Source organism: Pseudarthrobacter sp. AL07 (assembly GCF_029960665.1).
In the GTDB taxonomy this organism is placed as follows: domain Bacteria; phylum Actinomycetota; class Actinomycetes; order Actinomycetales; family Micrococcaceae; genus Arthrobacter.
Genome location: NZ_JASBRB010000002.1, coordinates 230,687 through 288,357, shown reverse-complemented (window position 1 = coordinate 288,357; position 57,671 = coordinate 230,687). Strand labels below are relative to the sequence as shown.

Below are 57,671 nucleotides of genomic sequence, written 5' to 3'. Positions count from 1 at the left end.
TTATCCAGTTCTCGCCCGCCAACACCTCCCCGGATTTCACCACTTGGGATGACAAGGGCCTCTACTGGCGTACAGCACCCTCAGATGTGCTGCAGGGCAAGGTCTTGGGCAACTATATGGCCACGTGTGGTGCACAGACGGTAGGCATGATCGTACTTAACGACGCCTACGGAACCGGTCTGGCCAGCAACGTCAAATCCGCCTTCGAAGCGGCCGGCGGCAAGGTGGTCGCCGAAGAGCTGTTCAATGAGGGCGACTCCCAGTTCAGCAGCCAAGTGGACAAGGTCATCGCGGCCAAGCCCGACGCAATTGCCCTTATCACCTTCGACCAGGCCAAGAGCATCGTGCCGCTGATGACGGGCAAGGGCGTCAAGCCCACCCAAATGTTCCTTGTAGACGGCAACACCTCCGACTACAGCAAGGACTTCCAGGCTGGGACCCTGAAGGGCGCCCAGGGAACCATCCCGGGAACATTCGCGAAGGACGCGTTCAAGCAGAAACTGCTTGCCATTGATCCGGCCCTGAAGGACTACAGCTATGCAGGTGAATCCTACGATGCTGTAAACCTGATCGCACTTGCCGCTGAGGCAGCCAAGAGCACCAACGGTGTTGAAATTGCCAAGCAGCTCAAAGCGGTCTCGGAGACGGGTGAGAAGTGCAACAGCTTCGCTTCCTGCGTCACGCTGCTTCGCAACGGCAAAGACATCGACTACGACGGCCAGTCAGGTCCGGTGACCTTCTCCGATGCCGGCGACCCGACGGAAGCCTACATCGGCATCTACGAGTACCAGGACGACAATAAGTACGCACCGTCCAAGGAAGAATTCGGCAAGCTCTAAGCCGTTTCCTGCACAAAGAACCCCCGCCCGGAGTGCACCGGGCGGGGGTTCTTTTTGTGTCCTTTAGGGGGTAAGTCAAGCGCCGAGCAAGTGGCTGCCGGAGGCGCCCGGACGGCGCCGGGGAATGCCAAGCACGCAGAAAGGGCCGCCACCGGACGGTGACGGCCCTTCTGCAGTTCCGGCTGCGGCTTAGACCTCGTCGGCCAGCGTACCTAGGTAGAGCTGGATCACCTTCGGGTCCTTCATCAGTTCCCGGCCGGTTCCGGTGTAAGCGTCCCGGCCTTGGTCCAGCACATACGCGCGGTCGCAGATCTGGAGGCAACGGCGGGCATTCTGTTCCACCATGATGACGGAGACGCCCGCCCGGTTGATCTCGTGCACCCGCAAGAAGGTTTCGTCCTGCTTGACGGGGGATAGGCCTGCGGAGGGCTCATCAAGGAGCAGGACGGCGGGCTCCATCATCAGCGCGCGTCCCATGGCCACCATCTGACGTTCGCCGCCGGAGAGCGACCCGGCCCGCTGGGCCCGGCGCTTGCCGAGCTCAGGAAACAGGCTGGTCACAAAATCAAATCGCTCGGCGAAGTCCTTGGGGCGCTGGAACATGCCCATCTGCATGTTCTCTTCGATAGTCAGCGTGGCGAACACATTGTTGTTCTGCGGGACGAATCCCACGCCTTTGGTCACCAATTTGTTGGCCTTCAGCCCTGTGATGTCCTGGCCGCGCACCACGACGGTGCCCGAATGGACTTTCACCAGGCCGAACATGGCCTTGAGAAGCGTCGATTTGCCGGCCCCGTTAGGGCCAATGATGCCGATCAGTTCACCCTTGCGGGCTTCGATGTTGCAACCGTTCAGGATGTTCACGCCCGGGAGGTACCCAGCAACGAGGTCCGTCACCTTGACTACCGAGTCCTGGGAGCCGGCGGTGCTTGCGGCCGGAGCCGCGCTTGTGGCACTCATTCGCTGTCCTTCCTCTTATGGCGGGCTTCGTCTGATTCGGCCGCGACTACATCAATGGCGATGATTCCCGCGTTCTCAGTACCGACAATCGATTCCTCGTCGGCCACCAGCTCGGCTGCAAGTTCCTTGATGCCCTCGGCGTCGCCGAGATCGACGTCGTGATGGGCTCCCAGGTAGGCATCGATGACTGCCGGATTCTTCATGACTTCGCCAGGAGGGCCCTCGGCAACGATCTTTCCTTCCGCCATTACCACCACCCAATCGGCAATATGGCGCACCATGTTCATGTCGTGCTCTACGAAGAGCACGGTCATGCCTTCCGCCTTGAGGTTCTTGATGTGGTCCAGGAGGGACTGGGTCAGCGCCGGGTTGACGCCTGCCATGGGCTCGTCCAGCATGACCAGCTTGGGCCTGACCATCAGCGAGCGTGCCATTTCCAGGAGTTTCCGCTGGCCTCCGGAAAGCGAGGCAGCGTAGTCGTCCTTCTTGGCGTCCAGCTTAAACTTCTCCAGCAGGACGTTCGCCTGGGCAGTGATCTCCTTTTCCCGGCCGCCCCAGAGGCCCTTGAACAGGGCCTTGGAGAGGCGTTCACCGGGCTGTTCCGAACCGCCGAGCCGCATGTTCTCCATAACGGTGAGCTTTCCCATGACCTTAGTCAGCTGGAAGGTCCTCACCATCCCCATCCGTGCCACTTTGTAGGATGAAACGCCGGCAAGGCTGTTGCCTTCGAACTGCCATTTGCCCGAGTTCGGCATATCGAATCCGGTCAGCAGATTGAAGAGGGTGGTCTTGCCTGCACCGTTCGGGCCGATCAGCGCGGTGATCTTGTGCCGCGGGATCTCCAGGTATTCGACGTCGACGGCGTTGATGCCGCCGAAGCTGCGGGTGACGTTTTCCGCCACCACGATCGGATCGCGCTTCTTGCAGCCGGGGACGTTGTCCCCGGCTGAGATCGGACGCGTGTCCGTCATGTAGTCAATTTCCACCGGCGGACGGGGTTCTTCGCTATGCGTGCTCATGCGAACGCCAACTCCTTCTTGTTGCCGAAGACGCCCTGGGGCCTGAAGATCATCAGCAGCATCAGTGCGACACCCACAAGGATGTAACGCAGCTGGCCGGCCTGGACTGTGTTCAGCCAGGTGACGGCGCCGGATTCGATCAGGCCATACAGGATGCCCTGTGTGAGGGACAGTACCACCCAGAAGATCATCGCGCCGATTACAGGTCCCAGCACCGTGCCGAGGCCGCCGAGCAGCAGGCAGGTGTACAGGAAGAACGTCAGTTCGGTGCCGTAGTTGGCCGGCTGGACTGCGCCGCGGGGGAGCGTAAAAATCATGCCCGCCAGGGCGCCGAGCACGCCGCCGATGATGAGGGCCTGCATTTTGTAGGCGTATACGTTCTTGCCGAGGGACCGGACCGCGTTTTCGTCCTCGCGGATGCCTTTGAGTACGCGGCCCCAGGGGCTCCTCATCAGCAGCCACACCAGGGTGCAGCAGACGATGACAAGGCCCCAGCCGACTATGCGGATGAAGAAGTCCCGGTTGTTCATACCCATGTACGAGCCCGCGGGGAACGGGTTCATGGCGTAGAACCCGCCTTCGAAGGCGGCCAGGCCGTTGGCCGAACCGGTCACGGCGGTCAGCTGGTTGGTTGTGACAATGTAGCGGACGATTTCCGCGGCCGCGATCGTGACGATTGCCAGGTAGTCCGCGCGCAGCCGCAGGGTGGGGATGCCCAGGAGCATCGCGAAGATGACCGAGCAGATCACGGCGATGACCAGTCCCACAAAGAAGGGCACGCCAAAGGTGAGCGTGGAGATGGCGAAGCCGTAGGCGCCCACCGCCATAAAGCCGGCCTGGCCAAAGTTCAGCAGGCCGGAGTAGCCGAAGTGGACTGCCAGTCCGAGGGCAGCAAGTGCATAGGCCGCGGTGGTCGGGCTGAAGAGTTCGCTGGCAGCGCTGGAGAAAATGAATCCGAAATCCATGGCTGTCTCCTAACCCACGCGCTCGCGACGACCCAGGATGCCCTGGGGCCGGAACAAGAGGACAACAATCATGATGAACAGTGCTCCCACGTACTTGAGGTCGGCCGCGAGGCCGAAAACGGTAGTCAGCTCCACGAAGATGCCGACGATGATGGACCCGATGAGGGCGCCAAAGACGGTGCCGAGACCGCCCAGGGTCACACCGGCGAAGATGAGCAGCAGGATCTGCGAACCCATGTCGAAGGTTACGCCCGGCCGGTAGTAGGCCCAAAGGATTCCACCGAGGGAGGCCAGCATGCCACCGGTAACCCAGACAATCCGGATGACCGAGTCGACGTCGATGCCCGAGGCAGCCGCCAAGGCGGGATTGTCAGCCACCGCGCGGGTGGCCTTGCCCAGCCGGGTTTTCAAGAGGACGATTCCGATCAGGGCAATCACGATAGCGCTGATGACGAGGGACCAGAGGTTATTGGGAGAGATCGACACCGGACCCAGTTGAATCTCGGCACTCTGGGCAAACGGCAGTTGCTGAGTGGCGCCGCCAAAGAAGAACTGGATGACGTACCGGACGGAGAGGGCGAGTCCGATGCTGACGATCATCATGGGCACCAGGCCTGTTCCGCGGCGGCGAAGCGGCTTCCAGAGTCCGGCGTCCTGGACGTAACCGAAGAGGCCGCCGCCGAGGAGCGAGAGGATCAACGCAAGCCAGAAGGGAAGGCCGATTGCGTTAAAGGCGAAGACCAGGACCGCGCCGAGGGTGACCATTTCCCCGTGGGCGAAGTTAGTCAGCCCCGTGGTTCCGAAGATCAGGGAAAGTCCCACCGAAGCCAGCGCCAACAGGAGACCAAAGCTCAACCCCGCTACGAGCCGGTTCAGGAGGTTCTGGCCGAAGTCCTGCTGCTGGACCACGATCCCCTCACCGAAGGCGAAAATCACGGAGAGGTTCGAGGTCTGGCTGAACGTGACACTGCGGGGGTTTTCCTGGCCGTCCGCAAGCTTGATGCCCTCTGGCAGGGTCGATTCGTCCAGCTCGATCTCGTAGGTGCCCTGGACAGGGACGCCGATGCTCCAGGACCCGTTGGCCGCGGATTTGGCGGTCCCTTCGAAGTCCCCGCTCCTGGCGGTTATGGTCACATCCGCGATGGGGGCGCGCGCGTCATCCCGAAGGAAGCCGCTGATGTTGTTCTGGAAGGTCGTAATCGACGGGGATGGTGTCGGAGACGGCGAAGTGGCTTGTGATGCCGGGGCGACGGCGAGCAGTATCGCCACGACAGAGGCAAAGACGGCCCCTATCACTTTCAGCAATCCGCCCGGCCGTCTGTGCGGCGAGCCTTTGGGTGTACTTCTCAAAATTAAAATCCTCCACTTGGGTGGGGTGGCCAGGGATGCGCCATTGCAACCACTGCAAACATCACAGGACGGATAGGGGTGCTTTCCGCAGACTGGGGGCCTGATTGTGATATCCGTCACCGTGTGTGGTTTATGTTACAGCTCGTCAGGGGCAAATTTTAAGCTGGGGGGAGGCCGTCGGGTAGCGATCGCATAACAACTGCGTTACAGCCATGGTGCATTGGCAAAGTGTTCGCAAAGAAACTTCTGTTGATCAGCAGTATTCCTCATGGGGTGGCCTGGCCTACGCGCTGCCCGGCGGCGCGTGCGACCGTCCACCCGGATGCATCACGGTTGCGTTTCGGCGCCATGGACGGGGAACTTATTGGGGCGTGAGCGCGTAGATATTGGTAGCGTGGTTCTTAAGTCACGACTCAACCCTTTACTTGGAGGACACCAGCAATGGCACTTGGCGGAAACCCGATCTTCAACGGAAAGAATTTCCGTGGAGCAACGCAGGCACCGCGTGTCCCGCAGGCACCCTACGGACAGGCACAGTACGGCCAGCAGCCTTATGGCCAGCGGGCTCCCGGCCAGGTCATGGATCCCCAGAACGGTTGGGGCCAGCAGCAGAACATGACCGACGAGCAGTTGCGCCAGATGTACAACCAGCCGGCCGCAGGTCCCGCAGACACCGGCCGGATGACGTACGACGATGTCATCGTCAAGACAGCGGCCTGCCTCGGAGTCCTGTTGGCAGGTGCCGCGGTGACCCTGTTCGTCAGCATGGGGCTGGCCAGCATGCTGATGATCGTCGGTGCACTGGGCGGCTTTGTCCTGGCATTGGTCAACACATTCAAGAAGCAGCCATCACCAGCCCTGATCCTGGCCTATGCCGGACTCGAAGGCCTGTTCCTCGGCGGGCTTACCCGCGTACTCGACCTGATGTACCCGGGCGTCGGGCTGCAGGCCGTCATCGGCACGCTGTCCGTGTTCACCGTGACGCTGCTCCTGTTCAAGAGCGGCAAGGTGCGCGCCTCGCCCAAGGCCATGAAGTTCTTCATGATCGCCATGGTGGGTTACGGACTGTTCTCCGTGGTCAACCTCGTGATGATGATGACGGGTATGACGACGGAACCCTTCGGCCTGCGCAGCGGCATTATTGGTGTTGTCATCGGCATCCTGGCCATCGGTCTGGCTGCGTTCTCCCTGGTGATGGACTTCACGAGCATCGAAGCCGGCGTGCAGAGCGGCGCCCCGCAGCGCTTCTCCTGGACTGCTGCCTTTGGCCTGACGGTAACCCTGGTCTGGCTCTACGTGGAGATCATCCGCGTCCTGGCGATCCTCCGCGGCGAGGACTGACAACAAACCCGGCGTTCGCCGTCGTAATTCTGTCCAATAAGAAGAGGGCCCCACCGATGCATTTCGCATCAGGCGGGCCCTCTTTTTTGCGCGTATCCGCGCTAGGAAATGCGCATGGCTCCTGCTGCAGGGGTCACCGTGAAGATGTCAGGGGCCGTGTAGCCGGCGTCCGCGAAGGCACGTACGACGGCGGCACGCACCTGGTGCTCAGATGTCAGCGGGGTGAGCGCGATCGCGGCCCCGCCGAAGCCACCGCCGGTCATCCTGGCGCCGATCGCACCGCTGGCACGGGAAGTGGACACCGCCAGATCCAGCTCCGGGCAGGAGATCTCAAAGTCGTCCCGCATGGACGCATGGCTGGCGTCCAGCAGGGCACCGATGGAACCCGGGCCCGCACTGGCCAGCAGCTTCACGGTCTGCAGCACGCGGTCGTTTTCGGTCACGATATGGCGCACCCGCCGGTAAGTGACCTCGTCCAGGAGGCCGGCGGCTTCGTCCAGGTCCTGCAGCCGGACGTCACGCAGTGCCTTGACGCCCATGACCTCGGCGCCCAGTTCGCAGGACGCGCGGCGCGAGGCGTAGCCGCTGTCGGAGTGTGAGTGGGAGACCTTGGTGTCGATGACCAGCATCACCAGCCCCGCTGGTTCTGCTTCGAAGGGAACCAGCTGAACGCTCTGGTCACGGCAATCCAGGAACACGGCATGCCCCTTGGAGCCGCGCAGCGACGCTGACTGGTCCATGATGCCGGTGGGGGCGCCAACGAAATCGTTCTCAGCGCGCTGCGTGATCAGGACCATCTCCTCCGCCGCCAGTCCCGCTCCCGTCAGGTCGTTGAGCGCCGAGATGACTGCGCATTCGATGGCGTGCGATGAGGACAGGCCGGCGCCCAGGGGAACGTTGGAATCAAGCAGCAGATCCACCCCGGGAATGGTGATGCCCCGTTGTTGCAACGCCCACATCACACCCAGTGGATACTTCGTCCAGCCCTTGGCTGAAGGCGCGGCCAAAGAGCCGAGGTCGGCGCTGATCATGCCGTGGTCACCATAAGTGGACAGGAGCCGGACCGTGGAGTCCGCACGGACTCCGACGGCCACCCGGGCGGTCTTGTCGATCGCGAACGGGAGCACAAACCCCTCGTTGTAGTCGGTGTGCTCGCCGATGAGGTTCACGCGTCCCGGTGCCTGCCAGACGCCGTCGGGCAGCCTGCCGAACTCCTGCTCGAAGCGGGCGGCCAGATCCGCCATGCCGGGCTGTGCTGTGTTCAGATTCGCCGTCCCGGGTTCCGGCGGGCTGGCCAGCTGGGCAATCAATGGGTCAGGGGAGGCGCTCACGCGTGTGCTCCTTCAGGCAGTGCCCCCAGAGGGGCGGCGGCGATCGTGTCAGGGAACGGGCTGGATTCGGGGACCACCACGGCACGGAGCCGCTCGGCGACGCTTTCCGGGGTGGTGTCGTTGATGAAGGCGCCCATAGCGGCCTCGGAGCCGGCCAGGAACTTGAGCTTGTCCGCTGCCCGGCGGGGCGACGTCAGCTGGAGGTGCAGGTAGCTTGCGGGTCGCAGGAGGTCGTCGAGGGGAGCCTGGTGCCAGGCTGATATGTAGGGTGTCGGCGTCGGATACAGCGCATCCAGCCGTTTAAGCAAGTGAAGGTAGACATGCGCCAGTTCATCCCTTTCCTCCCCGCTCAGGGTGGCCAGGTCGGGCACCTGCCGGTGCGGCACCAGGTGGATCTCCAACGGCCAGCGGGCAGCGAACGGTACGTAGGCGCTGAAGTTCTCGCCCTCCATCACCATTCGGCTCCCGTCCTCCCGTTCTGCCTGCAGCAGCGAGCCCGTGAGCGTCTGCCGCCCGTCGGACCCATCATAGAACTTGCGTGCTGCCGCTCCGATGACCCCTGCGCGGGGCGTGACGTAAGGGTACGCATAGATCTGCCCGTGCGGGTGGTGAAGCGTGACGCCGATGTCGGCCCCGCGGTTTTCGAACGGGAACACCTGCTTGATCCCCGGCAGTTTGCTGAGGGCTTCGGTGCGGTGCGCCAATGCCTCTACAACAGTCCGGGCGCGCGCCTCACTCAGGGCGCTGAAGGATCCCGTGTGCTCGGGTGTGAACGCCACTACTTCGCAGCGTCCGTAGGCGGGCCCCGTGCTGCCCCAGGCCGGGGCGGACGGCACAGGTCCCACCGCCGGACCCAGCGACGGGAAGCGGTTTTCAAACACCACAACGTCGTAGTCGGGGGCGGGGATCTCGGAGGGGTTGTTCGGCGTGGTGGGACAGATGGGGCACTGGTCGGCCGGCGGGAGATGCGTGCGGGACTGCCGATGGGCTGCGACGGCCACCCACTCGTCGCTGAGGGCATCGAACCGGACCTCGCCGGGCTGACCGCGCTCCGGCAGCGGCCGGTGATCGGTGGTGGTGGACGCTGTGCGGGGCTGGGCGGTAGCGCCGTCGTCGAAGTAGATCAGCTCCCGGCCATCGGCGAGCGTTGTGGCGGTGATACCTGTCATGGCGGGGGTCCTTTGCGTGCTGGTGCCGGCAGATGGCGGGCGTCCGTTGCCTCGATCATCCCACATTTCGCTCAAAAAAGAATAGTTTCACACAAAAGATAACATTTGCGACAATGGCAGGCTGGCCGTGCCCCTGTTACGGTGGTGCTCATGACTTCGAGTGCAACCCCGGACACGGGCATTCCCGCCGGATTCCAGACCTACGCCACCGGCCGGCAGTACGAACTCCGCCGGGGTGACGCGCTGGCCGTAGTGACCGAGCTTGCCGCCGGCCTGCGGCTGTACAGCCGCGCAGGTGTCCTGCTCACCGAGACGTATGGGGACGATGAGATTTCCCCGGGCGCGGCCGGAATCACTCTCGCCCCTTGGGCAAACAGGGTGGAGGACGGGGTCTGGTACCTCGACGGAAAGAAGCAGCAGCTGGACATCACGGAGGTTTCACGGAACAACGCAAGCCATGGACTGCTCCGCAACTCCGCCTACAGCCTGGTTGATGAATCGCAATATTCCGTGACTCTTGAGGCGACGGTCTTCCCGCAGCATGGCTACCCGTTCCTGGTCCGGCACCGGGTCCAGTACTTCCTGACTGAGGATCTTGGTCTGGAAGTCCGCCAGACGCTGGTCAACGATTCCAACGCCCCGGCGCCGTTCGTCCTGGGCGCCCACCCATACCTGCGGCTGGGCGATGCGGACGTGGACCACTTGACCCTGACCGTTGCCGCCGATACCCGCCTGGTGGCGGACGAACGCCTGATCCCGCGCAGCTCCGAACCCGTTAGCGGGGACAGTGACTTCCGCAACGGTCAACGGCTGGGGGGCCTCGAGGTCGACGTCGCCTTGACGGACATTACGTTCGACGGCGGGGCGGCCCGCCATGTGCTCAGTGCACCTGACGGCCGCAGCGTGACCTTGTGGCAGGACGAATCCTGCGGCTACGTCCACATCTTCGTGACAACCGAACTGCCTGGCAGGCTCAAGGCGGTAGCCATCGAACCCATGACGGGTCCGGCCAATGCCTTCAACTCCGGTGACGGGCTGCGCTGGCTTCCGGCCGGGGAAGCGTTCACGATGGCCTGGGGGATAGAGGCTGTACTGGGCGGGGCCGGGTAGCCGTTTCGCATAAGGGCCGGTGCTGAGGAAGTATTAGGCTATGACGCCAGACAAGGACGCCGCCCCATCCGATTCATTGCCCACAGGCACGCTGCCTGCTACGGACCGGCCGGTGGAAACTGCCGCCCCGGGCAGCCTGCGGGCGGACCGGGATCTGGAGCAGGACATTCCGTACGGCATCCGGATCGCAGCGTCGTGGGCATGGCGGCTCGGCCTCATCCTGCTGATGGCTGGCGCCCTGGTCTGGCTGTTCAGCCGGATCAGCTTCCTGATCATTCCCGTGATGGTGGCTGCACTGCTGGCCGGGCTGCTGAGCCCCGTGGTGCGCTGGCTTAGCAGGAGGCGGCTGCCAAACGGTGCCGCGGTGGCCATCACGGTGGTGGGTTTCATCGGAGTGATCGTTGGTGCCCTTGCCCTGGTAGGCCGCCAGCTGACTTCAGGTTTTGGCGAACTGTGGTCCCAGTCGTTGACGGGTGTGAAGCAGATCCAGGACTGGCTGGCCGATGGACCCCTGCACCTCACCGCCGACCAGATCGACCAGTACCTCAAAGAAGCCTCCACCGCACTCCAGGACAACAGCAGCAGCATACTCAGCGGTGCGTTGTCCTTTGGCAGCACTGCGGGCCACTTCGCCGCGGGAATGGTGCTGGCGCTGTTCATCCTGATCTTCTTCCTGCTCGAAGGCGACAGGATTTGGGCCTTCCTGGTGCGCCTCCTCCCGAAGAAGGCACGTGCGGCAACCTTCGGTGCCGGTCGCAAGGGCTGGGCCTCCATGGTCAGCTACGCACGGATCCAGATGTTTGTTGCCTTTGTTGACGCGGTAGGCATCGGCGCCGGCGCGGCCATCATCGGGGTGCCGCTTGCCCTGCCGTTGAGCGTGCTCGTGTTCATCGGCTCCTTTATCCCGGTGGTCGGTGCTCTGGTGACCGGGGCCATCGCCGTCCTCCTGGCCCTGGTGGCCAACGGTCCGGTCAATGCCCTGATCATGCTGGCTATCGTGCTGTTGGTCCAGCAGCTGGAGAGCCACATCCTCCAACCACTCGTGATGGGCAAGGCCGTGTCCCTGCATCCGGTGGCGGTGATCCTCTCCGTGGCCGCGGGTTCGTACCTTGCGGGTATCCCCGGCGCGCTGTTCTCGGTGCCCATCCTCGCCGTAGCAAACTCCGCGATTCGCTACATCGCGGCCAGAACGTGGGAACATGAACAGGTGCTGGCAATCCCCGGTGGGACAGTGACGCCAGGCCTGGACCATGATGACTTCATCAGGGATGTCCGGTTGCCGGGCGGCAGGCCCAAGCGTGGCAAGGGCGCCGCAGCCAGCACAGAAGCAGCCAATCCGGACGCCGAGGCCTGAGATGACCCAAGGCGCCGGAGTCGTAGACACCCAAGGAGCATAAGTCCGTGAACACCCTTGAAACCCTTCCCGTCACGCTGGACGATGTCCTGGAGGCGCAGAAGCTGCTCGAGGGGATTATTATGCGGACCCCGGTGGAATCGTCACGGGCTCTGGGCGGGATGGTGGGCGGCGACGTCTTCTTCAAGTGCGAAAACCTGCAGCGGGCGGGATCATTCAAGGTCCGCGGTGCGTATGTCCGCATGGCCAAGCTCTCGGCCGAGGAGAAAAAGCGGGGGGTGGTGGCGGCATCAGCCGGCAACCACGCCCAGGGTGTGGCCGTAGCAGCCAAAAGCCTGGGCATCAAAGCCCGCATCTACATGCCGCTTGGCGTAGCCCTTCCGAAACTGGCGGCCACCCGCAGCCACGGCGCAGAAGTCATCCTCCACGGCCACAACGTGGATGAGGCCCTCTCCGAGGCGCAGCGCTATGCCGACGAATCCGGCATGGTGTTTGTGCACCCCTTTGACAACGTGGATGTGGTGTCCGGTCAGGGAACCATAGGCCTGGAGATTCTCGAGCAGATCCCCAACGTGGACACCATCCTGATGGGCGTGGGCGGCGGCGGGCTGCTGGCCGGAGTCGCTGTAGCCGTCAAGGCCCGGGCCAGGGAACTTGGCCGGGAAATCCGCATCATCGGTGTCCAGGCCGAAAACGCTGCGGCTTATCCGCCGTCACTCGCCGCCGACGCACTGGTTCCGCTGAAGAAAGTGTCCACCATGGCTGACGGTATCGCCGTGGGTCGGCCGGGACAGCTGCCCTTCAGCATCATCCGTGAGCTCGTGGATGATGTAGTCACGGTCAGCGAGGATTCGCTGGCGCGGGCCCTGATCTTCCTGCTGGAACGGGCCAAGATGGTGGTGGAACCCGCCGGGGCGGTGGGGGTTGCCGCCTTGATGGATGGCAAAATCGAAAACCCCGGGACTACGGCCGTGATCCTGTCCGGCGGCAACATCGATCCGATGCTGATGCTTAAAGTCATCCAGCGGGGCCTGTCCGCCGCCGGGCGCTACATGACAGTTCGGATGATGCTGGATGACCGGCCGGGCTCGCTGGCCACCATCGCCCGCATCATCGCCGAAAACGATGCGAACGTCACGGGCCTGGACCATACCCGTGTTGGCGGCTCCATCAGCATGGGCGACGTTTCCATCACCGTGAACCTCGAAACCAAGGGCCACGAACATTGTGAGCAGGTCCTCGGCGCCCTCCGTGCCGAGGGCTTCCAGCCCATTGTGGTGCATTAGGAGCAGCCATGTTTGACGCGATGGGGGACGGAAAGCCGCGGAACCGGGAAACCACAGCCTCACGGGCGAAGGGTGGACTGTTGGTGGCCGGCGGCTTTGTGGCCCTGCTTTTTGTCATCGAACTGTTCAACATGCTGACCCTGCACGCCCTGAACCGGACCTTCGGGCTCCGGCCGCGGTCCGCTGACGGGTTGCTGGACATCCTGACGTTCCCGCTGCTGCACGCCAATCTGAACCATCTGCTGTCCAATGCCCTGCCTCTGATCGTCTTCGGCTTCCTGGTGTTCCTGTCCGGCGTGCGGGTGTTCCTGACGGCCCTCGGATTCAGCTGGCTGGGCTCCGGGCTGACGGTGTGGCTGATTGGCGACGGCGGCATCACAGTTGGCGCCTCCGGCCTGGTTTTCGGGTTGTTCGCCTTTCTCCTGGTGCGGGGTTTCTTCAACCACAGCTGGCGGCAGATCCTGCTCGCCGTGGTGCTGTTCATGGTTTACGGCGGCATCCTGCTGGGTGTGTTGCCGATCATGGGCAGCTACATCTCCTGGCAGGCGCATCTCGGCGGGGCGGCAGGCGGAGTTGTAGCTGCCCTGTTGCTGCGCCCCAAGCACGCAAAAACGCCGGTCTCCTGACGGAGACCGGCGTTTGGCCAGGCGTGCAAGGCCTGAGGCGCGTTCAGCGTGACGCGTTAGCCTGTATACGGCTTGGCGGAGATGATTTCCACCGCGATGTCCTTGCCGTTCGGCGCAGTGTAGCTGAGCTTCGCACCCTCTTTGTGGCCGACGATTGCGGCGCCGAGGGGTGACTTCTCGCTGAACACGTCCAGATCGGAATCGCCGGCGATTTCGCGGGACCCAAGCAGGAATGTCTCTTCGTCGCCGGCGATCAGGGCAACGACGAGCATGCCGGGCTCGACGATGCCGTCGTCAGCCGGGGACTCGCCTACGTGGGCATCTCGCAGGAGTGCGGTCAGCTGGCGGATCCGGGCTTCGATCTTGCCCTGCTCTTCCTTGGCCGCATGGTAGCCGCCGTTTTCCTTCAGGTCGCCCTCTTGCCGGGCAGCTTCAATCTTCTGGACAATCTCCGCACGGCCAGGGCCGGAAAGGTGGTCCAGCTCTGCCTTCAGGCGGTCAAAAGCTTCCTGGGTGAGCCAGGCTGCAGGCGCGCTGTTGGTGGTAGACACGGACTTCTCCTAATGGTCATACATGCAAAAGACCCCGCAACGGTGGCCACTTGTGGAACTCAGCAACCAGCTCAGCGGGGTAAAGGTATTGACCCATTGTAGTCAATACTCTGGACATACCCAACCGGGATATTGCGCAGATCACATGGTGCTACGTCCCGGCGCGCGGAATCCAGCAGTCGTCCACGACGCCGGAAACGGACAAGGACTCCGTCCGAAGGGCCACGCGCTGCGAAACTGTCCTTCCGCCGTCGGCCGTTCCATTAGCTGCTCCCGGCGGGATGTCCACGACTTTCCAACCCACCACGGCGAACTTGGAGTCGAGGGCCTTCACAGCGCACTTGACGGCCGTTCCCGGGTCCCTGGTCACCTGGAAATCAACCTCTGCCGCAGTGGCGTCAATGGTGCTGAAACCGACGTCTTTGAACGTCACGTCCGCGACAGCGTTCGACGTGGAGACCCAGGCCATAAACCCAACTCCGGCCGCCAGCGCCGCTACGGCGATGCCACGTTTGACCGCTGGCCGGAGGGACGGCTTTTTACTGCCATAACGATTGGCTAGGCTAGTGTCTGCAGGCGGGGACACAGCGGGCTGATCCTGGGTAGTCACCAGTCCAGTTTAGTTCGGTTCCGGCCCATGGCTGTCCGTGGCGGATCCGCACCCCTCTACCGCGCAGCTATTCCGCCTGTCCCGTTATGCAATCCCGTCAGTCCAGTGGCCGTCACAGCAGCCGCAGAAGAATAAGGAGCCGTCCTTCGATGACAGCGTCCACGCATACCCCGGCACCGCTTAGGCTGCTAGCCGTTCATGCGCACCCGGACGACGAGTCCAGCAAGGGCGCGGCCACCATGGCCATGTACGCCGCCGCCGGGGTGGAAGTCATGGTGGCCACCTGCACCGACGGATCCCGCGGCGATATCCAAAACCCTGCCGTGGAGGGTGAGCCGCATCCCAAGCGGGACATGGCAGGGGCGCGCCGGCTGGAGATGGACCAGGCGGCCAGGGTACTTGGCATCGAACAGCGTTGGCTCGGATTCACGGATTCCGGGCTGCCGGAGGGCGACCCCCTGCCGCCGCTGCCCGCAGGATCCTTTGCCGTCCAGCCGCTGGCGCGCGCTGCGGCGCCGCTGGTGCGCCTGGTCCGGGACTTCAAGCCGCAGGTGATCGTCAGCTATGACGAAAACGGAGGATACCCGCACCCGGACCACATCATGGCGCACCGGGTGGCAGTGGAGGCGTTTGCGGCTGCCGGTGACCCGAACAGGTATCCGGACGCCGGTGCCGCCTGGGAACCAAGCAAGCTCTACTACGACAGGGCCTTCAGCCCGGACCGGTTCCGCGCATTGCATTTTGCCCTGGAGGAAGCGGGCCTGCAGTCCCCGTACGCCCAGCGGCTTGCCGCCTGGCTGGAAACGGACGCGGAGGGCCACACGCCGCCGCAGGGTGCCCATGCCACCACCACGCAGATCGACTGCGGCGACTTTTTTGAGGCCCGCGACGACGCCCTCCGCGCCCACCGCACGCAGGTGGATCCGCTGGGGTTCTTCTTTGCCGTCTCGGCCGAGATGCAGCGCCGCGTGTGGCCGTGGGAAGACTACTCCCTGATCGAGTCCAGGGTCCCCGCAGTATTGCCCGAAAAGGACCTTTTCGCCGGGCTAAGATAGAAACGGCAGTCAATTCTATGTCGTGTAGAAAAGCAGAGGGCTGGTCCGGGTCCCGCGGACCCGTCTCCGGAATCACCGGCTGGCTGCCCATCAGTTTCCACAGAAGGTTTGAACCGTGCATCACTTGCTCCTCGCCCTGACCACCACGCCCTCACCGCTGCCGACGCCCGGCCTGCGTGAAGGCATCTCCGAGGATCAGATCACCCCGGGCCTGTGGGGCTTCATCATGACGGCCTTCTTTGTGCTGGCTACCACGCTGCTGATTGTGGACATGGTCCGCCGCATCCGCCGCGTCCGCTACCGCGCGCAGGTGGAAGAAGAGCGTCAGGCAGCGGCAGTGGCCGCGGACATTGAGGCTGCGGACGGCCACGACGGCCTCGGTGTTGCCGACGACACGGATGCGTCCGGCGACAAGGCAGGCCTCGAAGACAACGGTCACGGCCAGGCCGCCGACCGGCCCCAGCCCCGCGACTGAAGCGGGCCGGACCCCCGCGTTCCTACCGGCCCTTTACAGTTCAGCTGAGGACTGCGATGGCGATCGCCGTAAAATGTGCCGCGAATGCCAGGACTGTCAGTGCGTGGAAGAGTTCGTGGAAGCCGAAGTGCTCGTAGCTGAAGTTGGGCTTCTTGAGCGCATAGAACACTGCGCCGGTGATGTATAGGATTCCGCCCACACAGATCAGAATGGCCGCCGGGACGCTGGCCGCGAAGAATTCGGGCAGGTAGAACAGCGACCCGCAGCCAAGCGCAATGTAGATCGGCACGTACAGCCAGCGCGGGGCGTCCGTCCACAGCAGCCTGAACAGCACACCGAGGATGGCCCCGGCCCAGATGACCCAGAGCAGCAGGACTGCCTTGGGTTGCTCCAGGAGCGACCAGGCCAAGGGCGTGTAGCTGCCGGCGATGACCAGCATGATGTTGGTGTGGTCCAAGCGCTTGAGCACAATCTTCACCCCGGGGGACCAGTTGCCGCGGTGGTAGATGGCACTGATGCCAAATAGCAGGACGCCTGTGAAGGCATAGATTGCCGAGGTGATCTTGCGGTCCGTAGTCGGGGCAAGGACCACCAGGACGATCCCCGCGGCCAGGGCCAGTGGCGCCGTGACGCTGTGGATCCAACCTCGCCACTTGGGCTTGATCATCAGGAGTTCGGCCAGCCGGACGGCGGCGTCGTCCAGTGCGCTGTTGCCGTGGTCCGCGGAGGGCGAGCGGGAGCCGTCAGGAGTCTGGCTGTTCATGGGTTCAGAATATCCTCTCTGTCCGTAAGTTACTCATGGGTAACGATCGTGACGGGTCATCCGGGCACGTCCCGGCGCACCCGGCCCGGTCCCGGACGGTAGCCTAGGACGTGCAATGCCGTCGAACAGCAACGGAAGTCAGGTGAGTCTCCTCGTGGAATTTCGCGGGTTCCTTTATGGCTTCTACGAAAGGCGGCTGCTCAGCGAGCTTGCCGGCGGCCGCATTCCCAATCACATCGGCGTCATGGTGGACGGCAACCGCCGATGGGCCAAGCAGTTCAATGCGCCCACCAGCCAGGGCCACCAGGCCGGCGCGGACAAGATCCATGAATTCCTGGGCTGGTGCCAGGAACTCGGGGTCAAGGTGGTCACGCTGTACATGCTGTCCACGGACAACATGAGCCGGTCCAGCGAGGAGCTGGATCTTCTGATGGGCATCATCGCCAACACTCTGGACCGTCTGGACGAGGACGCCAACATCTCGGTCCACGCCATGGGCGCCCCCGAGCTCCTGCCCGACTACCTGGCTGAACGGCTCAACAAGCTCACAGCGCGCACGCCGGTTCGCGAAAAGATCCATGTCAACGTTGCGGTGGGCTACGGCGGACGCCGCGAGATCGTCGATGCCGTGCGGGAGCTGCTTCACGATGCCGTCGCCAAAGGCACAGACATTTCGGTGCTCGCTGACTCGCTGTCCGTCGACGATATTTCCCGCTTCCTCTATACGCGCGGCCAGCCGGATCCGGACCTGGTCATCAGGACGTCGGGGGAGCAGCGGCTGTCAGGGTTCCTGATGTGGCAAAGCGCCTACAGCGAGTTCTACTTCTGCGAGGCGTTGTGGCCCGCTTTCCGAAAAGTGGATTTCCTACGCGCCCTCCGGGACTATGCAGGCCGGCAGCGGCGCTTCGGTACCTGATCTGTCAGCGACGTTCACGCGGAATTCACACAGCCGCAACAGGAATCGCCGACGGATGGCACCGGAAATTACTGGGCGGGGATTTACGTTGTATCCATCAGCAGGCAAAAACGCCGGCTGATCGGGGAGGCCAGTACATGGAGCGAAATTTCGCACCGGTTGTATGGGAGGCCGGACCCGGCCTCCAGGCCGAGCCGCCTCACCAATAACAATTCCGGGCGCGTGTCCGGGGCTGGAGTCGATGTGGCTATTTCTGAACAACTGCCCGAGGCCGTTTTTGACCAGGGACAGAAAGCTACCTCTCGCACCACGCGAGCCACCTCACAAGCCGGTGCAGCAGACGAAAATTCTGCGGCCGGTTTTGCTGTCTCCGGAAGGGACGCCACCATTAGCACCTTCGTCATTGACACCTCCGTCCTACTCTCGGATCCACGGGCGCTGCTCCGCTTCGCCGAGCACGAAGTCATTGTTCCGATCGTTGTCATCACGGAACTTGAGGGGAAACGGCACGACCCCGAGCTGGGCTACTTTGCCCGCACAGCGCTCCGGCTGCTCGATGACCTCCGGGTGAAACACGGTGGCCTGAGCCGGCCAATCCCCATCGGCGACCAGGGCGGCACCCTGCTGGTGGAGCTGAACCACATTTCCGCCGACGTGCTTCCGTTGGGTTTCCGCAGTGGCGACAACGACAGCCGGATCCTCGCCGTGGCCAAGAACCTGGCCAATGAAGGCCGGAACGTCACGGTGGTTTCGAAGGATCTCCCCATGCGGGTCAAGGCCTCCGCTATGGGACTCACAGCCGACGAATACCGCAACGAGCTCGTGAAGGATTCGGGCTGGACCGGCGTTGCCGAGGTGGAAGCCAGCGAGGAAGAAATTTCCGCCCTGTACGGCCACGAGCCTGTCTTCATCCCCGCAGCCGCGGAAATGCCGGTCAACACCGGGCTGGTGATCCTCTCCAACCGGGGCTCAGCCCTGGGCCGGGTGGGCGCCGACAAACAGGTGCGGCTGGTCAAGGGGGACCGGGACGTCTTCGGGCTCCACGGACGCTCCGCGGAGCAGCGCTTGGCCATCGACATGCTGATGGACCCCGCCGTCGGAATCGTTTCGGTCGGCGGGCGGGCCGGCACCGGCAAATCCGCGCTGGCCCTGTGTGCCGGCCTGGAAGCGGTGCTGGAACGCCGCGAGCACCGCAAGGTGATCGTGTTCCGCCCCCTTTACGCCGTAGGTGGCCAGGAACTCGGCTACCTGCCCGGCTCTGAGTCCGAAAAGATGAACCCCTGGGCACAGGCGGTCTTTGACACACTCGGTGCCCTGGTCAGCCAGGAAGTCGTGGAAGAAGTCATGGACCGCGGCATGCTGGAGGTTATGCCGCTGACGCACATCCGCGGACGCTCCCTGCACGACGCGTTCGTGATCGTCGACGAGGCCCAGTCACTTGAGAAGAACGTCCTCCTCACCGTGATGAGCCGAATCGGCCAGAACTCCAAGATCGTCCTCACCCACGACGTCGCCCAGCGTGACAACCTGCGCGTCGGCCGGCACGACGGTATTGCCGCAGTCGTCGAAACACTGAAAGGACACCCTCTCTTCGGCCACATCACCCTGACGCGCTCCGAACGCTCCCCGATCGCAGCCCTGGTAACAGAACTGCTGGAGGGCGCCGAAATCTAGCCTTACGATCCGGTAGCAAGGGCCGTGGTTCCGCTCGTCGGGCCACGGCCCCTGTCCGTCGGAAGTGCCCTCAGCGAGCCCCGAGGAACTTGGCTGCTGCTTCGTGGCCCTTCACTTGCAGGGTCCAGTCGGGGCGTTTGAAGGTTGCGGGGGTGAGGCGCATCTTTTGGACTTCTACGGCCTTGCCGCCCCAGGACTGCCTGTTGGTGCCGTTGAGTTCGTAGCCGAGGGAGCGGGACACACCCAGGGAGGCGGCGTTCCAGGCTGCGGCTTCGGATTCGGCGACTTCGGCGCCGAGCCAGTCGAACGCGTAGAGCGCGACGGCGGCCCGCATCTCAGTTCCGAGTCCCTGGCCGTGGAGGGACTGCTTGAGCCATGAGCCGGTGCTGACGGTCTTGAGGGTGGCGAAGTCCTTGGCGCCGATGTCCTGGCAGCCGATGAATTCGTTCCGGTACCAGATGCCCAGGAGCACGGTCCAGTCCTCGGGCGTGGCCTGGCCGCGGCAGCGCCAGTACCACTGCGCCATGTTGTGCCCCAGAGTTTCCGCCGGCAGTTCTGTCCACGGCGTGCTGAAGGGGTTCCGGCCGGGTTCGTGGACCCCGCTCGCGGCCGCTGCAACCGCGGCAGGAATGTCGGCGTCGGCAATGGGTCGCAGCACTAGGCGGGGTGTGGTCAGCTCGAGGCCGAAGAGGGGGCAGATGGCAGTCAGTGCGGTCATGAGGGAAGCCTAGCCCAGGGCGGGCCACGGGCTTGTCAACCGCCGGTGATGGCCTGAGAGGGAGCTACGATCAGGTGCGGATGTCCCAGCTGATGTGGCGGCGGACGTCCGTGAGGTTCATGGACTCGGCCACAAACAGGTCGTCCAGCATGTATTCATCCACGGCGAGGATCCGGATCCAGTGCCCATAATTCGGGGTTGCCGCGTCCAGTGACTGACTGGCCACGCAGACTCCTGTCTCCAGATCGATCCGCACGCGGTTGCTGCCGGGCAGGCAGAGCGAAGCGGCAGGATCCATTGGATGGTAGGACGCGGTGGGTGTCACGGTTGCCTCCAGCGCCGGCCGGCCATCGTGATCCACGCGGCGAACGGCGTCGACCTCTATGGCGTTGGTGCCCGGGAACTCGATCGGGACCGGGGCACTGCCGGCCAATTCCACGGGATCAAGGGCAGCCGAGAAACGGCCGTTCCCGAAGCCCGGTTCGCCGTATGCTGCCTCCGGCCGGCGCCTGACCAGGCCGCCGTCGTCGTAAACGGGCGCCACGAGGTGGGGCGGCAGCAGCCAGGACTTCCGGGTGGCGCTGACGTACAACCCGTCCTTGGAATCGTTGATTCCGGTGGTGCTGTGGAGGACAACCCGATCAGCGGTTTCCAGACGAAGCGCACCGGGTCGGCGGAGCCAGGCGCGGACCAGCGGTGCGGACGGGTCTGGGACGCCGGAAAACGGTTCATCCCAGTATTCAAAGCGCAGTGACTGCCACTTCCAGGGGGAAGACCGGCAAAGGTTCCGGAACATGGTGCTCAGGTCCGCAGCGTCCGCGCTGCCCTCCGGATCCGGCCGGCGCCTGGTGTCCCATGTCGACATATCCACAGTTTACGCGTGGGTTCTGCGGTGCGGCGCACCAATCCAGTAGCATCCGAGGGGTGATCCGACGACTCGATGGACTGTGGGACGCCACCCCGCTGGCGTTCTGGCTGGTGCTGGCCGCTTGTGCCTACTTTTGTGTCATGGCAGTCCGCCTGACGGTTATTGACGTGCGCCACCACCTGCTGCCCAACCGGATTGTCTTCCCCTCGTACGGCGTGGCCGGGGTCCTGTTGCTCGCGGCTGCCTTGGTGCACGGGATTGCGGGCCCGGCCGCGATGCTGGGGTCACCTGACGGTGCTGCCGAGCTCCTGGGTATCCCGGCGCTGCGCATCCTGGCCGGCGGGGTGGTTTTGTGGGCGTTCTATTTTGTCCTGCGGATGGTTTACCCGCCCGGCATGGGCTTTGGCGACGTGAAACTGGCCGGCGTCCTGGGAATGTATCTTGGCTATCTTGGCTGGGGGCACGTCTTTGCTGGGACGTTCGCAGCTTTCCTGCTGGGGGGCCTCTGGTCTATGGCCCTGCTGGCGGCCCGCCGCGGCACCTTGAAATCTTCGATCCCGTTTGGCCCGTTCATGCTCGCCGGTGCCGCCGCGGCCATGCTGCTGCCGGCCTGACGCGGTCCGGGATGCCCATTTCGAGCCGTGACGGGAACAGCTCTTCGGTGACATACAACAGGGGCGCCGCGACCCCCAAGATCGCGGCGCCCCTGCCGGCTATCACTGTGGCTGCCGCCGCTGCGGCGTACAGCCGCACGACGCCGGTCAGCGGCGTCGGGAGGCCAGCTCGCCGTCGTCGTCCGTCAGGCTGTCCGAGGCGCCCCCGACGGCGGTCTCCTTCTCCGTCCTGCCCTTCAGCAGGGCCAGGTGCTCTGGTTCCAGGCGTTCTGCTTCCTCGCCGCCGACGGCCGCGCCGCGGGCCACCAGGCCGGCGGTGTCCGAGCGTGGGATCTGCTTCAGGGTGATGGCCAGGAGCAGCCTGTTCCGCTGATGCTCCGGCGCCGGTGAACGCGTTCGTCAGCGACTCCGTGAGCCGGTTGGTGAAAATCGCGCCGAACACGGCGACGCCCAAGGATGCGCCGACTTCGCGGAAGTAGTTGTTCGTGCTGGTCCCGGAGGACATCTGCAGGAACGTTGGGACGTAGGCAATGGCAGCGAACATGCCCAGGCCCAGCGTAAAGCCGATGGCCGTGGCGGCCGGCACCTTCCGTGGGAAGGTGCCGGCCGCGGTGGTTCGGTGGTGCTGAGTGCCTAGAAGCCGGGGGTCATGCCTTGTGCGGCGGGCGCGTCATGGACATAACGTCCAGCGCGGTGTCCAGCTGCTCTACGGTGACCTCGCCGCGCTCCAGGAAGCCCATGGCGACGACGGTCTCACGGATAGTGAGGCCCTCGGCCACGGCCTTCTTGGCGATCTTCGCCGCGTTCTCGTAGCCGATGTACTTGTTTAGCGGCGTCACGATCGAGGGGGACGCCTCGGCCAGGAAGCGGGCGCGCTCCACATTCGCGGTGATGCCATCGATCATCTTGTCCGCCATGACCCGGCTGGTGTTGGCCAGCAGCCGGATGGACTCGAGCAGGTTGGCGGCCATAACGGGGATGCCGACGTTGAGCTCGAAGGCGCCGTTGGTGCCGGACCATGCGATGGCGGTGTCGTTGCCGATGACTTGGGCGCAGACCATGATGGACGCCTCGCAGATGACCGGGTTAACCTTGCCCGGCATGATCGAGGAGCCCGGCTGCAGGTCCGGGATGGCGATTTCGCCAAGGCCCGTGTTGGGGCCGGAGCCCATCCAGCGGAGGTCATTGTTGATCTTCATGAAGGAGATCGCGATGTTGCGCAGCTGGCTGGAGCCTTCGATGAGGCCGTCGCGGTTGGCCTGCGCCTCGAAGTGGTCCCGGGCTTCGGTCAGAGGCAGTCCGGTGTCCGTGGCGAGAAGTTCGATGACTCGTTCCGGGAAGCCGGCCGGGGTGTTGATGCCCGTGCCCACAGCGGTGCCGCCGAGCGGGACTTCGGCGACGCGGGGGAGGGCGGCGTTGATGCGTTCGATGCCGTAGCGGACCTGGGCTGCGTAGCCGCCGAACTCCTGGCCGAGCGTCACCGGGGTGGCGTCCATGAGGTGGGTGCGGCCGGACTTGACGACGTCCTTGAACTCCACGGCCTTGCGCTCCAAGGACTCGGCCAGGTAGCCGAGCGCCGGGATGAGGTCGTTGATCAGGGCCGAGGTGGCGGCAACGTGGACAGACGTGGGGAAGACGTCGTTGGAGGACTGCGAGGCGTTGACGTGGTCATTCGGGTGGACAACTTTGTCGCTGCCGGCGGCCTTGAGGGCGCGGGTGGCCAGCTCGGCGATGACCTCGTTGGTGTTCATGTTCGAGGACGTGCCGGAGCCGGTCTGGAAAACGTCGATGGGGAAGTCGCCGTCGTACTTACCGGCAGCTACCTCATCGGCAGCCGCTGCGATCGCCTTGGCCAGCTCGCCGTCGAGCACCCCAAGTTCTGCGTTGGCCTGCGCGGCCGCCTTCTTGACCCGGGCGAGCGCCTCGATGTGCGCGCGTTCCAGGGTCTTACCGGAGATGGGGAAGTTTTCAACTGCACGCTGCGTCTGTGCACGGTACAGGGCGTTCACGGGGACGCGGACTTCGCCCATCGTGTCGTGTTCAATGCGGAATTCTTCAGTGGAGGTCATGGGGCTAGCTTAGGGCGATCCGTGGCCCGGACTAAAACCGTGAACCGCATGCTACGGGCAAGGATTCAGGCTCGGCTTAGACGTCGCCGATCCCGGAAACCACGTTCGCGCGGCCCTCGGCGAGACTGTAGGAGAGGCCGATCACCGCGGCGCGGCCGTTCTCGATTGCGGCGGAAATCACACGGGAACTGTCCACCAGGCGCTGGGACGTCTGCTTGACGTGCTCGACCACCATGTCGTTGATCTCGTGCTCGCCGTTCCGCATGGACGTCAGTACCGAAGGCGTGATGCGCTCCACCAGGTCCCGTATAAAGCCCACCGGCATGTTGCCTGTGTCCACTGCGGACTTGGTTGCAGTGACAGCGCCGCAGCTGTCATGCCCCAGCACCACGATCAGCGGCACCCCCAGCACGCTGATGCTGTACTCGAGGGAGCCCAATACGGCGTCGTCAATCACCTGGCCGGCGGTGCGCACCACAAAGGCATCCCCCAGCCCCAGGTCGAAGATGATCTCGGCGGCGAGCCGGGAGTCCGAGCAGCCGAAGATCACGGCAAACGGGTTCTGATTTTCCACCAGCGACGACCGGCGGGACGCGTCCTGGTTAGGGTGCGACGATTCGCCGGCAACAAAGCGTTCGTTGCCTTCGCGCATACGGCGCCAGGAAAGGGCAGGGGTCAGATAGGTAGTCACGGGCCTACTTTACGGGGCGGTACTGGCTGACGGTGAAACTGTGACAGCCGGATTGGCTTCCATGGACTGCACGACGGCGGCGGCGAGTTCCCCGAATTCGTCCAGCTGGGCGCTTCCCGTCAGCACAACGGTGGTTCCGCGGTAATTCAGCACCATGCTCTTTTCGCCTTTGCCGGTGTCATGCAGTTTCCAGTCCTGCCCGCCCGCCGCCCGCGTTCCTGTCACGGGAGCGCTCCTGGTCTGCTGGACGAGCCAGGTGGGGTTGGACTGGCGGGTCTGGACCAGGCCGATGAAGGACTCGTTCGGGGTCAGGTAGCCAACCTCCCAGGTGGGAACGCCGGTACCGCTGCCGGACTCCCATCGTGCGTAGTTGGATGTGAACGACTTGCCGGTGTCCGGTGTTACGGGTGTGAATCCGGCCACATCCGTGGCGTTCCGGGCAACGGCGCTGACATCGATGTCCGGGTGGAATCCGTCGCTCTTGGGGAGGGGGTTCATCAGGATAACGGGCAGGAAGGCGGCGATGCTGACCACCAGGGCAACGACCATGCCGATCACGGAGGCATTGGCGCGCTTTGCCGCTGCGGCCGGGATCACTGGGCGGACGGGGGCTGTTTCGGCAGTGCCTGCGCCATCGCCGTTTGCTCCGGGACTGGTCTTTTCCTGCATTTCGCTCACCTCTCTATAGTCGCCCATGTTCAGGCACAACTCACAGTCGGGGGAGTGCGGGAGGCTTACGGCCCATATTGCACCTCTGCGTCATGCCACGCCCTGAAGGCTCCGCCCAGACTATGATCAGTACCAGAGGAATCACCGCACCGGCTGAATCCGGCCGAGCGGGTCCAATGATCGCCACTCGAAGAAGAGGTTCACGTGTCACCAGCGCCTATGACCCAGCAGTACTCCACGATTTCCCCCTCCCTGGCCGTGGGCATCGACGAGCCAGACCGCAACCTTGCCCTCGAGCTTGTCCGCGTCACCGAGGCCGCGGCCATCGCCGGTGGCCACTGGGTTGGTTTCGGCGACAAAAACAAGGCTGACGGCGCGGCAGTTGACGCTATGCGCTCCTTCCTTCACACGGTCCATTTCAACGGTGTTGTGGTCATCGGCGAAGGCGAAAAAGATGAAGCCCCCATGTTGTTCAACGGCGAACATGTTGGCGACGGCACCGGTCCTGAGTGCGACGTTGCCGTGGACCCGATCGATGGAACGCGCCTGACGGCGCTCGGCATCAATAACGCCCTGGCGGTCCTTGCCGTAGCTGAACGCGGCTCCATGTTCGATCCTTCCGCCGTGTTCTACATGGAAAAACTGGTCACCGGCCCGGAAGCCGCCGACATGGTGGACCTCCGCCTGCCGGTAAAGCAGAACCTCCACCTGATCGCCAAGGCGAAGGGTGTGAAGGTCAACCAGCTCAACGTCATGATCCTTGACCGCGATCGCCACCGCCCCCTGGTCGAAGAGATCCGTGAAGCCGGTGCGCGCACCAAGTTCATCATGGACGGCGATGTTGCCGGCGCTATTGCCGCGGCCCGCTCCGGCACCGGCGTCGACGCCCTCATGGGCATCGGCGGCACCCCGGAAGGCATCGTTGCAGCCTGCGCCATCAAGTCGCTCGGCGGCGTTATCCAAGGCCGGCTGTGGCCCACCAGCGACGACGAGAAGCAGAAGGCGATCGACGCCGGCCACGACCTCGACCGAGTGCTGTCCACCAATGACCTCGTGTCCAGCGACAACTGCTACTTCGCGGCCACCGGCATCACCGACGGCGACCTCCTCAAGGGCGTTCGCTACTCCAAGGACAAGGTTCTCACCCAGTCCATCGTGATGCGCTCCAAGTCCGGCACCATCCGCTTTGTTGACGGCGAGCACCAGGCCAGCAAGTGGGAAGGTTACGCCCGCAAGAACTAGCAGGTTCTTCACCCCGCGTACTCCTGCGCGAACGGACACTTGAGGCCCCGAAACCGTGGGCCTCAAGTGTCCGTTCGCGCACGTCCCCTGCCACGGGAGCCACGTTGGACGTCCCCGGCCCGGTGGCGGGATTGCAAGGCGGCCTTCACCAGTTCGATGACGAAGGGTTTGTCTCCCTCAAGGTCCTCCTTGAAAACCCTGACTTCCGTCCATCCGAGCCGTTCAGTGACGGTCCGGCGTTTGTTGTCGAGCCGCACCTGGCGGGACTCCGAGTGATGGGCGCCGTCGTACTGCAGTGCCAAGCGATGCTGAACGTACGCCGCATCCGGCCACACCGCGGGCTGCCCCCAGCCATTGCGGATCACGTGGTTCAAAGCCGGTTCACCGAGGCCTGTGCGTGCCAGTGCCAGCCGCATCTTTGTTTCCTGTGGGGAATCGGCGCCAACCCTGATCTCGTCGATTGCCAGCCGTGCCGTTTTCATGCCCCTCATCCCCGGATGTGCAGCGATCATGCGGTGGAGATCATTGATCGTGGCCATTGGCTCCTTGGGCCGGGGAAAGTCTGTGCCGTGGCAGTTAACCACGGAATCGCCGACGGCGATTAACTCATCAACGGTGAGCAGATTTGCCAAATCCAGCCAGGTCCGGGCAGGCGAGGTGACGCGGACGCCGTCGTGCATCACCACTTCGCCTGGCTTGAACGTCATCCGATGGCCAACGACGTTCTGACGCCGGGGCCTGCTGCCGTCACGTTCCCGGGCCACGTGGATCCGCCAGTCGTCCTGTAGCCACGGCGGCAGCCCTAACTCCCATATTCTGCCGCCCGAGTTATGCGTGAGCACCGACGTTTCGTCCAGTGCCGTGTAGGCCTGGAGGTTGCCCGGGATGCCCGCGCCGCTTTCCAGAGGGATGCGGACGCCCCGGGATGGAATAACGACGTCAGGCTGCCGCTGCCGTTTGCGCGACACCCCCAAAGCCGCCGCGGTGGCCGACGTAAACGATCCGGTGAGTAGCTGCTCGGGGAGCGGTGAGAGAGCCATGCTTCAGTGTGCACACGTCTGGCGGTGGCAAAGCCGTTATCCACAGGCTTTGGACCCGTCGGATGCGCGAGAGGACACTTGTGGCCCTAAATCGGCGCCTTTTGGGGCCCCAAGTGTACGTTCGCGCCAGGAGGAGGGGCTTAAATGTTCGTTCGGGCGGACGAGGACGAGGCCAGGGCGCGCAGGTTGTCGCGCAGCTTGCGGGCCAGTTGGTACGCGTTATACCGGAGCTTTTGCACCGGGAGGTCCCAGGTGCCGGGGTACGCCACCTCGCGGCCGCCGAAGGACTTCTTGAACGCGGTGAATCCCGCCCATTTATGGTTGGGCTGATCTGCGGGCGCAACGCCCCACAAGTCCACGTGTTTCAGGCCCCGGTCCTTGGCGTCTGCCATCAGGGTCACCAGGAGCGGTATGCCCGCGCTGAGCTTGCGGTGGGTATCATCCAAGGCGGCGTGGGCATACGTCCTGGTGTCCGCGGAATCGTACGCGAAGGCTGCAGCGATCGGCTCGCCGTTGAGCTCGGCGATGAACAGCGTGGCTGCGCCGGCGGGCATCAGGGAGGCTGCCACCTGGGTCAGGTACTCGTCGCTCTGCGGCTTGAAGCCGTTCCGCCGGGCCGTCATGTGCAGGAACTCCAGCAGGATACTGATGTCGTCCGGGTCCTTCGACGTCCGGAAGGTCACGCCCTTCTTGTGGATGTTCCGGTAGAGGTTCCGGTTCACGGGTTTCATCGCGGCCAGGACGTCCTTGAAGTCACCTTCGAGGTCCACGATCCAGCTGAGCTCAGGCTGCTGGTTCACCGGCGCCGGCTGCAGGCCGCGCCGGCGGAGCTCCGCGGCGGCCGGTAACTCAAGACCCGAGGACACCGGCTCAATCCGGACAAACACCGCCCCGCACGACCGTGCGGTGGCAACCAGGGCGGCCAGGGCGGCGTCGAACGCCTCCACCGAGGATGCCACGGGTCCATAGGGGGCGTAGAGGACCTTGCCGGCCGGGTTTTTCTCCCCCACGGCCAGGAAGCTCCAGCCCGGACCTGACTGCTGATGGACGGTGCGGCCCAGGGACGCCTGGACTTCCGCCCAAGCGGGTGTCTGCAGGAAGAATTCCACGGTTCAGGCCTTCAGGGATGTGGTCACGGCGAAGGCAATGGCCGGTGACTCTGCTCCGGCCACGGGGTGGACATTGACCGGTGCTTCCGCAGCCGGCAGGAAGGCGCTGCCGCCGCGGGTCAGCTGCAGATCGCCCTTTGGCGAATCGAGATACACCGATCCGGCCACAACAATAACGACGACGGCGCCCGCCTGTGCCAGCGGGACCGGCTCCGCGCGGGGTGCCAGCTCGATCCGCTGAAGCTGGAACTCCCGGAAGGGCGGCTGATAGAGCTCCTGGCCAAGGCCGGAGAATTCCGGCGTCAGCCTGGGGATGGCCACCGACTGGAATTCGACGGTCCGGAGCAGCTCGGGTACGTCGACGTGCTTCGGCGTCAGCCCGCCCCGAAGCACGTTGTCCGAGGACGCCATGACCTCGACACCCATGCCGTGCAGGTAAGCATGCACTTTGCCCCCGGGGAGGTAGACGGCCTCGCCCGGGGCCAGTGAAATCCTGTTCAGCAGCAGCGAAATCAGTACGCCAGGATCGCCTGGGTACTTCTCGTTGAGGCTGATGACCGTGGAAAGTTCCGCCTGGTAGGGTGCCAGCGGAGCGCCGGAGATCAGGGCGGCCGCCACCAACGCTGTGGTGTGCGAGACGTCGTCGCCGCCTTTGATCAGCCGCTCGAAGGCACTCTTGAGACCGGCGTCCTCATCGGGGTTTTCCAGGATCTCCAGCACTTCCACCAGCAGGGGCGGGATCCCGGATTCCACCAAGTCGAAGCAGGCGGCAAGGTGGAGCAGGATCTCCCGGGTTGCAGCCGGCGCCCGGAACCCGCACAACGCTTCGAACGGGGTCAGTGCAAAGAGCATTTCCGGCTTGTGGTTGTCATCGCGGTAGTTGCGGTGATCGGCATCGGGCGCAATGCCTTCAGCATTCTCCAGGGCGAATCCTGCTCTGGCCTGTTCAATGCTGGGGTGGACCTGGAGCGACAGAGGTTGGGCGGCGGCAAGGATCTTGGTCAGGAAGGGGAGCCGTGGGCCAAACTCTGCCACAGATTCGCTGCCCAGGAAATGTTCCGGATCTTCGGCAATCAAGGCGTCCAGCGCTGCCACGGAACCGTCCGCCCGGCGGGCCATGGAAGGGGCGCCGGGATGGGCTCCGATCCAGAGCTCGGCTTCCGGCCGTCCGGACTCGGGGCGTCCCAGCAGCGCTGCGATGGCTGTGGTGGATCCCCAGGCGTAGTCGCGGAGGACGTTCTCAATTTCGTACACAGCCGGTGTCCATTCTTGGTCTACAGGTCTACTGGTCTACAGGTCTTCGTGTTCGTGCAGTCAGGGTGTTGCGGCCGGGATTCCGGCGAAGGCGCTGGGCCTAGAGCGGCGCGCACTTGCCGTTGGTGGCCACCAGTTCGCGCAGGGCCTGTTCGTTGCCTTCGCTCTTGAGCTGGTTCAGCATCGCCTCGGTGATCGGTTCGCCGGCGGGCGTTGTGGTTACCGGGGTGAAGTCCGACGGCGGGGCAGTCTGCGCGGGGGTTCCACCGGCTGCCGGGAACGCAGCCATGGGCACCCGCGCCGACGCCTGCAGCCGACCGCCCGGCGTAGCGGGCTCAACGGGGCCGTCGACGGGCGAGGCAGCCCGGGGTCCCGACGCGGAGGCCAGCAGCTCGTCCACCTTGTCGTGAATGATGTCAAAGTCGGGCACCGTGGAGAAGGACGCGTCAAAATCCGGCGGTCCGATGGTCAGCCGTTTGACCTCCTGGCCCTTGGCCTTCATGGCGAGATCCACGAAACTGCCCAGCTGGGAGGAGGAGATGTTTGACTCAACAACTTTGGTGCCCGCACTGGCGATGTCCTCAAACTTCGAGAGGAGGGTTGCCGGGTCCAGTTGTTTGAGCATGGCCTGCTGGACGCACTGTTGCCGCTGGATCCGGGCGTAGTCGTCAACAAACTCGCGGGAGCGTCCGTACCAGAGCGCGTGAAAGCCATCGAGCTTCTGATCACCGGCGGGAATCCAGCCGTCCGGCATGCCGTGTATGCCGTTGGCCTCATCGATCATGGGGCCGCTGATCGGCACCCAGCCGCCAGCCTTGATCCGGATTCCACCCATGGCGTCGATCAGTTTGGCGAAGCCGTCCATGTCCACCAGCACGTAGGCCTGGACGGTGATGCCGAGGGTTCCCGACACCGCCTCAAGCGTGGCCTGCGCACCGGGGTCTGCAACGCCTGGGTACAGGTCCGCGTGTTCGTTTGTCACTTCGGTGTTGATGGCGTTGATGAGGCACTCGTTGCCGCAGTCGTAGCCGTCCGGGTAGAGCTTGCGCATGGGCGAACCTTCGCTGAACTGGGCGTCCTGCAGGTTGCGCGGCACTGAGATGATGGCAGTCTGGCCGGTCTTGGCGTCCACGCTGAGCACGGAGAGGCTGTCCGGGCGCCGGCCTGTGCGGTCGTCGCCGGCGTCACCGCCCATCATCAGGAAGTTGTAGCGGCCGTCCGCGGGATCGATCGTTGGGCCCCCAGCGAAGATGCTGCCGATGGCGTTGCGGCCCACGTTCAGGAGGTACGCGGCATACCCAAGGGTGCCGCTGCCCAGGACCAGGGCAAGGACCAGGGCGATGCCGACGGCGGGACGCGCCGCCGGTGCCAGCAGGACGGGGCGGATCAGCCGGAGTGTGTTGATGAACAGGAATGCCCATCCGAGCGCCAGTGCGACCAGGACCAGGATGATCGCCAGCGAGGCAAATTGATTGGTGAGGATGTTGATCAGGAGCGACCGGTTAACTGCCAGCAGCAGCAGGATGACCGCCAGCAAAGCCCACGCGCTGAGGGTGACGCGCAGCGCAACGCGGCCAAGCTTGCGGTCGCCGGCCACAATCTGGGCGCTGCCGGGCACCAGAAGGGTCATCAGGACCAGGGCCAGGCCCCGTTTAGTCCGGACTGGCGCGGAGGCGCTGGACGGATACCGGACAGGATCAGTCATGACTGTGCCGGTTGCTGACTGCTGCGGTTCGCTTCTGGGCATGTCGGGTTCCTTAACGGCTGCCCCGGAGAACACCATTGCCGTCGGCGAAGACTTCGCTGACTTTTTGTCTGAGGTTGGCTCCCTTGCGGGTGGCGGCGTCGTTGAGTTCCTGGGCGAACTCCACGAGGTCGGCGCGGAGCGAGGCTGCCAGCTGGTCCGTTCCCGACGCGAGGATCCGGACCGCGAGCAGGCCTGCGTTCCGGGCACCGGCAATGGACACTGTGGCTACGGGGACGCCGGCCGGCATTTGCACGATGGAGAGGAGGGAATCCATACCGTCCAGGGTCTTCAGTGGGACCGGGACGCCGATGACGGGCAGGGGCGTCACGCTTGCCAGCATGCCTGGAAGGTGGGCGGCTCCGCCGGCGCCGGCGATGATGACCCGGAGGCCGCGCTTGTGGGCGGTCTGGCCGTACCGGATCATTTCGGTGGGCATCCGGTGAGCGGAGACCACATCGGCTTCGAACGGGATGCCGAACTCAGCCAGTGCATCCGCGGCGGCTTCCATGACCGGCCAATCCGAGTCTGAGCCCATGACCAGCCCAACGATGGGACGGAGGCCGGTGTCGGCGGTGGTTTCGGTAGTCATGCGTTCTCCTCGGAAATCCGTGCTGATTCTTCGCTGGGAGCCCGGCCGTCGCGGATGATGGCCGCCACCCGGGTTGCGCGTTGCCGGACCGAGTCCACATCATCGGTGGAGGTCCCCACCAGGTTGACATGGCCAATCTTGCGTCCCGGACGCACGAACTTGCCGTAGCAGTGGACCTTGGCGGCCGGCTCGCTGGCAAGGGCGGCAGGGTAGGCGGAAAACAGGTCCTGGTTGGCGCCGCCGAGGAAGTTCTTCATGACCACTACCGGGCCCAGAATATCGGTGGCACCCAACGGCAAGTCCAGGACCGCCCGCAGGTGCTGCTCAAACTGGCTGGTAACGGAACCGTCCTGGGTCCAGTGGCCGGTGTTATGGGGCCGCATGGCGAGTTCGTTGATCAGAAAGCCGACGCCGGAGCCCGGCGTTTCAAAGAGTTCCGCCGCCATCACTCCGGTGACGCCCAGTTCCGAGGCGACGCGCAGCGCCGCGTCTTCCGCGGCCGCGGCGACTTCGAGGGGGATGTCCAGGGCAGGGGCAATGACTTCGTCGCAGACACCATCCACCTGGATGGTATGCACCACCGGCCACGCCCTCGCTTCGCCGCCCGGTGTCCGGGCCACCAGTGCGGACAATTCGCGGCTGAACTCAACCTTGGCTTCGGCGAGGAGCGGGCTCATGGCCTCGAACCACGGACCAGCCTCTCCGGCGGCGTCGGCGGAATCGATGATCCGCACGCCCTTGCCGTCGTAGCCGCCGCGGGGCATCTTGAGGACAACGGGCCAACCGGTTTCGTTGCCGAAATCCACGAGCGCGGCGACGTCAGCCACGGCAGCCCACGTGGGGTTTGGGAGACCCAGGCTGTCGATGGCAGCCCGCATCACGAGTTTGTCCTGGGCATTAACGAGGGCGTCCGGACCGGGCTGGACATTGACTCCGGCGGCCAAAAGCGCCCGGAGGTGGTCCGTGGGAACGTGTTCGTGGTCGAACGTCATGACATCCAGGCCGTCCGCGAAGTCGAGGAGTGTCTGGAGGTCCTTGTAGTCACCTATCGGTGACGTGGATACGGCTGAAACGGCTGAAACGTCCTCCGCCTCAGCCAGGACGCGGAGTTCAAAGCCAAGGGCGGTAGCGGCCGGGGCCATCATGCGCGCGAGTTGGCCGCCGCCAACAACGCCGATTACTGGAAAAGTCACATGTGCCAGCCTACAGAAAAGCTCACCGGATCCGGGCTTTGGGACGCCGAGGGGCCCGCATTTCGGGTATTTTCGTCACCACTCTGCACTCTGCGGGGGGCCGGTTCACTGTTTTCGGGTCTAAAATGGACCTCCGGCCGTGTGGCCCATTGAACGGACGGCCATGGAGGGTCATGTTTAGCGCACTTTCAGATCGTATCCGGGGGCTCGCCTCGCTATTTTGGCGTGAAGTAGCCAAGTTCGGTGCCGTAGGCGGTGTGGCGTTCGTCATTGACTCAGCAATCTTCATTTGGCTGTTCACCGGTCCGATGCACGGCAGCGAGGTCTGGGCCAAGGCCGTGGCAACCATCGTGGCCAGCGTCTTCTCGTGGGTTGCCAACCGCTACTGGACGTTCCGCCACCGCAAGCAGGCCAATGTGGCCCGCGAGGCCGGGCTCTTCGCCATCATGAACCTGGTAGGACTCCTGATCGCTTCAGGCTGCGTCTGGTTCGCGAAGTACATCCTGGACCTGAACGACAAACCCTCGCTCTTTATTGCCGGCAGCGTGGTGGGCCTGGTCCTGGGCACCATTTTCCGCTTCTTCGCTTACCGGTTCTGGGTCTTCAACGAAGAACTGGACCAGGAGCCGGAGTTCTCGCACGACCACGAGCTCATCGAGCGTCATCATCAGGAGAAGGCCGCCGCCCTGCGGGGTGAACAGCCGGACGGGGACTCGCCGGAAAGCAGCCGGCAGCCCTGACACAGCCGGCACCCGTGACGCAGGCGGCTATTTGCCGTGGATGCGTTCCGCGGCCAGCAGCTTGTCCGTGAGCTCCACATCGGGGTGCGCCAGCACCACTGAGCCGCCGCTGTGCCACGCGCCGAGCGAGTTCGCGAGCGCCGGTTCCAGACCTTCGGCAGCGGGGACCAGGAGCCTGACGCCTTCCTCATGCGAGGCCGCAAAGCCAGAGATCAGTTCTTCGTGGATGTGCTGCTGGCCTGCTCCTGCCCGAATGGCGTAGGCGGCGCCCGACGGATCCGTGTGCGCCATGAAGACGTCACCGTGGGAGCGCACCTCGGCGGCGTAGTCGAGGACTCCGGCAGGCAGCTCACCCGGCCACCGCATCGCCAGCGCAGGCAGCGCGACGGCTATGACGGCGTCGTACTTTGCCCCAACGGTTCCGGGCCGGTCGGTGACGAGGAGTTCCGATGCCCCGCCGTCGAGCACTGTTTCCATGCCCAACTGCCAGGCGGCCAGCGCCCAGATCATTGACTTCCAGTGAGCTGGCAAATCAAGGCTCAGCCGCATACCGGGTTCTGCGTCGAGTTCGTCCTGCAACAGATTGCTGGTTTTTGCCACCCAATTGTCCAACACGCGGCCGGAGAGTTCCACGCGTTCGGAGTCCGGGCCGTACCAGGTAAGGCGGGGCGACGTGGCGTGGCCGGAACGCAGGGTGGTCATCAGATCTATCGCCGGGATACTCATGGCTTTATCTTGTCACGGACGCTGTAGGGCGTCCCTGGCGGGGATGCCCCGCGCGGAGTCCCTCAAGAGCGCAGGAGGGCCCAGCCGCGCTGTGATGTTACTCACAGCAAGTTTGTCATCTTATTTGTCTTATTCGGACTGCGCCTGTATTTTCGACCGCTATTCAGCGGAACCCGTTCACTTGGCGTGCCGATGCAGGCCGTCAGGCCTTTGACGCGCCGGGCCTTCGGAAAACTCCCGGGCGTGGCGTGCCAGCATTTGGCCCGGAAAGTTGATTATTATCCCGTCCACAGCTTGACTCCCCACTAGTTACACACGTGTAATTAGATATCGAAAGTCGCTGCATAAATTCAGGCACACAACCGAGTGTCTAAGAATCCAGGCAGGGACTGCAACTTTCAGGAGGGTCGCCGTGGGGCTAGCAGAGCGTATCCATGAAGATGCCGTCGCCGGCCAGGCAACGGCTAAATACCGCGCACGGGGGGTACCGAGCGACTGGTATGTGGATCCTGCCGATCCTGACGCGGCGGACCGCTACAACCGCAACACCAAAGACTCGCCCCGGGACCAGGCTACGGCCCTCCTGGCGGCGCACGAAGCACTGCTTGACGGCGGACACGACCAGGACGATGACGACCTGGACCCGCCCATGGAACTGCGCACCCCGGCACAGGGGGCAAGCACCCAGCCGGTGTGGATCGGACTGCCATTCCGGCAGGACTTCGACGACGAAGGCGAACTCGGCTGGCAGACTGATGCATTGTGCGCGCAAACGGATCCGGAGGCCTTCTTCCCGGAGAAGGGCGGATCCACGCGCGACGCCAAGAAGGTCTGCGGTGCATGCAATGTGCGGTCGCAGTGCCTGGAATACGCGCTGGCTAACGACGAACGGTTTGGCATTTGGGGTGGCCTTTCCGAGCGTGAGCGCCGGCGGCTAAGGAAGCGAGCAATCTAATTCTTCAGGAAGTACACGTCACTGCCGTTGTGGTGTCCCACAACGGCAGTGCCTATCTCCCCAAAACCCTGGCTGCCCTCGCGGACCAGACCCGGCCCGCGGATGCCCATATCGGAGTGGACACGGGATCGAGAGACGACTCCGCTGTCCTCCTGGAGCGGGCCTTCGGCGCAACCAATGTGAGCACTTTCCCGCACGGCAAGAGCGGCATGGGCGGCGCGGTACGTGCCGGACTCGACACCCACGCGCCCTTGGAAGGCCAGCCCCAGCGAGCCGCCACAGAGTGGATCTGGCTGATTCACGACGATGCGGCCCCGGCGCCGGAGGCGTTGGCTGAACTCCTCAGCGCCGTGGAACGCGCACCGTCCGTGACAGTGGCTGGCTGCAAGCAACTGGACTGGCACACCGAACGCCGGCTGATCGACGTCGGACTCTCCACCAGCCGCTGGGCCGAGCGGCTTACCCTGATCGATGCCGACGAACTGGACCAGGGCCAGTACAACGGCCGCACTGACACCTTTGCTGTGAACTCGGCCGGCATGCTGGTCCGCAGGGACATTTGGGAGCTCCTGAAAGGGTTCGACCCCGCACTGCCCGGCACCGGCGACGACGTCGACTTCTGCTGGCGCAACCGCCTTGCCGGGCACCGCGTGGTGGTGGTTCCCACTGCGCGGATGTTCCACGTAGCCCATCGGCCCCATGCCCAGGGAAACGCCGCCGCGGCGCGGAAGGCCCAGGTCCATCTGCGCCTCAAGCATGCACCGCTCTGGAAGGTGCCTGTCCATGCGGCCGGGGCGCTGCTGGGCAGCCTTTTCAAACTCGTGCTGAGCATTGCTGTCAAGGATCCCGGGCATGGTTTCTCCCAGCTGGTGGCCACGTTCGCTGCCCTGGCCCGGCCGGGCGCCGTCGCCAAGGCACGCAGGACGGCGTCCAGCAGCCGGCGGATCCGGCGGTCGGTCATCAAAAAGCTGCAGACGCCGCGGCGTGAAGTCTGGAACCACCGCCGCTCCCTTATGGAGGCCCTGGGCGCCGACAACTCCCCGGCCGACGGCCTGGTCCATGACCCCATGGCGGACCAGCCAACAGGGGACGCAGCAGATGACTTCGCTGCGCTGACCACCAGCGAACGGGGTTGGGTGGGCGCCGGTGCCCTGGCTGCCGTGCTTATCGCGTCCGTGGCTTCCCTCACGGCGCTCAGCGGGCTGTTCCGGGCCGAAGCCGTCTCAGGTGGAGGCGTCATTCCGGTGTCCTCCACCCTTGGCGAAGTCTGGCACCACGCATCCAGCTGGTGGATCAGCCTGGGAGCAGGGCTTCCGGGCAGGGGAGACCCTTTCGACTATGTGCTGTGGATCCTTGGCCTGCTCGGTGGGGGAGATGCCAACGCGGCCATGGCGTGGCTCCTGCTGCTCGCCGCTCCGCTGGCCGGTCTGACGGCGTGGTTTGCGGCCGGTGGCCTGACCATTCGGCGCCGCTTCCGACTCGTTGCCGCACTCTTCTGGGCGGCCGCTCCAGCCTTGCAAATAGCGCTGAACCAAGGCCGCGCGGGCGCCCTGGTGGCCCACATCATGATTCCACTGCTGGTTCTGGCGCTCTTGCGCGCCACTGGGTCGGCCGTGGGCCACGGACGTTTTATTGTCCCGTCCCCGGAAGACCGGCGATTCACTGAAAAACCGCCTGCACGGCCGGGGATCAACGGCATGCCGTCCTGGACCGCCGCCGCCGCCGCGGGGTTGGTGCTGGGCGTTGTGACCGCGTCGGCTCCTTCACTGCTGATTCCCGCCACGGTACTTATCGTGCTCTGCGGGCTGATGCTTGGCCGTCGTGGCCGCACGGTGTGGTGGGCCCTGCTGCCCAGCGCGGCGCTCTTTATTCCTTTTGGCCTGTCCGTCATCGACCGGCCGCGGGCATTGCTGGCAGACCCCGGGGTTCCGCTGGGATTTGAGGCGGCCCCGCTATGGCAGCAGTTCCTGGGCCAGCCGCTGCTTTTCTCCGCCGAAGGTGGATTGTCAGGCCTTCCGTTCTTCAGTGGCCAGGCCATCCCGTGGGCACTCGTGCTCGCACTGCTGCTGGCCGTTCCTGTCCTGCTGCTGGCCGTTGCCGCCCTGTTCCTCCCGGGTAAGCGCAGCAGGACCGCACGTGTTCTCTGGGTGGCGGCACTGGTGATCTTCGCCGGTGGCTGGCTGGCCGGGCACGTTGCCACCGGCGCCACTGCGGACACCCTGGTGACACCGTTCACCGGTCCGGCCGTCTCGGCCGGCGGATTCGCCCTGGTCGGAGCAGCCCTGATCGGTGCCGAGCGGTTGCTTGATGCCGCAGACCGGGCAGTCTCGCCCAGTGTTCGGCGCACGGTGGCGCTCCGCTCCGCGACGGCGCTTGCCATGGTGGTGCTGCTGGCCGGTCCGCTGGCCGGCATGGCGGTGTGGTCGGCGCAGAACCTGCTCCGTTCCACCGCCACGGCCCGCCCCGCCGAAGTGGCGTCCGGTCCTGCGCTGGGAACGCCGCGCCTGGTGGAGGCAGGCAGTGCCCGGACGCTTCCCGCCACGGCCATCGACCGGGGCACCGGGCCGGAGCAGGCACGCACACTGCTGATCAGCACCCAGGAAAACGGCATCTATGACGCGGCCCTGATGCGTGGCGCCGGGACCACGCTGGACAGCATGTCAGCCATCGCCGCAGCCCGGAACATTCTCGGCGCACCCGGCCAGGAGACAATCAGGGATGACGACGACGTCACGGCGTCCATCCGAAGCGTCGTGGCCACCCTGGTGGCCGGGCAGGGTGTGGATCCCCGGCCCGGGCTTGAGCGCCTGGGCGTCGGGTTCGTGGTGCTGCGCTCGGCAGATACGGCCGCCCAGCTTACGGCCAGCAGAATGGACGCCGTGCCGGGGCTTGTTGCCGTCGGCCAGACGGACGTCGGCTGGCTTTGGCGGATTACGCCGCTGAACCAGCCTGTGCTGCAGCCTGCCGATGTCGGCCATCGCGTCAGGATTGTGGACGGGGCAGGAGCCACGGTGGCGCTCTTACCGTCCAGGTATGACGACGTCGACACCGCCGTCGCCGGGGGCCCGGAAGGGCGGCTGGTGGTGCTCGCTGAACGGGCGGACCCGGGATGGAGCGCCTGGTTCGACGGGCGGAGGCTCACGGCAACGACGTCCGGCTCGGCCCAGGCGTTCACCTTGCCGGCCTCCGCCGGACAGCTGAACATCCGCTACGAAGCGCCCGGGGCCCTTTGGTCCGGACTCGCACAGATCACGGTGATCGGACTCACTGTAATGCTCGCCATTCCCATGCCCGCGCGCCGGCCCAACACCGGGCTGTCGCGGGACGAAGGATCTTTGCGTAAGGAACACCAGAATGCATAAGGACGCCGCCCGCAGGACCCCGCGCAAGCAGATGCTGGCAGGCCTGGTCTCGGCTGTGGGGATTGTGGCCGCGGCCGGAGCGGTGCTCGCTGCCGCGTCGGTGGCTCCGCAGCCGGCGGGCAGCCGCAGCATTCCGGCCGTGCTGGTAGCTGTTCCTGCCGGGGCCAGCACAGGGGTATGTGCCGGCCCGGCCCGCCTGCTCGAAGGGACTGAGGCGGGCACTGATCCCCAGTTCAGCCCCGAATCCGCGACGGCGAAGAGCGCCGTCACGGGCGCCGTCCTGAGCGCCCCCGGCGGGGTTCTTCCCGGGAGCAGGCTCGCCGCGCTTGACGGGACGCCCGCCGTCGAGATCGCCAGGGACGGCAGCCAGCCCGGCCAGGGGACAGGTCCCCAGGACCTGACCGCCGGCGTCCTCGCCGGGCATAGCGTGGATGACGCCACCCTCCTGAGCGCCGACGCCCAAGCCAGCCAGAAACCCTCCGCCGCCGGCGTTGTTAAATTCACTGCCACGGACGGTGACCTGCAGGGGTCGGCCGCTGCCAACTGCCAGCCACCCGCCAACGATCTCTGGCTCTCGGGCGCAAGCACCACTGTGGGCCGCACTTCCGTCCTCGTGCTCAGCAACGCTTCAAGCACCCCTTCCACCGTCAGCCTGGAGCTCTTCGGCAGCAAGGGCCAGATCCAGGCCCCGGGCAGCAGGGGTCTCCTGGTCGCACCGGGCGGTACCCGCTCAATAGTCCTGGCCGGCTTGGCGCCGGGTGAAGCCCAGCTCACGGTTCATGTCCGGAGCGCAGGCGGCCCGGTGGCCGCGGCCATCCAGCAGAGTGTCCTGCGGGGACTTACGCCCGGCGGCGTTGACTTCATCGTTCCTGGGGCCGCTCCCGCCGCACGGCAGGTCATGACCGCGGTAGACATCCAGGACGCCGGCGCGATCTCCGCCCTCACGGGAAACAGCGGCTACAACGATGCAGGGCCTGCGCTGGCGATCACGGTGCCCGGACCGTCGGACGCGGTAGTGGAGGTTAAGCTCTTCGGCCGGGACGGCCAGAAAGCCCTCCCAGGCGGCGGTGTGGTCACGGCAAAAGCCGGGGCCGTCACCGAGATTTCGCTGGCGGGTGTCCCTCCCGGCCACTACACGGTGTCCACCAGTTCGGACGTGTCCTTTGTGGCTGCAGCCCGCGTCACGCGGGGCATCACGAAGGAGAAAGCCTCGGACGTGGCCTGGGCTGCCTCCGGTGTCCGGCTGGGAAGCCAGCACGTGGTGCCCGTGCCCCAGGGCGGTGACCGGATCCTGGTGTTCGGCGTCCTCGAGAACCGGGCCACGGTCACCTACGCTGCCATCACCGCGGACGGCAAGATCCGCGCTGCCGCAACTGCCGACGTCGCTGGCGGCGCCACAACGTCCATCAAGGTCCCCGAGAAGGTGGACGAGTCGGAAGTAGTGGCCTACGTTGTCTCCGCTTCGGGTGACGCCGCCTACGGCGCGCTGCTCCTGCAGCAGGAGGGCCGGGACGACATTTCCACGGTGGCCTTTACGCCGGCCGCTGCAGGGCACGAAAAGGTGCCGGTCTCCCTGGGATACTGACCGGTCAGTACCGGCGGCGGTAAACCGGATCCAGAGTTTCCGGCGCCACGCCAAGCATCTCGGCGGTGTGTTCCACCACAACGTCGTGCACCAGGTCCTGGAGTTCCTCCCGGCTGCCGCAACCCTGCTCAACTACCCGGCGGTACAGGGTGATCACAGGGCCCTCCTCGGCGGTGGCGGGAGTGTAAGCGCCCATGGGAGGCGGTGCGGCCTCGGCCACCAACTGCTCCAGCTGCGGGGGTATTTCGTCCACGGCAAACCGTACGCCATCGAGCGTTTTGCCCCAGATGTCATGGAGCCGCTGCGCGGAATCCAGCACCATCTCATCAAAGCGGTCCGAGCGCGTCCGATATCCGGGGAGTGTGGGCAACATCAGCTCCCCGCGCAGGCCGCGGCCGTGGCGGTTCCGGCGGCGCATCGCAAAGCTGCGGCCGGACGAACCCAAGCCCGTTTCTGCGGCGCGGACATCCGGGTCAGCCAAACGGACCGAAAAAGCTGAATCTTGGTTCGAGGACTGCATACCTTGACTGTAAACCCGGGCGCAGAATTACGCGACATAACCCCGGTTTGCGTGCCGGGGCGCGGCGGTCGTTTCGGCAAATACTCCGAACGGGCAAGGATACGGAGTAGTCTGTGATGTCGTGGGAGCTATCCGTCAATGTTCAAGGTCAGCCTGCCGTCAGTCGGCGGTGGCAACTTTGACGTACGTCTATTCCGATTCCACCGCTGTCCTGGGTCCGCTTGCCACCTACGCCGAGCCTCATTGTTACGATTTGTGCGAGCAGCACGCTGGCTCCCTGACGGTGCCCCGCGGCTGGGAAGTGCTTCGTTTGGCGATGCCGACCAGCCCGCAGCAGCCTGGACCGGACGACCTCCTGGCCCTTGCCAACGCGGTCCGCGAAGCGGCGGGACAGCCGCCGAAGCAGCAGACCACGCCGGGCCAGCGGGTCTCGCATTCAGCGCTGGAGGCCCCAGCCGGCACGGAAGGCGTCCGCCGGGGGCATCTGCGCGCACTGCGCGAACCTTCCTGAGGTGGATCTGGCGGTAGGCTGGAACCTGCTAATCAGTCAGCCAACGGCGCGAACGCGCGCCCCTGTCGGGAGCACCAATCATGCCAAAGATCAGTCCTGAACTGTTGTCCGTCCTCCGCTGTCCCGTGACCGGTTCGCCTGTGGTCCAGGAAGGCGAGGAGCTTGTGTCGACGGCGGCCGGAGAGTCGGGCGTAAAGCTGCGCTACCCGATCGAGGACGGTATCCCGCTGCTGCTGCCGCCGGAACTTCTCCAGGCCGCTACCGCTGCCGGCTCGGACCAGCACGATCCCGCTGTCCGGCCGGCCACGGACTAAATGCCGGCTGCGGAGAGAACCGCAGGTACTGCCCAGGCAGCGCCTGGATACCCCGCACCACCACCCGCAGTCGACTTTCGCGCAGACGCTTCAACGCCGTCGCCGCCATCGGACAAAGCAAAGGAACCCCATGACATTTGACTACAAAGTAGCCGACATCTCACTGGCCGAAGCAGGCCGCCACCAGATCCGCCTGGCCGAGCACGAGATGCCCGGCCTGATGTCACTCCGCAAGGAGTTTGGACCCACCCAGCCGCTGAAGGGCGCCCGGATCGCCGGATCCCTGCACATGACGGTGCAGACCGCCGTCCTGATCGAAACCCTCACGGCCCTTGGTGCCGAGGTCCGCTGGGCCTCCTGCAATATCTTCTCCACCCAGGACGATGCCGCCGCGGCCGTCGTAGTGGGCACGGGAACGGTCGAGGACCCGCAGGGTGTCCCGGTGTTCGCCTGGAAGGGCGAAACGCTGGAGGAATACTGGTGGACTGCCCAGCAGATCCTGGCCTGGCCCGGCGCGGACACCAACCCGGAGCTTGGCCCGAACATGATCCTCGACGACGGCGGCGACGCCACCATGCTGGTCCACAAGGGCGTTGAGTTCGAAGCCGCCGGCGCCGTGCCGGCGACAGGCGAGGACGAGTCCGAGGAAGGCCGGATCTTCCTGGACGTGCTTCGCGCCTCGCTGCAGGAAGACCCGCAGCGGTGGACCCGGATCGGGGCCGGGCTGCGCGGCGTCACGGAGGAAACCACCACCGGCGTCCACCGCCTGTACCAGCTCGCGGAGCAGGGCAAGCTGCTGTTCCCGGCCATCAACGTCAACGACTCGGTCACCAAGAGCAAGTTCGATAACAAGTACGGCATCCGCCACTCCTTGCCGGACGGCATCAACCGGGCCACCGATGTCCTGATGGGTGGCAAGGTGGCCGTCGTCTGCGGTTATGGCGACGTCGGCAAGGGAGCCGCAGAAGCATTCCGGGGCCAGGGTTCGCGCGTCATCGTCACCGAGATCGATCCCATCTGCGCCCTCCAGGCAGCCATGGACGGCTACCAGGTTGCCAAGCTTGAGTCGGTGCTGAGCCAAGGCCACATCTTCATTACCACCACCGGCAACAAGGACGTCATCCTGGCCGAACACATGGCTGGCATGCGCGATAAAGCCATCGTCGGCAACATCGGCCACTTTGACAACGAGATCGACATGGCAGGACTGGCGCGGATCCCTGGCATCAGGAAGGTGGAAATCAAGCCCCAGGTACACGAATGGGTGCTCGACGCCGAAACCTCGGAAGAGCGCTCCATCATCGTCCTGTCCGAGGGGCGCCTGCTGAACCTGGGCAATGCAACCGGTCACCCGTCCTTCGTGATGAGCAACTCGTTCGCCAACCAGACCATCGCCCAGATCGAGCTGTGGACCAAGCGGGACCAGCCCGAAGGCGAACGCGAATACAATAACCAGGTCTACGTCCTTCCCAAGATCCTGGACGAAAAGGTTGCCCGGCTGCACCTCGACGCCCTCGACGTGGAACTCACGGAACTTTCCAAGGAACAGGCCGACTACCTGGACCTGGACATCGCCGGACCGTACAAGCCCGAGCACTATCGTTACTGACGTGTGACTCCCCGGGTGCCAACCGCGCCCGGGGCTGTTACGTCCAAGTATTAAGATCGGACCATGGAACCTGTTGCTAAGCCACGCCGGAGGGGGACCGCCAAGAAAATTCTCTTGGTGGCAGCCGTGTGTGTCCTTGCCGCGACGGGCGGAGTTTTCGCCGCCGTCGCGCCGGGCTTCGCGCGCGGCGGACTGGAGTCCGAAGCGAGCTCAGCAGTCCGGTCCGCACCGGGAGTCGCATCGCCCGTGGTGGCCCCGGTCAAGGTGGACGTCACGCCGGCCAACGCCGCGAAGCAGGTGAACCCGGCCACATCCGTGTCCCTCACGGTGGGTAACGGTCGGATCGAGAGCGTGACCCTGACCAGCACAGCCGGTGAAGCCGTCCGTGGTACCTTCGCCGGGGACGGCAGCAGCTGGACTGCGACGGATCCCCTGAAATTCAACACCGAATACAGCCACACATATGTGATCACCGACGGTGCGGGCCGGGAAACGAGCACCACTAACTCGTTCAGTACGGTTTCCAGCACCCATGAGGCGGACGCCGCCATCTACCCCCTGGACGGGATGAAGGTTGGCGTGGGCCAGCCGCTGCAGGTCATTTTCAGCGAACCGGTAGTCAACCGGGATGCCGTGGAGAAAGCCATTAAAATCACCTCCAGCGCAGGGCAGACCGGAGCCTTCCACTGGTTCAGTGACACCATGGTCCGGTACCGACCCGAGGCCTTCTGGGCGGCGAACTCCACCGTCACCATGGACATGCAGCTCTTCGGCGTGGACCTTGGCAACGGCCAGATTGCCAACTTCAACAAAAAAGCCACCGTCAACTTCGGGGACAAGCGGGTGGCCATCGCCGACGCCACCGCCCACACCTTCACGCTCAGCGTCAACGACCAGGTCGTGAAAACCCTGCCGGTCAGTATGGGCGACAAACGCTTCCCGTCAGCGCGTGGCTACGCGGTCCTGATGGAGAAGAACCGCTATGACCACTTCCGGGCCGCCAGCATCGGACTCAAGCCCGGCGATCCCGCCTACTACGGCGAAGTGGACGTCGAATATGCCATCCGTCTCACGCTGAGCGGTGCCTACATTCATCAGGCGCTGGAGTCCGCCTTCCCATACATCGGCAACACGAACGTCTCGCACGGCTGCATCGGGTTCGCTCCCGACGGCGCCGCCTGGGTTTTTGCCAACATGACCACCGGCGATGTGGTTCAGATTGTCAACACCGAAGGCGACTACGCCGCCCTCGACGACGGCTACGGCGACTGGAACATCCCCTGGGCGGAGTACAACAACTAGGAACCGTTCGACTTGCGACCAGGAACACATCCGGTCCTACGGGCCGAACGGCAGGCGGCCCAACCGCTCTGCCGTGGCAGAGTTCCGGCGCCGGGCCTGCCGCAACCGCGCAAGCTCGCGGTGCCGGCGTTCGGCGGTAACTGCCGTCAGGTACTGGTCCGGGCTGGTTCCCGGGGGCGGCGGCGGGGCCACATGCGCGGCCAGTTCCGTGGCGATCGATGCCGCTATTCCGGCGGCGGACAGCGGTGCCATGCGGCCGGCCTGCCGGATGAATTGGGCAGCCTGCCGTGCGGTGGCGTCCGGAATCCGGCCGATGTCCGCTGCTGAGGCCCAGGCCTGAAGCTGCGGCGGAACAAAGACGTGGACCGGCGCCTCGACTGGCACCCGCCGGCGCAGCGCATACGTGCCGGCGAGGATGTCACCCAGCCGCTTGGAGCGGCTGTTGAAGAGGGCGACGCCGATGGCGAGGCCGCCCACGGTCAGGTAGATTTCCACGAACCCGGTCAGCCCCCGGATCACTGCATGGCGGAACCGAATGGCGCCGCCGTCGTCCCGAACCACCCGCAGACCGGCCGCCAGTTTTCCGAGCGAGAGCCCCCGGGTGAGGGTCTCCAGCGCCACGGGGAAAATCACAAAAGAGAAGACTACGCTCACCAGCGTGAGCGCCCGCATTGCCGCTTCGTCAAGGTCCTGGCCGGCGGCTGCGATGCCCAGCAGGATCAGGACCAGCAGGATGATGTTGAACAGCACATCCAGGAGCAGTCCAAGGGCACGGGCGGCGAACGACGCGGGCCGCAGTTCCAGGACAACTGCCTCGCCGGTGATTATCGAACTCAAGCGGATACCCCAATCCCTCGTCAGCCATCCTGCGGACGCTCACAGTCTATGGCGGCTAGGCTGTTGCCGTGGATATGGATGCCTTCTCCGCCGCGAACGGGGACAAGTGGTCAAGGCTGCACCAGCTCGCCCATAAGCGGCGCCTCAGTGGCGAGGAGGCCGACGAACTGCTGCGCCTCTACCAGTCGACGTCGGCGCATCTTTCGTTCATCCGGTCCATTGCCCCGGAGAGCGGCCTGTCCGCCTCCTTGTCCGCCACGCTGGCCCAGGCCCGGATCCGTTTCACGGGCGCGCGGTCCAACGTGGGGGCGGACCTGGCCCGCTTCTTCGTGGTTGCCCTGCCCGCAGCCCTGTACCGCCTGCGGTGGCTGACGGTGGCCTGCGGCGCCGCATTTGTCCTGGTCGCCGGCGCCTACGCGCTCTGGATCGGGACGTCCCCGGATGCCCTGCGGTCCGTTGCCTCGGAGGCTGCGGTCCGGCAGTACGTCGAGGAAGACTTCATTGACTACTATTCGGAAAACCCTGCGGCCTCGTTTGCGGGGGCCGTCTGGACCAACAACGCCTGGATCAGCGCCCAAGCGGTGGCCCTGGGCATCACCGGCATCTGGGTACCCATGATCCTGTTCACGAACGCCCAGAGCGTCGGGATTGCTGCAGGAGTCTTCGCTGCAGTGGGCCAACAGGGTGTGTTTTACACCTACATCCTGCCGCATGGCCTGATGGAACTCACCGCTGTTTTTATTGCCTGCGCTGCCGGCTTACGGATCTTCTGGGCCATGGTGTCCCCGGGACCGCGGACGCGGGGACGGGCCGTGGCGGAGGAAGGCAGATCGCTGATCACCGTGGCCTTGGGCTTAGCGCTGGTGCTGTTCGTCTCCGGATTGGTGGAGGGCTTTGTCACGCCCAGTCCACTTCCGGTGTGGGCCAAGATCGGCATCGGAGTGGCAGTACTGGCCGCGTATTGGAGTTACGTCCTGGTGTGGGGACGGCGGGCCTATGACGCCGGTGAACGCGGCGATTTGCTGGCCGGTGACGCCGGATACAGCGAAATCGCCGTATGAATCCACTGGCGCCGGGGTGGCTCCTCGCCCTCGTGCAGGAGCGGGCGGTAGGCTCAAGATCAGATACACGGCGCTGCCCGGATCAGAGCCGGCAGCGCGGACCCCAACGGAAGTGACGCTGCTGTGAATGACAATTCTCCGACCCCTGCCAAACGCACGGAGCCGCAGCCGGATCCGGACCTGGATACTTCATCGGATACGGACGAACCGGCTTTTGCCTGGCTGAATGACTCCGGCTCCAGCACTCCCGAGGCGTCCCCGGCTGGTAGTTCCGGTTCCGTTCAGGGCGTCGTCAACCAGCCCGAAAGCCGCGCCGGCCGAAAAGCCGCGGAGGCCGCCGTCGAACCTCCCGCCGTCGTTCCTTCCGTAGAAGAGTCACTGCGTAAAGCACCGTCCGCGCAGGGCGCCATCCGAAGCGGTGCCCACTTCAGCGAGCCGCTCCCCACGTCAGCCCTGCAGGTCCGTCCGCCGCAGGAGGAAGTGGAACGCCGCAACGCAGAGCGCGAGAGCGCAGCCAACGCCAAGCCCGTGGCTCCGCGCATCTGGCAAATCCTGCTGGCCCTTTTCTACCCCGTGATCCTGCTGGTGCTTGCCGTTCGTGCGGTCACCAGCCCGCTGTTCCTGTGGACCGAGTACAACCGGCCCGGGTTCCCCGGCGACGGGTACGGCTTCAGTAGCGACGACAGGATGACCTACGGCTCCTACGCGGTTGACTACCTCAGCGACTGGGCGGGGCCGCGGTACCTGGGCGACCTGGTCAACCGCAGCGGCGGGGACCTTTTCAAGGACGGCGAAGTCAGCCACATGGCCGACGTGAAAATTGTCATCCTCTCGGCCTTTGGCGGGGGAGCCCTCCTGATTGTCCTCAGCCTCGTGGCCATCGCGTACCTGCGCCGCCGGAGCACCGGCGGAGTGCGCCGCGGACTATTCGCAGGATCCATCGTTGCGCTGGCGATCATCCTGGGCCTCGGCGCGCTGGCCGTGCTCGGCTGGCAACAGTTCTTCACCGAGTTCCACCGGATCTTCTTCGCCAGCGGTTCCTGGACGTTCGCCCTGGAAGACACCCTGATCAGGCTGTTCCCGGGCCAGTTCTGGATCGATGCCGGCATTGTCATCGCCGCGCTGGTCCTCTTGGCAGCCCTTGTGACGCTCATCCTCACCTGGCCCACGCGCCGCCGTCGCGGGCTGGCCAAGGATGACCAGGACGCCGCTGAGGTGCAGCCCTAAGCGACTTCCCAGCCCTCGGACTTAGCGGTCCGCAACTTGCGGCCCGTGATGGTCAGGAAGCCCTCAGGGTCCAGCTCGCCGAGGTCTCCGGTCCTGAAGAAACCGTCCACGAAGGCCCGTGCGGTGGCGGCTTCGTTGGCGTGGTAACCCTTGAACACGCCGATCCCCTTGACCAGCACTTCGCCGTCCTCGGCCACGCGGATGGTGGTGCCCGGCAGGGGGATGCCCACGCTTCCCACCTTGGTCCGGGCGGGCGTGTTGGACGTGCAGGGCGCCGTTGTTTCGCTCAGCCCATAGCACTCAAGAACCCGGATCCCGGCACCGCGGAAGAAGTGCGCGTCCCCAGGCGCCAAGGGGCCCGAGCCTGATACCGCGTAGCGGACCCGGCCGCCCAGAAGCTGGCGGAGCTTCGGGTACACCAGCCCGTTAAAGACGGCATGCCGCGCCCGCAACGCCAGTCCCGGTCCGCTGCCCCGGCCGCGGGCAGCGTTGTCCTGTGCTGTGGAGAAGCGGACGGCGGCGGCCGACGCTGCCGCGAAGATCCCGGCTTTTACTGACCCGGCAGCCTGGTGCGCGGCCTCCGCCCGGACCTTCGCGAAGATCCGGGGCACCGCCAGGAGGAACGTGGGTTTGAACGTGCCCAGATCCGCCGGCAGATCAGCGGGACCGGTGATATGGCCCACGGTGGCACCGGCGTGGAGACACGCAACCTGGGCGGCGCGGGCGGGCACATTGGCCAGCGGCAGGAACATCAGGGTGCGCGCATTCTGCGCCTTGATGACGTCCGGGAGAAAGGCAACAGCGTTGACGGCCACGAGCGCGAAGTTCCCGTGGGTGATCTCGCAGCCTTTGGGATGTCCCGTGGTCCCGGAGGTATAGACCAGGGACGCGACGTCGTCCAGGTCCGCGGCGGAGCGGTGGCGTTCCAGCTCGGCATCCGTGACGCCCATTCCGGCAGCCGAGAGGCTGGCGAGGTTCGGGGCGTCGCCGTCGTTATCCATCCTCACCACGGTGACCAGCCGGTCCTTGAGCAGAGTGGAGGTCTCCAGGATGCCTGTAATAAGCGACACCTTGCCGCGGTCCTGTGCGAACGCCCGCCGCGCGCCGGAGTGGTGCAGGATCCACTCCATCTGGCCGGGGGTCGAGGTCTCGTCGATGGGGACGCTCACGCCGCCGGCAAACCAGATGGCGAAGTCCACCAGGGCCCACTCATAGCGGGTCGCGGACATGACGGCCACGGTGTCGCCCGGCTCCAGGCCGCCGGCGATCAGTCCTTTGGCGAGGGCACAGACATCGTGCAGGAATTTTTGCGCCGGAACGTCGGTCCAGCCGTTGGGGCCTTTGCGCGCGTAGAGGGCGTGGGACGGGTTTGCGGCCTCCCGCTGGCGCAGGAGATCGGTGACATTGCTGCCGGGCTCCAGTTCCACCAGGAGTTTTGTGCTTGCTTCCCGCACGGGTGGCGTCTCCGTTCCGCTGCCTTAACGCAGTTCGCGGCTGGTCAGGGTCTGATGCAATCCTGCCTTAGATCCAGGACGGCATCCACATCCGGAAGCGCCATTCCTGGTAGGGGATGGTCTCCGCCGTCCACACAGGGTAGAAGAAAGCGGACAGCAGGACTGCCCCGGCGACGAAGAGTGCCACCAGATAAACACCGGAGCGCCGGCGCCACAGGGGGTCGGTGTCCCGGCCCAGGACAAGGCCCAGGCAATACACCAGCGCGAGCACCAGGAAAGGCTCAAAGGAGACTGCGTAAAAGAAAAACATGGTCCGCTCCGGGTACATGAACCACGGCAGATAGCCGGCACCCACACCCGCGAGGATCGCGCCTGCACGCCAATCACGGCGCCCTGCCCACCAGAACAGCAGGACCACCAGCGAGATGGCCGCTCCCCACCAGATCATCGGGTTCCCCACCGAGAGGATGGCAGAGGCGCAGTTGGGCACGTCGCATCCCGGAACGCCCTGCTCCGGTGTCTGGTAGAAGAACGACGTCGGCCGGCCCATCACCAGCCAGCTCCAGGCACTTGCCTCATAGGGGTGTTCGGAGCCCAGCCCCTGATGGAACTTGTAGGCCTCCAGGTGGTAATGCGCCAGGGAACGCAAGGAGTCAGGCAGCCAGCCCCACTCCGCCGAGGGGTTACTCCGGGCCCACTGCCGGAAGTAGGCGCCCTCGGAACGGAACCAGCCCGTCCAGGTGGCGGCGTAGACCACCACGGCAACCGGAACCATGCTGGCAAAGGCCTGGAGCCCGTCCTTGATGATTCCGCCGCTGACCCAACCGCGGATTCCCGCGACGCGCCGTGCATTGAGGTCCCACAGGACCGTCAGCACCCCGAAGCCGGCGAGGAAAAACAGGCCCGACCACTTGGTGCCCACCGCGAGGCCCATGCACACGCCTGCGGCGAGACGCCACCAGCGGATCCCCAGCCATGGCCCCGCCAGCAGCTGACTGGGTGAGGGCTGGCCCTTCGGGGACGCGGCCGCGAGCCGTCCGAGCCGCGCGGCCAGCCGCCGTCGACCGTCATCGCGGTCCAGCAGCAATGCTCCGAAGGCCGCCAGGATCCAGAACATCAGGAAGATGTCCAGGAGTGATGTCCGTGACATCACCAGGTGGTGGCCGTCGACGGCGAGCAGCAGGCCCGCGGCGGCAGCCAGCGGCAGTGAGCGGAACAGTTTCAACGCAATCAGGGTGAGCAGCAGGACGGACAGGGTCCCGGTGAGTGCGGCCGCAAACCGCCAGCCGAACGGATTATCAGCCCCGAACAGCCACATGCCACCGGCGATCATCCATTTGCCCACGGGCGGATGGACCACGTACTCGGGAGTGTCTAGGAGGATGGCCGGGTTACCCGCGTTGAATGAGTCGTTGGCCTTGTCCGGCCAGCCCCGTTCGTAGCCGCTGACCAGGTAGGAGTAGGCGTCCTTGACGTAGTACGTTTCATCGAAGACCAGGCTGTGCGGCGTGTCCAGCCGCACAAAGCGGAGTACGCCCCCGATCGCGGAGATCAGGGCAGGAACCAGCCAGAACCAGAGACGCAGCGACGGCGGGTAATCCCGCCAGCCGCGGGTGCTTCCGATCAGGCGCTCGCGAAGGGCTGCAGCGAAGAAGACGTTCGCCGGACGGGCGATCCAGGGGCCTCGTTCCGGCTGGTTGGTTTGGCCTGCCTCGGCAGGCCGCATAGAGGTCTGCGTCACGAGCCCCATGGTACCTTTTGCAGCTTGGGCCGCCTGCCAGCAGTACGCTGGGGGAGTGGACCCTAACCCCAGCACCTTCGCCGATTCCCGCCCTGCAGAACCTTCCGTTGCCGCCGGGGAGGAGCCTGCGGCAGGGGCGCTGGTGACAGCGGACCCGGCTGCAGCGGCACCAGTTGCCACGGGGCCAGGCCGGATTGTGCTGGCGGCGACGCCCATCGGCAATGCCGGCGACGCGTCGGCCCGCCTGATCGAACTCCTGGGTACGGCGGACATCGTGGCCGCCGAAGACACCAGGCGCCTGCACCGCCTGGTCCAGAACCTCGGAGTCACCGTCGCCGGGCGGGTCATCAGCTACCACGAGCACAACGAGGCCACTAAGACCGCGGAGCTGCTGGAGCACGTCCGGGCCGGCAAAACCCTGGTGATGGTCACTGACGCCGGCATGCCTTCGGTTTCGGACCCGGGGTTCCGGCTCGTGGAAGGAGCTGTGGCCGCGGGACTGACCGTGACAGCCGTTCCGGGCCCGTCTGCGGTTCTGACCGCCCTGGCTCTTTCCGGCCTGCCCACCGACCGATTCTGTTTTGAGGGGTTCCTGCCCCGCAAAGCCGGCGAACGGGCGTCGCGGTTGGCGGACCTTTCGGCCGAACGCCGGACCATGGTGTTTTTTGAGGCCCCGCACCGCCTGGAATCGATGCTGCGGGCGCTGCGCGAGCGCTTCGGTGCCGAGCGGCGGATCGCCGTCTGCCGCGAACTGACCAAGACCTACGAGGAAGTCATCCGCGGGACGGTCGGGGAACTGTTGCTGTGGGCCGAAGGCAATGAGGTCCGCGGCGAGATTGCCGTGGTGCTGGGCGGCGCTCCCGAGCAGGCGCCGGGGACCCCCGAAGACCACGTAGCGGCCGTCAACGAGTTGGTGGCCCAGGGAATCCGACTGAAGGAAGCTGTGGCCGCCGTCGCTGAGGACGTCCGCGTCAGCAAGCGGGAGCTGTACGCGGCAGTCCTCGCGGCACGCTGAGCAAGCGAAAAATCAGCTGTGCAGCTGCACAACACTGTCTGGTATCTGTAGTGCTTCCAGGCGTAGACCCTCTGGCGGCCAGGGCGGTAGTCTGACAGTAAATCAGCCGGGAAGGCAGGCCACCAGGCCTGTGTAGTGGCTGCACCAAACCTTACTGACGAGGGAGTCAACGTGACTGTCACCGCACTGCCAGCTGTTACCGCGGAGCGCGAAAGCGCGCTGCTGGCCTCTGTTCCCACCGGACTGCTGATCAACGGCGAATGGCGCCCGGCGGCTTCAGGCAAGACGTTCGACATCGAAGACCCCGCGACGGGGAAGGCGCTCCTCAGCATCGCTGACGCCGGCCCCGAAGACGGCAAGGCTGCTTTGGACGCGGCCGCCGCCGCGCAGGAATCGTGGGCGAGGGTTCCGGCCCGTGAACGCGGTGAAATCCTCCGCCGTGCTTTTGAAATGGTTACGGCGCGTGCCGAGGACTTCGCGCTGCTGATGACCATGGAGATGGGCAAGCCGCTGGCGGAGGCCCGGGGCGAGGTCACGTATGGCGCCGAGTTCCTGCGTTGGTTCTCCGAGGAAGCCGTCCGCGCGTTTGGCCGCTACTCGGTCTCGCCCGATGGCAAGTCCCGCCTGCTGGTCACCAAGAAGCCGGTGGGCCCGTGCCTGCTGATCACGCCGTGGAATTTCCCGTTGGCCATGGCCACGCGCAAGATCGCCCCCGCCGTGGCAGCCGGCTGCACCATGGTGCTGAAGTCCGCCAACCTCACGCCGCTGACCTCGCAACTGTTCGCCGCCGTCATGCAGGAGGCGGGCCTGCCCGCCGGAGTCCTGAACGTCATTCCCACGTCCACTGCAGGCGCAACCACCGGCCCGCTGATCAAGGACCAGCGCCTGCGCAAGCTGTCCTTCACCGGCTCCACCGAGGTAGGACGCCGCCTGCTCGCCGATGCCTCCGAGACTGTGCTGCGGACTTCCATGGAGCTTGGCGGCAACGCCCCGTTCGTGGTCTTCGAAGACGCGGACCTGGACGCCGCTGTCGCCGGTGCCATGTTGGCGAAGCTGCGGAACATGGGCGAGGCCTGCACCGCCGCGAACCGGTTCATCGTGCACGAATCCGTCGCCGACGAATTCGCCCAGAAGTTCGCCGCGAAAATGGGCGAAATGACCACCGCCCGCGGCACGGAACCGGAATCCAAGGTCGGTCCCCTGATCGACGCCAAGAGCAGGGACAAGGTCCACGAACTTGTCGCCGACGCCGTCGCCTCCGGCGCCAAAGCTGTCCTGGGCGGCGCCCCGGCCGAAGGCCCAGGCTACTTCTACCCGCCCACCATCCTCACCGGAGTCACCGAAGGCACCCGGATCCTGTCCGAGGAAATCTTCGGCCCCGTCGCACCGATCATCACCTTCGGCAGCGAGGACGAAGCGGTCCGCCTGGCCAACAACACCGAGTACGGGCTGGTGGCATACGTGTTCACGCGCGACCTGAACCGCGGCATCCGGATGGGCGAACGGCTCGAGACCGGCATGCTGGGCTTGAACGCCGGCGTCATCTCCAACGCCGCCGCACCGTTCGGCGGCGTCAAGCAGTCCGGGCTGGGACGTGAAGGCGGCCTCGAGGGCATCGAGGAATATCTCTACACCCAGTACATCGGCATCGCGGACCCCTACGCCGGCTGAACGGACCAATCCTCCGGCTGACAGGATTATCCTCCGGTCAGATGGGTCCTCCAGCGCCTGCGGGCAGCCAACAGCAGCTGGCTGCTATTGGCTGCCCCGCGGCCGGAACAAGCGGTCGCGCGCCCTCGACCAGGAGCGTGCGGCGGCTTTTGCCATCACGCGTGCCAGACGGTTGAACCCCCTAAACGGGGCGACCAGGAGCCAGGCCCACAGGCCCAGAACGGACGGCGGGAGCCAGTCGGCACGGAGGCGTCGGGGGAGTGAGGCGTTGGCTCGCAAGGACTGCTGTACCGCCGCGATGCGCGGGGCAATCGCCCCAGTCCTGCCGCGGCCTGCTGGGTCCTGGACAGGCGGCCCGTAGTGCCGGCGTTCGAAGTCGGAGGTGAGGCTGCGGATGGCCTGATGCGCGGCGTCGTCCATTCCACCGCTCTCGCCGAGCAGCGATGACTGGCGGAGCCGTGCGGAATACGTCCGGGCTGTTTCGCTGGATTCCGGTGGCAGGCCGTAGTCAGTTCCGAGGTCGCGGATTTCAGCCCACGCCAGCGGAACCGCGTCCTCCCGGGCCCGGTCCTCGGTGCGGAGCCGCCGTGCACGCCGCCCCATCCTCACCAGCCGTGGCGAGGCCGCCAAAAGGACAAGGCCAAGCGCGGCCGCCGTCCCGAGCAGCCACGGCAGGAGCACCGGCCCCACGTCCCCATCGCCGCCACCTGCACCGGGGAGGGGCGCGGCCGAAGCACCCGGTGTGGAGGCCGGGGCTGTTGTGCCCGGAAGGAGGTCGGCGTTGTTTTCCAGCGACCCGGGGCTACCCGGGTTGTTGGTTTCCGTGGCGTACGCGGGTATGACACCACGCGACGGGGTGGGTTCAAACGGCACCCACCCAAGTCCCTGGAAGTAGAGTTCGGGCCAGGCATGGGCATCCCGGGCGTCCACCTCATACTGGGGCAGTGCACCTTGCCCGGTTACGGACACCGTGGAACCGGTGGTACGGCCCGGCGCGTAGCCCACCGCGATGCGGCTGGGGATACCCTCCAAGCGTGCCATTACAGCCATCGCGGACGAGAAGTGGATGCAGTAACCGCTCTTCTGGGTCAGGAAATCGGCCAGCACCGAAAGCCCATTCCCGTCATAGCCGCCCTGGACAGGTGACTGGAGTGAATAGGTGAACTCACCCGACCGAAGGTATTTCTGGATGGCCATGGCCTTGGCGAAGGGCGTGTCGCTGGACGCCGTCACCGTGGCAGCGGTGCTCCGGACTATGTCCGGGACGTTGCCGGGAACCCTGGTGAAATCATCACGGATTCCCCGCACGGCCTGCGATGACTGTTGCAGCAGTGCGGCCGTGAGCTTAGGCGTCGAGGACACCACAATGTATTGCTGTGCCCGCGAGTTGCTGTTGGACCCCTTGACGGCCAGCGTGGCCGGGTCCCACGTCCAGGAGCCGTTGAGCCCGCGGATTGACTCAGGCGCATACGGCAACGGCAGATACGGGCTGGTGAACGTGCCCGTATCCACGGCAGTCACCTGGCGGAGTTGCTCCTCGGCGACGATCTCGTAGCCCGTCTCAAGCTGTCCGGCCACGGGGCGGCGCTCGGCGTCCCGGTCATCAGGTCCCCAGGATTCGCCGTCGAAATTGTCAACAGTGACGGACCGCAGATAGAGCGACCCGGACGCATTGGTGGCATAAGTGATCCGCCCGCTGCCGGCTGGTGCCCGCAGGCTGTTTCCCAAGGTAATCATGGGATTCAGGCCGGTGCCGGCGCCCCAAGGGTTCAGCCGGGCGCCCTGCGGAAACGTGCCGTGCTCGAAACCGGGAATCGCCGCCGGCACCGCCAGGGTTGCCACCAGCGCCACGGTTCCGGTCAGCACGGCCCGACGCAGCTGGCCGGGATTCCGGCCGCTGTCGGCTGATGTGCGGGAATCCGGCGCAAACCACTGGCTGCACGCGAGGATCAGCAGATATCCGGCTACCGTGGCAATGAAGCCCCAAACCCCGACGCTCTGGGGCTTCACCGTGGCGGGGACCACCAGAATGGCCAGAAGGCCCAGCCCGGTTGTTGCTGGCATGCCAAGCGGCACGGCCAGCGCATCGATGAGGATGACGGTCAGGCCCAGGGCTGCGCAGCAGACCATCACGATCCCTGCATTCGGAGCCACCGGGGCACTTTCCGCAAGGACCGTCTCGCTCGCACGGCTGATGAACCTGTCCACTTCGGCCAGGGTTGCCCCGGACGGGATGAAACCGGCAATGCCCGTGCTCCGGAAGAACGTCAGTGTTAGAACCGCGATCAGCGACGCAAAGCCGCCGGCTGCCACCATCAGGGGTTGGGCCCGCAGTGCGCGGAGCGCGGCGATGGACAGGCAGACCACCACTACCGTGGTCAGGATGGGCAAGTACCAGGCCCAGCCGCGCAGGACGCCGTTGAGGGAAATTGCGGCGCCCGCAACAGATAGCGCCACAGCCCCGGCCATGGCCCAGGGGTACGCCCCAACCCGCGTCGGTGCCGGGACTTGTCCGGGGGTACCCGTTGCTGCCTTGTCGCGGGAAACGTTGCGTCCCGGTGCCAGCGTCACCGCCCCACCCCCGCTCCGCGGCGCACGTCTGCAGCCGCCGTGGCAGGCGCAGCACCGGCGTGGTCGAAGTGGGTCCAGGCATCCGGGACTGAAATCGAGGTTGTCACAGCCACTGCCCTCCAGCCGCCCCGGCGGAGTGCCTCCAAAGAGTCCTCGGCATCCGCCGGCCTGTCGGAAACGATGATGGCGAAGGCATTCGCGCCGTAACCCGCCGCCGGAGCAAGGGCTCTGGCCTCGCTCGGCGAGATCCTGCCGAGCACGGCAATCAGGGGACCCCGCATCCGGTGGGCCGAGAGTTTATCCATGAGGTGATCGTCGAAATCAGCCGGTCCGGCATCCTGGCCACCGTGGTCCCGGGCAGCATGGTGCGGACCGGAGAGCTGGATGGCAGCGAGGCTTTCGGCGATCGACTGGAGTCCGGACACTCCGCTGAACTCTTCCGCCTCCGGTTCCGGCGCGGACGGGGAACGGAGGAACGCGGGTTCGCCGCGGGGGTCCAGGAGGCGGAGGGCGTAGCTGCGCTCCGACAGGTGCGTGCAGATGGAGATCGCGGCCACCACGGCCCACTCGAAGGTGCCGCTGGTGATCATCTCGTGGCCGTCCGCGGACGCACTGCCCCCGAGACCAGAACCGTGGCCAGCGGAAAACGCAGCGAACCGTTGGTCCAGGATGACGGTGGCCTCCGGTGTCGTGACGGATTCCTCCTGACGTACCATCAGGGCGCCGTGGTGGGCGGTCGCGGCCCAATGCACCCTGCGCATCGGATCGCCCGGGCGGTATTCACGGGTCATGACGTCATCGTCGCTGGGGTTGGCACGGGTTCGCGTGGCTGTGATGCCGTCGTTCCCGCGGGCTCCCGCGAGGCCCGTCGCGGGAAGCTCGACGGCGGCGGGCGTCACGGTGAGCGTGTCGCCGTCGTCAATTGACCGCCGGTGCAGGGACAACCCGAACGGATCCGTGAACTCGGCTGTTACCGGGCCGATCAGGTATTGTCCGCGTTTGGTGGATCGCAGACGATATTCGTACCTGCTGGTCCCGCCCTTGGCGGAGCGGGACGGAAAATGGAAGGCCGGGGATTCCCCGAACCGTGGCGGCAGCCGTTCCTCCATGATGGCCCGGCCGCCCCCGGAACCGGTCCGTGCCACGGCGAGCCTAACCGTGGTGGCAGCGGAGGTTTCCACCGGGGACGGGTTGAACTCGCGGTAGACCTGGAATCGCGGCTTGAGGAGCCTGATTCCGGCGAGTGAAACCAAGGGAAGGACTATGAGCAGAA

50 protein-coding genes and 2 pseudogenes (2 of these 52 running past the window's edge) are annotated in these 57,671 nt (G+C 65.2%); 24 read left to right on the top strand and 28 right to left on the bottom strand.

Annotated features, from left to right (window positions below; all coding sequences use genetic code 11):
- Positions 1-839 carry the 3' portion of an ABC transporter substrate-binding protein gene (locus tag QK290_RS03275; RefSeq protein WP_282329284.1) on the top strand. Its footprint begins 508 nt before the window's first position, so 839 of the gene's 1,347 nt are visible here — the last part of the coding sequence; its start codon lies beyond the left edge, outside the window; the stop codon is at positions 837-839.
- A 189-nt stretch (positions 840-1,028) separates the two neighbouring features.
- On the opposite strand, the gene QK290_RS03270 is transcribed toward QK290_RS03275, so the two are convergent.
- Genes QK290_RS03270 through QK290_RS03255 form a run of 4 tightly spaced genes read right to left on the bottom strand, consistent with a single transcriptional unit; the run spans position 1,029 to position 5,133 of the window.
- Positions 1,029-1,799, bottom strand: a complete 771-nt coding sequence (locus QK290_RS03270) for an ABC transporter ATP-binding protein (protein WP_282329283.1) — start codon at positions 1,797-1,799, stop codon at positions 1,029-1,031.
- A complete protein-coding gene (locus QK290_RS03265) occupies positions 1,796-2,818 on the bottom strand; it encodes an ABC transporter ATP-binding protein (protein WP_282329282.1) in 1,023 nt (340 codons plus the stop codon). The genes QK290_RS03270 and QK290_RS03265 overlap by 4 nt, the downstream gene beginning before the upstream one ends.
- A complete protein-coding gene (locus QK290_RS03260) occupies positions 2,815-3,783 on the bottom strand; it encodes a branched-chain amino acid ABC transporter permease (protein WP_282329281.1) in 969 nt (322 codons plus the stop codon). The genes QK290_RS03265 and QK290_RS03260 overlap by 4 nt, the downstream gene beginning before the upstream one ends.
- 9 nt (positions 3,784-3,792) lie before the next feature.
- Positions 3,793-5,133 (bottom strand): branched-chain amino acid ABC transporter permease, encoded by a 1,341-nt coding sequence (locus tag QK290_RS03255; protein ID WP_282329280.1) that lies wholly within the window; start codon positions 5,131-5,133, stop codon positions 3,793-3,795.
- Positions 5,134-5,574: 441 nt separating this feature from the next.
- Between QK290_RS03255 and QK290_RS03250 the strand changes: the two genes are divergently transcribed.
- Positions 5,575-6,474, top strand: coding sequence for a Bax inhibitor-1/YccA family protein (locus QK290_RS03250; RefSeq protein WP_282329279.1), 900 nt, complete (start codon positions 5,575-5,577; stop codon positions 6,472-6,474).
- A gap of 101 nt (positions 6,475-6,575) precedes the next feature.
- On the opposite strand, the gene galK is transcribed toward QK290_RS03250, so the two are convergent.
- Positions 6,576-7,718: a galactokinase gene (gene galK, locus QK290_RS03245; RefSeq protein ID WP_282329363.1), complete on the bottom strand. Its 1,143-nt coding sequence runs from the start codon at positions 7,716-7,718 to the stop codon at positions 6,576-6,578.
- Between the two features lie 83 nt (positions 7,719-7,801).
- Complete coding sequence (gene galT / locus QK290_RS03240) at positions 7,802-8,974, bottom strand: galactose-1-phosphate uridylyltransferase (protein WP_282329278.1); 1,173 nt, start codon at positions 8,972-8,974, stop codon at positions 7,802-7,804.
- 150 nt (positions 8,975-9,124) lie between these two features.
- Between galT and QK290_RS03235 the strand changes: the two genes are divergently transcribed.
- From QK290_RS03235 to QK290_RS03220, 4 genes are read left to right on the top strand one after another with little or no spacing between them, the layout of a single operon-like run.
- The gene (locus tag QK290_RS03235) at positions 9,125-10,084 is read left to right on the top strand and encodes an aldose 1-epimerase family protein (RefSeq protein ID WP_282329277.1); all 960 of its coding nucleotides are present in this window, start codon (positions 9,125-9,127) and stop codon (positions 10,082-10,084) included.
- 40 nt (positions 10,085-10,124) lie between these two features.
- Entirely contained in the window at positions 10,125-11,438 is a 1,314-nt protein-coding gene (locus tag QK290_RS03230; RefSeq protein ID WP_282329276.1) for an AI-2E family transporter, read from the top strand.
- Between the two features lie 47 nt (positions 11,439-11,485).
- A complete protein-coding gene (ilvA, locus tag QK290_RS03225) occupies positions 11,486-12,724 on the top strand; it encodes a threonine ammonia-lyase (RefSeq protein ID WP_282329275.1) in 1,239 nt (412 codons plus the stop codon).
- An 8-nt stretch (positions 12,725-12,732) separates the two neighbouring features.
- Positions 12,733-13,350 carry a rhomboid family intramembrane serine protease gene (locus QK290_RS03220; protein ID WP_282329274.1) on the top strand — a complete coding sequence of 206 codons (618 nt, stop codon included), beginning with the start codon at positions 12,733-12,735 and terminating at the stop codon, positions 13,348-13,350.
- A 56-nt stretch (positions 13,351-13,406) separates the two neighbouring features.
- Here the strand turns inward: QK290_RS03220 and greA are convergent, their stop codons facing one another.
- Entirely contained in the window at positions 13,407-13,901 is a 495-nt protein-coding gene (gene greA, locus QK290_RS03215) for a transcription elongation factor GreA (RefSeq protein WP_282329273.1), read from the bottom strand.
- A gap of 151 nt (positions 13,902-14,052) precedes the next feature.
- Positions 14,053-14,511, bottom strand: a complete 459-nt coding sequence (locus QK290_RS03210) for a DUF4307 domain-containing protein (RefSeq protein ID WP_282329272.1) — start codon at positions 14,509-14,511, stop codon at positions 14,053-14,055.
- Positions 14,512-14,660: 149 nt separating this feature from the next.
- Here QK290_RS03210 and mca point away from each other — a divergent pair, with 149 nt between their 5' ends.
- Complete coding sequence (mca, locus tag QK290_RS03205) at positions 14,661-15,566, top strand: mycothiol conjugate amidase Mca (RefSeq protein ID WP_282329271.1); 906 nt, start codon at positions 14,661-14,663, stop codon at positions 15,564-15,566.
- Positions 15,567-15,681: 115 nt separating this feature from the next.
- The gene (locus tag QK290_RS03200; protein WP_282329270.1) at positions 15,682-16,041 is read left to right on the top strand and encodes a hypothetical protein; all 360 of its coding nucleotides are present in this window, start codon (positions 15,682-15,684) and stop codon (positions 16,039-16,041) included.
- Between the two features lie 40 nt (positions 16,042-16,081).
- On the opposite strand, the gene QK290_RS03195 is transcribed toward QK290_RS03200, so the two are convergent.
- Positions 16,082-16,723 carry a hemolysin III family protein gene (locus tag QK290_RS03195; RefSeq protein ID WP_282329362.1) on the bottom strand — a complete coding sequence of 214 codons (642 nt, stop codon included), beginning with the start codon at positions 16,721-16,723 and terminating at the stop codon, positions 16,082-16,084.
- Positions 16,724-16,958: 235 nt separating this feature from the next.
- Here QK290_RS03195 and QK290_RS03190 point away from each other — a divergent pair, with 235 nt between their 5' ends.
- Entirely contained in the window at positions 16,959-17,720 is a 762-nt protein-coding gene (locus QK290_RS03190) for an isoprenyl transferase (RefSeq protein WP_282329361.1), read from the top strand.
- 243 nt (positions 17,721-17,963) lie between these two features.
- Complete coding sequence (locus QK290_RS03185) at positions 17,964-19,394, top strand: PhoH family protein (protein ID WP_282329269.1); 1,431 nt, start codon at positions 17,964-17,966, stop codon at positions 19,392-19,394.
- A 70-nt stretch (positions 19,395-19,464) separates the two neighbouring features.
- Here QK290_RS03185 and QK290_RS03180 read toward each other — a convergent pair whose 3' ends face one another.
- Together QK290_RS03180 and QK290_RS03175 are read right to left on the bottom strand one after the other, a co-directional pair.
- Positions 19,465-20,112 (bottom strand): GNAT family protein, encoded by a 648-nt coding sequence (locus QK290_RS03180; protein ID WP_282329268.1) that lies wholly within the window; start codon positions 20,110-20,112, stop codon positions 19,465-19,467.
- Positions 20,113-20,182: 70 nt separating this feature from the next.
- Positions 20,183-20,977, bottom strand: coding sequence for a hypothetical protein (locus QK290_RS03175; protein ID WP_282329267.1), 795 nt, complete (start codon positions 20,975-20,977; stop codon positions 20,183-20,185).
- Between the two features lie 59 nt (positions 20,978-21,036).
- Here QK290_RS03175 and QK290_RS03170 point away from each other — a divergent pair, with 59 nt between their 5' ends.
- Positions 21,037-21,594, top strand: coding sequence for an A24 family peptidase (locus QK290_RS03170; protein ID WP_282329266.1), 558 nt, complete (start codon positions 21,037-21,039; stop codon positions 21,592-21,594).
- A 147-nt stretch (positions 21,595-21,741) separates the two neighbouring features.
- Here QK290_RS03170 and QK290_RS03165 read toward each other — a convergent pair.
- From QK290_RS03165 to QK290_RS03150, 4 genes and pseudogenes are all read right to left on the bottom strand, one after another.
- Positions 21,742-22,171 (bottom strand): annotated as a pseudogene (locus QK290_RS03165) (MFS transporter); the annotation flags it as partial.
- Between the two features lie 70 nt (positions 22,172-22,241).
- A complete protein-coding gene (locus QK290_RS03160) occupies positions 22,242-23,663 on the bottom strand; it encodes a class II fumarate hydratase (RefSeq protein WP_282329265.1) in 1,422 nt (473 codons plus the stop codon).
- Between the two features lie 76 nt (positions 23,664-23,739).
- On the bottom strand, positions 23,740-24,354 hold the full coding sequence (locus tag QK290_RS03155) for a carbonic anhydrase (RefSeq protein ID WP_282329264.1): 615 nt from the start codon (positions 24,352-24,354) through the stop codon (positions 23,740-23,742).
- Between the two features lie 9 nt (positions 24,355-24,363).
- On the bottom strand, positions 24,364-25,023 hold the full coding sequence (locus QK290_RS03150) for a DUF4245 domain-containing protein (protein ID WP_282329263.1): 660 nt from the start codon (positions 25,021-25,023) through the stop codon (positions 24,364-24,366).
- A gap of 219 nt (positions 25,024-25,242) precedes the next feature.
- Here QK290_RS03150 and glpX point away from each other — a divergent pair, with 219 nt between their 5' ends.
- Positions 25,243-26,265: a class II fructose-bisphosphatase gene (gene glpX, locus QK290_RS03145; protein WP_181037131.1), complete on the top strand. Its 1,023-nt coding sequence runs from the start codon at positions 25,243-25,245 to the stop codon at positions 26,263-26,265.
- A 62-nt stretch (positions 26,266-26,327) separates the two neighbouring features.
- Here glpX and QK290_RS03140 read toward each other — a convergent pair whose 3' ends face one another.
- From QK290_RS03140 to QK290_RS03115, 6 genes are all read right to left on the bottom strand, one after another.
- On the bottom strand, positions 26,328-27,305 hold the full coding sequence (locus tag QK290_RS03140) for a hypothetical protein (protein ID WP_282329262.1): 978 nt from the start codon (positions 27,303-27,305) through the stop codon (positions 26,328-26,330).
- A 140-nt stretch (positions 27,306-27,445) separates the two neighbouring features.
- The gene (locus QK290_RS03135; RefSeq protein ID WP_282329261.1) at positions 27,446-28,414 is read right to left on the bottom strand and encodes a peptidoglycan bridge formation glycyltransferase FemA/FemB family protein; all 969 of its coding nucleotides are present in this window, start codon (positions 28,412-28,414) and stop codon (positions 27,446-27,448) included.
- A gap of 3 nt (positions 28,415-28,417) precedes the next feature.
- Positions 28,418-29,668 (bottom strand): mannose-6-phosphate isomerase, class I, encoded by a 1,251-nt coding sequence (manA, locus tag QK290_RS03130; protein WP_282329260.1) that lies wholly within the window; start codon positions 29,666-29,668, stop codon positions 28,418-28,420.
- Positions 29,669-29,768: 100 nt separating this feature from the next.
- A complete protein-coding gene (locus tag QK290_RS03125; protein ID WP_282329259.1) occupies positions 29,769-31,415 on the bottom strand; it encodes an LCP family protein in 1,647 nt (548 codons plus the stop codon).
- Positions 31,416-31,425: 10 nt separating this feature from the next.
- On the bottom strand, positions 31,426-32,004 hold the full coding sequence (gene purE / locus QK290_RS03120; RefSeq protein ID WP_282329258.1) for a 5-(carboxyamino)imidazole ribonucleotide mutase: 579 nt from the start codon (positions 32,002-32,004) through the stop codon (positions 31,426-31,428).
- Positions 32,001-33,149 carry a 5-(carboxyamino)imidazole ribonucleotide synthase gene (locus QK290_RS03115; RefSeq protein WP_282329360.1) on the bottom strand — a complete coding sequence of 383 codons (1,149 nt, stop codon included), beginning with the start codon at positions 33,147-33,149 and terminating at the stop codon, positions 32,001-32,003. The genes purE and QK290_RS03115 overlap by 4 nt, the downstream gene beginning before the upstream one ends.
- Before the next feature lie 221 nt (positions 33,150-33,370).
- Here QK290_RS03115 and QK290_RS03110 point away from each other — a divergent pair, with 221 nt between their 5' ends.
- Complete coding sequence (locus QK290_RS03110) at positions 33,371-33,937, top strand: GtrA family protein (protein ID WP_282329257.1); 567 nt, start codon at positions 33,371-33,373, stop codon at positions 33,935-33,937.
- A 27-nt stretch (positions 33,938-33,964) separates the two neighbouring features.
- On the opposite strand, the gene QK290_RS03105 is transcribed toward QK290_RS03110, so the two are convergent.
- Positions 33,965-34,663: a TIGR03089 family protein gene (locus tag QK290_RS03105; RefSeq protein WP_282329256.1), complete on the bottom strand. Its 699-nt coding sequence runs from the start codon at positions 34,661-34,663 to the stop codon at positions 33,965-33,967.
- Between the two features lie 412 nt (positions 34,664-35,075).
- Between QK290_RS03105 and QK290_RS03100 the strand changes: the two genes are divergently transcribed.
- Genes QK290_RS03100 through QK290_RS03090 form a run of 3 tightly spaced genes read left to right on the top strand, consistent with a single transcriptional unit; the run spans position 35,076 to position 40,565 of the window.
- Entirely contained in the window at positions 35,076-35,618 is a 543-nt protein-coding gene (locus QK290_RS03100; protein ID WP_282329255.1) for a WhiB family transcriptional regulator, read from the top strand.
- Positions 35,618-38,980 (top strand): glycosyltransferase, encoded by a 3,363-nt coding sequence (locus tag QK290_RS03095; protein WP_282329359.1) that lies wholly within the window; start codon positions 35,618-35,620, stop codon positions 38,978-38,980. Before QK290_RS03100 ends, QK290_RS03095 begins: the two co-directional genes overlap by 1 nt.
- The gene (locus QK290_RS03090; protein ID WP_282329254.1) at positions 38,973-40,565 is read left to right on the top strand and encodes a DUF5719 family protein; all 1,593 of its coding nucleotides are present in this window, start codon (positions 38,973-38,975) and stop codon (positions 40,563-40,565) included. Before QK290_RS03095 ends, QK290_RS03090 begins: the two co-directional genes overlap by 8 nt.
- Positions 40,566-40,569: 4 nt before the next feature.
- Here QK290_RS03090 and QK290_RS03085 read toward each other — a convergent pair whose 3' ends face one another.
- Positions 40,570-41,085 carry a metallopeptidase family protein gene (locus QK290_RS03085; protein ID WP_282329253.1) on the bottom strand — a complete coding sequence of 172 codons (516 nt, stop codon included), beginning with the start codon at positions 41,083-41,085 and terminating at the stop codon, positions 40,570-40,572.
- A 121-nt stretch (positions 41,086-41,206) separates the two neighbouring features.
- On the opposite strand from QK290_RS03085, the gene QK290_RS03080 reads away from it, so the two are divergent.
- The 4 genes from QK290_RS03080 (at position 41,207) to QK290_RS03065 (ending at position 44,821) form a co-directional block, all read left to right on the top strand.
- The gene (locus QK290_RS03080; RefSeq protein ID WP_282329252.1) at positions 41,207-41,596 is read left to right on the top strand and encodes a DUF3499 domain-containing protein; all 390 of its coding nucleotides are present in this window, start codon (positions 41,207-41,209) and stop codon (positions 41,594-41,596) included.
- 80 nt (positions 41,597-41,676) lie between these two features.
- Complete coding sequence (locus QK290_RS03075) at positions 41,677-41,910, top strand: Trm112 family protein (protein ID WP_193340239.1); 234 nt, start codon at positions 41,677-41,679, stop codon at positions 41,908-41,910.
- 130 nt (positions 41,911-42,040) lie between these two features.
- Positions 42,041-43,519, top strand: a complete 1,479-nt coding sequence (ahcY, locus tag QK290_RS03070) for an adenosylhomocysteinase (protein ID WP_282329251.1) — start codon at positions 42,041-42,043, stop codon at positions 43,517-43,519.
- Positions 43,520-43,582: 63 nt separating this feature from the next.
- Entirely contained in the window at positions 43,583-44,821 is a 1,239-nt protein-coding gene (locus QK290_RS03065; RefSeq protein WP_282329250.1) for an Ig-like domain-containing protein, read from the top strand.
- 36 nt (positions 44,822-44,857) lie between these two features.
- Here QK290_RS03065 and QK290_RS03060 read toward each other — a convergent pair whose 3' ends face one another.
- Positions 44,858-45,658 (bottom strand): RDD family protein, encoded by an 801-nt coding sequence (locus QK290_RS03060; RefSeq protein ID WP_282329249.1) that lies wholly within the window; start codon positions 45,656-45,658, stop codon positions 44,858-44,860.
- 68 nt (positions 45,659-45,726) lie between these two features.
- On the opposite strand from QK290_RS03060, the gene QK290_RS03055 reads away from it, so the two are divergent.
- Positions 45,727-46,719, top strand: a complete 993-nt coding sequence (locus tag QK290_RS03055; RefSeq protein WP_282329248.1) for a stage II sporulation protein M — start codon at positions 45,727-45,729, stop codon at positions 46,717-46,719.
- Between the two features lie 123 nt (positions 46,720-46,842).
- Positions 46,843-47,946, top strand: a complete 1,104-nt coding sequence (locus tag QK290_RS03050) for a TIGR01906 family membrane protein (RefSeq protein ID WP_282329247.1) — start codon at positions 46,843-46,845, stop codon at positions 47,944-47,946.
- 35 nt (positions 47,947-47,981) lie between these two features.
- Here QK290_RS03050 and QK290_RS03045 read toward each other — a convergent pair.
- Together QK290_RS03045 and QK290_RS03040 are read right to left on the bottom strand one after the other, a co-directional pair.
- A pseudogene (locus QK290_RS03045) lies at positions 47,982-49,400 on the bottom strand (AMP-binding protein); the annotation flags it as partial.
- 67 nt (positions 49,401-49,467) lie between these two features.
- Positions 49,468-51,150 (bottom strand): phospholipid carrier-dependent glycosyltransferase, encoded by a 1,683-nt coding sequence (locus tag QK290_RS03040; RefSeq protein ID WP_282329246.1) that lies wholly within the window; start codon positions 51,148-51,150, stop codon positions 49,468-49,470.
- A 130-nt stretch (positions 51,151-51,280) separates the two neighbouring features.
- Here QK290_RS03040 and rsmI point away from each other — a divergent pair, with 130 nt between their 5' ends.
- Positions 51,281-52,156 carry a 16S rRNA (cytidine(1402)-2'-O)-methyltransferase gene (rsmI, locus tag QK290_RS03035; RefSeq protein ID WP_282329358.1) on the top strand — a complete coding sequence of 292 codons (876 nt, stop codon included), beginning with the start codon at positions 51,281-51,283 and terminating at the stop codon, positions 52,154-52,156.
- 171 nt (positions 52,157-52,327) lie between these two features.
- Positions 52,328-53,827: an NAD-dependent succinate-semialdehyde dehydrogenase gene (locus tag QK290_RS03030; protein WP_282329245.1), complete on the top strand. Its 1,500-nt coding sequence runs from the start codon at positions 52,328-52,330 to the stop codon at positions 53,825-53,827.
- Positions 53,828-53,911: 84 nt separating this feature from the next.
- On the opposite strand, the gene QK290_RS03025 is transcribed toward QK290_RS03030, so the two are convergent.
- Positions 53,912-56,398: a DUF3488 and transglutaminase-like domain-containing protein gene (locus tag QK290_RS03025; protein WP_282329244.1), complete on the bottom strand. Its 2,487-nt coding sequence runs from the start codon at positions 56,396-56,398 to the stop codon at positions 53,912-53,914.
- On the bottom strand, positions 56,395-57,671 hold the 3' portion of the coding sequence (locus QK290_RS03020; protein WP_282329243.1) for a DUF58 domain-containing protein. It continues 127 nt past the right edge of the window; only the last 1,277 of its 1,404 coding nucleotides appear in the window; the start codon falls outside the window, past its right edge; the stop codon is at positions 56,395-56,397. Before QK290_RS03020 ends, QK290_RS03025 begins: the two co-directional genes overlap by 4 nt.

Coding starts and splice junctions, on each gene's coding strand:
- mca (WP_282329271.1), top strand. CDS start 14,661: ATGACAGCGTCCACGCATACCCCGGCACCGCTTAGGCTGCTAGCCGTT.
- QK290_RS03260 (WP_282329281.1), bottom strand. CDS start 3,783: ATGGATTTCGGATTCATTTTCTCCAGCGCTGCCAGCGAACTCTTCAGC.
- glpX (WP_181037131.1), top strand. CDS start 25,243: ATGACCCAGCAGTACTCCACGATTTCCCCCTCCCTGGCCGTGGGCATC.
- QK290_RS03040 (WP_282329246.1), bottom strand. CDS start 51,150: ATGGGGCTCGTGACGCAGACCTCTATGCGGCCTGCCGAGGCAGGCCAA.
- QK290_RS03230 (WP_282329276.1), top strand. CDS start 10,125: ATGACGCCAGACAAGGACGCCGCCCCATCCGATTCATTGCCCACAGGC.
- QK290_RS03140 (WP_282329262.1), bottom strand. CDS start 27,305: ATGGCTCTCTCACCGCTCCCCGAGCAGCTACTCACCGGATCGTTTACG.
- QK290_RS03085 (WP_282329253.1), bottom strand. CDS start 41,085: ATGCAGTCCTCGAACCAAGATTCAGCTTTTTCGGTCCGTTTGGCTGAC.
- purE (WP_282329258.1), bottom strand. CDS start 32,004: ATGACTACCGAAACCACCGCCGACACCGGCCTCCGTCCCATCGTTGGG.
- galK (WP_282329363.1), bottom strand. CDS start 7,718: ATGGCGGATCTGGCCGCCCGCTTCGAGCAGGAGTTCGGCAGGCTGCCC.
- QK290_RS03150 (WP_282329263.1), bottom strand. CDS start 25,023: ATGCAGGAAAAGACCAGTCCCGGAGCAAACGGCGATGGCGCAGGCACT.
- QK290_RS03175 (WP_282329267.1), bottom strand. CDS start 20,977: ATGTCGACATGGGACACCAGGCGCCGGCCGGATCCGGAGGGCAGCGCG.
- QK290_RS03125 (WP_282329259.1), bottom strand. CDS start 31,415: ATGCCCAGAAGCGAACCGCAGCAGTCAGCAACCGGCACAGTCATGACT.
- QK290_RS03250 (WP_282329279.1), top strand. CDS start 5,575: ATGGCACTTGGCGGAAACCCGATCTTCAACGGAAAGAATTTCCGTGGA.
- QK290_RS03270 (WP_282329283.1), bottom strand. CDS start 1,799: ATGAGTGCCACAAGCGCGGCTCCGGCCGCAAGCACCGCCGGCTCCCAG.
- QK290_RS03180 (WP_282329268.1), bottom strand. CDS start 20,112: ATGACCGCACTGACTGCCATCTGCCCCCTCTTCGGCCTCGAGCTGACC.
- QK290_RS03075 (WP_193340239.1), top strand. CDS start 41,677: ATGCCAAAGATCAGTCCTGAACTGTTGTCCGTCCTCCGCTGTCCCGTG.
- QK290_RS03090 (WP_282329254.1), top strand. CDS start 38,973: ATGCATAAGGACGCCGCCCGCAGGACCCCGCGCAAGCAGATGCTGGCA.
- QK290_RS03110 (WP_282329257.1), top strand. CDS start 33,371: ATGTTTAGCGCACTTTCAGATCGTATCCGGGGGCTCGCCTCGCTATTT.
- QK290_RS03115 (WP_282329360.1), bottom strand. CDS start 33,149: ATGATGGCCCCGGCCGCTACCGCCCTTGGCTTTGAACTCCGCGTCCTG.
- QK290_RS03265 (WP_282329282.1), bottom strand. CDS start 2,818: ATGAGCACGCATAGCGAAGAACCCCGTCCGCCGGTGGAAATTGACTAC.
- QK290_RS03220 (WP_282329274.1), top strand. CDS start 12,733: ATGTTTGACGCGATGGGGGACGGAAAGCCGCGGAACCGGGAAACCACA.
- galT (WP_282329278.1), bottom strand. CDS start 8,974: ATGACAGGTATCACCGCCACAACGCTCGCCGATGGCCGGGAGCTGATC.
- QK290_RS03065 (WP_282329250.1), top strand. CDS start 43,583: ATGGAACCTGTTGCTAAGCCACGCCGGAGGGGGACCGCCAAGAAAATT.
- QK290_RS03235 (WP_282329277.1), top strand. CDS start 9,125: ATGACTTCGAGTGCAACCCCGGACACGGGCATTCCCGCCGGATTCCAG.
- QK290_RS03105 (WP_282329256.1), bottom strand. CDS start 34,663: ATGAGTATCCCGGCGATAGATCTGATGACCACCCTGCGTTCCGGCCAC.
- QK290_RS03160 (WP_282329265.1), bottom strand. CDS start 23,663: ATGACCTCCACTGAAGAATTCCGCATTGAACACGACACGATGGGCGAA.
- ahcY (WP_282329251.1), top strand. CDS start 42,041: ATGACATTTGACTACAAAGTAGCCGACATCTCACTGGCCGAAGCAGGC.